The 56,908-nt window shown below is 72.1% G+C and carries 54 protein-coding genes and 1 tRNA gene (2 of these 55 only partly in view); 43 read left to right on the forward strand and 12 right to left on the reverse strand.

The features are described 5' to 3' along the window. A protein-coding gene (gene lon, locus D1J60_RS24000) for an endopeptidase La (RefSeq protein WP_125822487.1) crosses the window boundary here: on the forward strand, nt 1-2,060 show its 3' portion. Its footprint begins 337 nt before the window's first position; the window shows 2,060 of its 2,397 coding nt (coding positions 338-2,397); the start codon falls outside the window, past its left edge; it ends in the stop codon at nt 2,058-2,060. Nucleotides 2,061-2,210: 150 nt separating this feature from the next. Further along, entirely contained in the window at nt 2,211-2,651 is a 441-nt protein-coding gene (locus tag D1J60_RS24005; protein WP_050779716.1) for a MarR family transcriptional regulator, read from the forward strand. 47 nt (nt 2,652-2,698) lie between these two features. On the opposite strand, the gene D1J60_RS24010 is transcribed toward D1J60_RS24005, so the two are convergent. After that, nucleotides 2,699-3,472, reverse strand: coding sequence for a protein phosphatase 2C domain-containing protein (locus D1J60_RS24010; protein ID WP_125822488.1), 774 nt, complete (start codon nt 3,470-3,472; stop codon nt 2,699-2,701). Nucleotides 3,473-3,850: 378 nt separating this feature from the next. Here D1J60_RS24010 and D1J60_RS24015 point away from each other — a divergent pair, with 378 nt between their 5' ends. The 5 genes from D1J60_RS24015 to D1J60_RS24035 are packed head-to-tail and all read left to right on the forward strand — an operon-like array spanning nt 3,851 to nt 9,771. Then, on the forward strand, nt 3,851-6,973 hold the full coding sequence (locus D1J60_RS24015) for a nitrate- and nitrite sensing domain-containing protein (RefSeq protein ID WP_164720959.1): 3,123 nt from the start codon (nt 3,851-3,853) through the stop codon (nt 6,971-6,973). Continuing rightward, nucleotides 6,970-7,446, forward strand: coding sequence for a roadblock/LC7 domain-containing protein (locus D1J60_RS24020; protein ID WP_007266520.1), 477 nt, complete (start codon nt 6,970-6,972; stop codon nt 7,444-7,446). Before D1J60_RS24015 ends, D1J60_RS24020 begins: the two co-directional genes overlap by 4 nt. Continuing rightward, on the forward strand, nt 7,443-7,826 hold the full coding sequence (locus D1J60_RS24025; RefSeq protein WP_125604805.1) for a DUF742 domain-containing protein: 384 nt from the start codon (nt 7,443-7,445) through the stop codon (nt 7,824-7,826). The genes D1J60_RS24020 and D1J60_RS24025 overlap by 4 nt, the downstream gene beginning before the upstream one ends. Nucleotides 7,827-7,851: 25 nt before the next feature. Next, a complete protein-coding gene (locus D1J60_RS24030; protein ID WP_241253598.1) occupies nt 7,852-8,454 on the forward strand; it encodes an ATP/GTP-binding protein in 603 nt (200 codons plus the stop codon). 33 nt (nt 8,455-8,487) lie between these two features. After that, nucleotides 8,488-9,771: a styrene monooxygenase/indole monooxygenase family protein gene (locus D1J60_RS24035; RefSeq protein ID WP_125822491.1), complete on the forward strand. Its 1,284-nt coding sequence runs from the start codon at nt 8,488-8,490 to the stop codon at nt 9,769-9,771. On the opposite strand, the gene D1J60_RS24040 is transcribed toward D1J60_RS24035, so the two are convergent. Beyond that, nucleotides 9,699-10,946: a C40 family peptidase gene (locus tag D1J60_RS24040; RefSeq protein ID WP_125822492.1), complete on the reverse strand. Its 1,248-nt coding sequence runs from the start codon at nt 10,944-10,946 to the stop codon at nt 9,699-9,701. The genes D1J60_RS24035 and D1J60_RS24040 overlap by 73 nt on opposite strands. Before the next feature lie 772 nt (nt 10,947-11,718). Between D1J60_RS24040 and D1J60_RS24045 the strand changes: the two genes are divergently transcribed. The 4 genes from D1J60_RS24045 to D1J60_RS24060 all read left to right on the forward strand — a co-directional run bounded on the left by D1J60_RS24045 (nt 11,719) and on the right by D1J60_RS24060 (nt 14,637). Then, nucleotides 11,719-12,969 carry a helix-turn-helix domain-containing protein gene (locus D1J60_RS24045; protein WP_125822493.1) on the forward strand — a complete coding sequence of 417 codons (1,251 nt, stop codon included), beginning with the start codon at nt 11,719-11,721 and terminating at the stop codon, nt 12,967-12,969. A gap of 205 nt (nt 12,970-13,174) precedes the next feature. Further along, nucleotides 13,175-13,381 carry a hypothetical protein gene (locus D1J60_RS24050; protein ID WP_007266526.1) on the forward strand — a complete coding sequence of 69 codons (207 nt, stop codon included), beginning with the start codon at nt 13,175-13,177 and terminating at the stop codon, nt 13,379-13,381. 31 nt (nt 13,382-13,412) lie between these two features. Then, nucleotides 13,413-14,102, forward strand: a complete 690-nt coding sequence (locus tag D1J60_RS24055; RefSeq protein WP_125822494.1) for a hypothetical protein — start codon at nt 13,413-13,415, stop codon at nt 14,100-14,102. Between the two features lie 37 nt (nt 14,103-14,139). Continuing rightward, a complete protein-coding gene (locus tag D1J60_RS24060) occupies nt 14,140-14,637 on the forward strand; it encodes a GNAT family N-acetyltransferase (protein ID WP_125822495.1) in 498 nt (165 codons plus the stop codon). Nucleotides 14,638-15,148: 511 nt separating this feature from the next. On the opposite strand, the gene D1J60_RS24065 is transcribed toward D1J60_RS24060, so the two are convergent. Further along, nucleotides 15,149-15,598, reverse strand: a complete 450-nt coding sequence (locus D1J60_RS24065) for an SHOCT domain-containing protein (protein ID WP_125822496.1) — start codon at nt 15,596-15,598, stop codon at nt 15,149-15,151. Continuing rightward, nucleotides 15,598-15,987 carry a DUF6325 family protein gene (locus D1J60_RS24070; RefSeq protein ID WP_125822497.1) on the reverse strand — a complete coding sequence of 130 codons (390 nt, stop codon included), beginning with the start codon at nt 15,985-15,987 and terminating at the stop codon, nt 15,598-15,600. Before D1J60_RS24070 ends, D1J60_RS24065 begins: the two co-directional genes overlap by 1 nt. 138 nt (nt 15,988-16,125) lie before the next feature. Here D1J60_RS24070 and D1J60_RS24075 point away from each other — a divergent pair, with 138 nt between their 5' ends. Both D1J60_RS24075 and D1J60_RS24080 read left to right on the forward strand, forming a co-directional pair. Further along, nucleotides 16,126-17,541, forward strand: a complete 1,416-nt coding sequence (locus D1J60_RS24075) for an FtsW/RodA/SpoVE family cell cycle protein (protein WP_125822498.1) — start codon at nt 16,126-16,128, stop codon at nt 17,539-17,541. Continuing rightward, nucleotides 17,538-19,004: a penicillin-binding transpeptidase domain-containing protein gene (locus D1J60_RS24080; RefSeq protein WP_125822499.1), complete on the forward strand. Its 1,467-nt coding sequence runs from the start codon at nt 17,538-17,540 to the stop codon at nt 19,002-19,004. The genes D1J60_RS24075 and D1J60_RS24080 overlap by 4 nt, the downstream gene beginning before the upstream one ends. A 67-nt stretch (nt 19,005-19,071) precedes the next feature. Here D1J60_RS24080 and D1J60_RS24085 read toward each other — a convergent pair whose 3' ends face one another. Then, a complete protein-coding gene (locus tag D1J60_RS24085) occupies nt 19,072-20,178 on the reverse strand; it encodes a ferritin-like domain-containing protein (RefSeq protein ID WP_125822500.1) in 1,107 nt (368 codons plus the stop codon). A gap of 207 nt (nt 20,179-20,385) precedes the next feature. Between D1J60_RS24085 and D1J60_RS24090 the strand changes: the two genes are divergently transcribed. From D1J60_RS24090 to D1J60_RS24100, 3 genes are read left to right on the forward strand one after another with little or no spacing between them, the layout of a single operon-like run. Further along, nucleotides 20,386-21,315, forward strand: coding sequence for a diiron oxygenase (locus tag D1J60_RS24090; RefSeq protein WP_125822501.1), 930 nt, complete (start codon nt 20,386-20,388; stop codon nt 21,313-21,315). 22 nt (nt 21,316-21,337) lie between these two features. Further along, entirely contained in the window at nt 21,338-22,051 is a 714-nt protein-coding gene (locus D1J60_RS24095) for a TetR/AcrR family transcriptional regulator (RefSeq protein WP_125822502.1), read from the forward strand. A 10-nt stretch (nt 22,052-22,061) separates the two neighbouring features. Beyond that, on the forward strand, nt 22,062-22,334 hold the full coding sequence (locus D1J60_RS24100; protein ID WP_125822503.1) for a hypothetical protein: 273 nt from the start codon (nt 22,062-22,064) through the stop codon (nt 22,332-22,334). A gap of 103 nt (nt 22,335-22,437) precedes the next feature. Here D1J60_RS24100 and D1J60_RS24105 read toward each other — a convergent pair whose 3' ends face one another. From D1J60_RS24105 to D1J60_RS24115, 3 genes are all read right to left on the reverse strand, one after another. Beyond that, nucleotides 22,438-23,604, reverse strand: a complete 1,167-nt coding sequence (locus tag D1J60_RS24105) for a HAMP domain-containing sensor histidine kinase (protein WP_347147206.1) — start codon at nt 23,602-23,604, stop codon at nt 22,438-22,440. A gap of 62 nt (nt 23,605-23,666) precedes the next feature. Next, nucleotides 23,667-24,410, reverse strand: coding sequence for a hypothetical protein (locus tag D1J60_RS24110; protein ID WP_125822504.1), 744 nt, complete (start codon nt 24,408-24,410; stop codon nt 23,667-23,669). Nucleotides 24,411-24,506: 96 nt separating this feature from the next. Continuing rightward, a complete protein-coding gene (locus D1J60_RS24115) occupies nt 24,507-25,154 on the reverse strand; it encodes a hypothetical protein (protein ID WP_125822505.1) in 648 nt (215 codons plus the stop codon). Between the two features lie 184 nt (nt 25,155-25,338). Here D1J60_RS24115 and D1J60_RS24120 point away from each other — a divergent pair, with 184 nt between their 5' ends. Continuing rightward, complete coding sequence (locus tag D1J60_RS24120; RefSeq protein WP_125822506.1) at nt 25,339-26,133, forward strand: NERD domain-containing protein; 795 nt, start codon at nt 25,339-25,341, stop codon at nt 26,131-26,133. Between the two features lie 15 nt (nt 26,134-26,148). Here D1J60_RS24120 and D1J60_RS24125 read toward each other — a convergent pair whose 3' ends face one another. Then, a complete protein-coding gene (locus D1J60_RS24125; RefSeq protein WP_125822507.1) occupies nt 26,149-27,327 on the reverse strand; it encodes a Ku protein in 1,179 nt (392 codons plus the stop codon). A gap of 31 nt (nt 27,328-27,358) precedes the next feature. On the opposite strand from D1J60_RS24125, the gene ligD reads away from it, so the two are divergent. After that, on the forward strand, nt 27,359-28,243 hold the full coding sequence (ligD, locus tag D1J60_RS24130; RefSeq protein WP_125822508.1) for a non-homologous end-joining DNA ligase: 885 nt from the start codon (nt 27,359-27,361) through the stop codon (nt 28,241-28,243). Beyond that, complete coding sequence (locus D1J60_RS24135; RefSeq protein WP_125822509.1) at nt 28,240-29,145, forward strand: ATP-dependent DNA ligase; 906 nt, start codon at nt 28,240-28,242, stop codon at nt 29,143-29,145. Before ligD ends, D1J60_RS24135 begins: the two co-directional genes overlap by 4 nt. A gap of 40 nt (nt 29,146-29,185) precedes the next feature. Here the strand turns inward: D1J60_RS24135 and D1J60_RS24140 are convergent, their stop codons facing one another. Continuing rightward, nucleotides 29,186-29,581, reverse strand: coding sequence for a DUF6479 family protein (locus D1J60_RS24140; RefSeq protein ID WP_125822510.1), 396 nt, complete (start codon nt 29,579-29,581; stop codon nt 29,186-29,188). Between the two features lie 174 nt (nt 29,582-29,755). After that, on the reverse strand, nt 29,756-30,739 hold the full coding sequence (locus tag D1J60_RS24145) for an XdhC/CoxI family protein (protein ID WP_125822511.1): 984 nt from the start codon (nt 30,737-30,739) through the stop codon (nt 29,756-29,758). Between the two features lie 221 nt (nt 30,740-30,960). Here D1J60_RS24145 and D1J60_RS24150 point away from each other — a divergent pair, with 221 nt between their 5' ends. Next, on the forward strand, nt 30,961-32,196 hold the full coding sequence (locus D1J60_RS24150) for an MFS transporter (protein WP_125822512.1): 1,236 nt from the start codon (nt 30,961-30,963) through the stop codon (nt 32,194-32,196). A 155-nt stretch (nt 32,197-32,351) separates the two neighbouring features. On the opposite strand, the gene D1J60_RS24155 is transcribed toward D1J60_RS24150, so the two are convergent. Next, nucleotides 32,352-32,423 (reverse strand) — tRNA-Arg (locus tag D1J60_RS24155). A 106-nt stretch (nt 32,424-32,529) separates the two neighbouring features. On the opposite strand from D1J60_RS24155, the gene D1J60_RS24160 reads away from it, so the two are divergent. The 23 genes from D1J60_RS24160 to atpD all read left to right on the forward strand — a co-directional run. Continuing rightward, nucleotides 32,530-32,997, forward strand: a complete 468-nt coding sequence (locus D1J60_RS24160; protein WP_164721081.1) for a response regulator — start codon at nt 32,530-32,532, stop codon at nt 32,995-32,997. A 69-nt stretch (nt 32,998-33,066) separates the two neighbouring features. Continuing rightward, nucleotides 33,067-33,999: an ArgS-related anticodon-binding protein NrtL gene (nrtL, locus tag D1J60_RS24165; protein WP_125822513.1), complete on the forward strand. Its 933-nt coding sequence runs from the start codon at nt 33,067-33,069 to the stop codon at nt 33,997-33,999. A gap of 19 nt (nt 34,000-34,018) precedes the next feature. Beyond that, complete coding sequence (lysA, locus tag D1J60_RS24170) at nt 34,019-35,410, forward strand: diaminopimelate decarboxylase (RefSeq protein WP_125822514.1); 1,392 nt, start codon at nt 34,019-34,021, stop codon at nt 35,408-35,410. A 167-nt stretch (nt 35,411-35,577) separates the two neighbouring features. Then, complete coding sequence (locus tag D1J60_RS24175; protein WP_164720960.1) at nt 35,578-36,870, forward strand: homoserine dehydrogenase; 1,293 nt, start codon at nt 35,578-35,580, stop codon at nt 36,868-36,870. A gap of 6 nt (nt 36,871-36,876) precedes the next feature. Next, a complete protein-coding gene (gene thrC / locus D1J60_RS24180; protein WP_125822515.1) occupies nt 36,877-37,947 on the forward strand; it encodes a threonine synthase in 1,071 nt (356 codons plus the stop codon). Between the two features lie 332 nt (nt 37,948-38,279). Next, on the forward strand, nt 38,280-39,218 hold the full coding sequence (gene thrB, locus D1J60_RS24185; protein WP_125599035.1) for a homoserine kinase: 939 nt from the start codon (nt 38,280-38,282) through the stop codon (nt 39,216-39,218). Between the two features lie 418 nt (nt 39,219-39,636). Next, nucleotides 39,637-41,709, forward strand: coding sequence for a transcription termination factor Rho (gene rho, locus D1J60_RS24190; RefSeq protein WP_125599032.1), 2,073 nt, complete (start codon nt 39,637-39,639; stop codon nt 41,707-41,709). Between the two features lie 265 nt (nt 41,710-41,974). Next, entirely contained in the window at nt 41,975-43,078 is a 1,104-nt protein-coding gene (locus D1J60_RS24195; protein ID WP_125599029.1) for an LCP family protein, read from the forward strand. A gap of 173 nt (nt 43,079-43,251) precedes the next feature. Next, entirely contained in the window at nt 43,252-43,470 is a 219-nt protein-coding gene (gene rpmE, locus D1J60_RS24200; protein ID WP_007266580.1) for a 50S ribosomal protein L31, read from the forward strand. A gap of 121 nt (nt 43,471-43,591) precedes the next feature. Next, nucleotides 43,592-44,671 carry a peptide chain release factor 1 gene (prfA, locus tag D1J60_RS24205; RefSeq protein WP_125599026.1) on the forward strand — a complete coding sequence of 360 codons (1,080 nt, stop codon included), beginning with the start codon at nt 43,592-43,594 and terminating at the stop codon, nt 44,669-44,671. A 41-nt stretch (nt 44,672-44,712) separates the two neighbouring features. After that, the gene (gene prmC / locus D1J60_RS24210) at nt 44,713-45,558 is read left to right on the forward strand and encodes a peptide chain release factor N(5)-glutamine methyltransferase (RefSeq protein WP_007266582.1); all 846 of its coding nucleotides are present in this window, start codon (nt 44,713-44,715) and stop codon (nt 45,556-45,558) included. Between the two features lie 52 nt (nt 45,559-45,610). Next, nucleotides 45,611-46,258 carry an L-threonylcarbamoyladenylate synthase gene (locus tag D1J60_RS24215; RefSeq protein ID WP_007266583.1) on the forward strand — a complete coding sequence of 216 codons (648 nt, stop codon included), beginning with the start codon at nt 45,611-45,613 and terminating at the stop codon, nt 46,256-46,258. Beyond that, nucleotides 46,255-46,893, forward strand: a complete 639-nt coding sequence (locus D1J60_RS24220) for a protein-tyrosine-phosphatase (protein WP_125600454.1) — start codon at nt 46,255-46,257, stop codon at nt 46,891-46,893. Before D1J60_RS24215 ends, D1J60_RS24220 begins: the two co-directional genes overlap by 4 nt. A gap of 96 nt (nt 46,894-46,989) precedes the next feature. After that, on the forward strand, nt 46,990-48,219 hold the full coding sequence (gene glyA / locus D1J60_RS24225) for a serine hydroxymethyltransferase (protein WP_125822516.1): 1,230 nt from the start codon (nt 46,990-46,992) through the stop codon (nt 48,217-48,219). 104 nt (nt 48,220-48,323) lie between these two features. Beyond that, entirely contained in the window at nt 48,324-49,658 is a 1,335-nt protein-coding gene (locus D1J60_RS24230; RefSeq protein WP_185899554.1) for an MraY family glycosyltransferase, read from the forward strand. 286 nt (nt 49,659-49,944) lie between these two features. Beyond that, the gene (locus tag D1J60_RS24235) at nt 49,945-50,382 is read left to right on the forward strand and encodes a hypothetical protein (protein ID WP_125600445.1); all 438 of its coding nucleotides are present in this window, start codon (nt 49,945-49,947) and stop codon (nt 50,380-50,382) included. 210 nt (nt 50,383-50,592) lie between these two features. Further along, nucleotides 50,593-51,429 (forward strand): F0F1 ATP synthase subunit A, encoded by an 837-nt coding sequence (gene atpB / locus D1J60_RS24240; RefSeq protein WP_007266588.1) that lies wholly within the window; start codon nt 50,593-50,595, stop codon nt 51,427-51,429. 82 nt (nt 51,430-51,511) lie between these two features. Continuing rightward, a complete protein-coding gene (atpE, locus tag D1J60_RS24245) occupies nt 51,512-51,745 on the forward strand; it encodes an ATP synthase F0 subunit C (RefSeq protein ID WP_007266589.1) in 234 nt (77 codons plus the stop codon). A 43-nt stretch (nt 51,746-51,788) separates the two neighbouring features. After that, on the forward strand, nt 51,789-52,331 hold the full coding sequence (locus D1J60_RS24250) for a F0F1 ATP synthase subunit B (RefSeq protein ID WP_007266590.1): 543 nt from the start codon (nt 51,789-51,791) through the stop codon (nt 52,329-52,331). Then, nucleotides 52,328-53,143 (forward strand): F0F1 ATP synthase subunit delta, encoded by an 816-nt coding sequence (locus D1J60_RS24255; protein WP_125822517.1) that lies wholly within the window; start codon nt 52,328-52,330, stop codon nt 53,141-53,143. Before D1J60_RS24250 ends, D1J60_RS24255 begins: the two co-directional genes overlap by 4 nt. A gap of 134 nt (nt 53,144-53,277) precedes the next feature. Then, the gene (gene atpA, locus D1J60_RS24260; protein ID WP_007266592.1) at nt 53,278-54,873 is read left to right on the forward strand and encodes a F0F1 ATP synthase subunit alpha; all 1,596 of its coding nucleotides are present in this window, start codon (nt 53,278-53,280) and stop codon (nt 54,871-54,873) included. 20 nt (nt 54,874-54,893) lie between these two features. Next, the gene (locus D1J60_RS24265; RefSeq protein WP_007266593.1) at nt 54,894-55,811 is read left to right on the forward strand and encodes a F0F1 ATP synthase subunit gamma; all 918 of its coding nucleotides are present in this window, start codon (nt 54,894-54,896) and stop codon (nt 55,809-55,811) included. After that, nucleotides 55,811-56,908, forward strand: the 5' portion of a protein-coding gene (gene atpD / locus D1J60_RS24270; protein WP_031148271.1) for a F0F1 ATP synthase subunit beta. It continues 345 nt past the right edge of the window; only the first 1,098 of its 1,443 coding nucleotides appear in the window; the start codon lies at nt 55,811-55,813; its stop codon lies beyond the right edge, outside the window. The genes D1J60_RS24265 and atpD overlap by 1 nt, the downstream gene beginning before the upstream one ends.

Below are 56,908 nucleotides of genomic sequence, written 5' to 3' on the forward strand. Positions count from 1 at the left end.
TCGACGAGAAGGTGCCCGACCCCCTGCCCGGGGCGGTCGCCGAGCTCGTCAAGGAGTACAAGGCCCTCGCCACCAGCTGGCTGAAGAAGCGCGGTGCCTGGCAGGTCGTGGACCGGGTGCAGCAGATCGAGGGGGTGTCGGCGCTCGCCGACAACTCCGGGTACTCGCCGTTCCTGAGCGTGGCCCAGAAGGTCGAGCTGCTGGAGACCATCGATCCGGTCGCCCGCCTGCGCCTCGCCGTCAAGGCGCTCTCCGACCACCTCGCCGAACAGGACGTGGCCGAGTCCATCGCCAAGGACGTCCAGGACGGCGTGGACAAGCAGCAGCGCGAGTTCCTGCTCCGCCGTCAGCTGGAGGCCGTCCGCAAGGAGCTGCGCGAGCTGGGCGGGGAGAAGGAGGGCGAGGAGTCCGACGACTACCGCGCCCGCGTCGAGGCCGCCGACCTGCCCGAGAAGGTGCGCGAGGCCGCCCTCAAGGAGGTCGACAAGCTGGAGCGGTCCAGCGACCAGAGCCCCGAGGGCTCCTGGATCCGCACCTGGCTGGACACCGTCCTGGAACTGCCCTGGAACGAGCGCACCGAGGACGCGTACGACATCCAGGGCGCCCGCGCCGTGCTCGACGCCGAGCACGCCGGGCTGAACGACGTGAAGGACCGCATCACCGAGTACCTCGCCGTGCGCAAGCGGCGCGGCGAACGCGGCATGGGCGTCGTCGGCGGACGGCGCGGCGGAGCGGTCCTCGCGCTCGTCGGGCCCCCCGGCGTCGGCAAGACCTCGCTGGGCGAGAGCGTCGCCCACGCCATGGGGCGCAAGTTCGTCCGCGTCGCCCTCGGCGGCGTACGGGACGAGGCCGAGGTCCGCGGCCACCGCCGCACCTACGTCGGCGCCCTGCCCGGCCGCATCGTGCGGGCGATCAAGGAGGCCGGGTCGATGAACCCGGTCGTGCTCCTCGACGAGATCGACAAGGTCGGATCGGACTTCCGCGGCGACCCGGCGGCCGCCCTCCTGGAGGTCCTGGACCCCGCACAGAACCACACCTTCCGGGACCACTACCTGGAGGTGGAGCTGGACCTCAGCGACGTCGTCTTCCTCGCGACGGCCAACGTCCTGGAGGCCATCCCCGAAGCCCTCGCCGACCGCATGGAGCTGGTGCGCCTCGACGGCTACACCGAGGACGAGAAGGTCGTCATCGCCCGCGACCACCTGCTGCCCCGCCAGCTGGAGCGCGCCGGACTCACCGCGGAGGAGGTGGCCCTCGGGGAGGACGCGCTGCGCAAGCTGGCCGGCGAGTACACCCGCGAGGCCGGCGTGCGCACCCTGGAGCGCTCCATCGCCCGGCTCCTGCGCAAGGTGGCCTCCCAGCACGAACTGGGCGAGCGGGAGTTCCCCTTCGCCATCGGCGCGGGCGAGCTGCGCGGCCTGATCGGCCGCCCGCACCACGTGCCCGAGTCCGCCCAGGACCCGGCGGAGCGGCGGACGGCCGTCCCGGGCGTGGCCACCGGCCTCGCCGTCACCGGCGCGGGCGGGGACGTCCTGTTCGTCGAGGCCTCCCTCGCCGACCCGGAGACCGGCGCCGCCGGGCTCACCCTCACGGGCCAGCTGGGCGACGTCATGAAGGAGTCGGCACAGATCGCCCTCAGCTTCCTGCGCTCGCACGGCGCGGAGCTGGAGCTGCCGGTCGCCGACCTGAAGGACCGGGGCGTGCACATCCACTTCCCGGCGGGCGCCGTCCCCAAGGACGGCCCGAGCGCGGGCATCACCATGACCACCGCGCTGGCGTCCCTGCTCTCCGGCCGCCAGGTCCGCACGGACGTGGCCATGACCGGCGAGGTCTCGCTGACCGGACGGGTGCTCCCGATCGGCGGGGTCAAGCAGAAGCTGCTGGCCGCGCACCGGGCCGGGCTCACCACCGTGATCATCCCCAAGCGGAACGAGGCCGACCTGGACGACGTCCCGAGCGAGGTGCTGGAGGGACTGGAGGTGCACCCCGTGACGGACGTGCGCCAGGTGCTGGAGCTGGCCCTCGCCCCGGCGGTGGTCTCCTTCACCAAGGCCGCCTGACCCCAAGGCCGCCTGACCGGAAGCCGCGCACGGCCCGCAGGGCCCGGGAACCCCCATCGGCGGGGCCCCGGGCCCCCGGCGCACCCGCTGCGAAATACTGGTGCCGAACAGGGGTGCCACGGCGCGCCCCGCCACCGAGGGGAGCGGCACGTGCACGGCAGCGAAGACCAGGAGTTCCTCGCCCTGGAGCGGGAGCTGTCCGTCTTCCTGCGGCGCGCCCGGGCCTCCTCCGGCGAGATGGCCCGCGCCCTGCACCCCGAGCTGGAACCGGCCGCGTACGGGCTGCTGGTCCGCCTGGAGGCCGCCGGCCGCCAGCGGGCCACCGAGCTGGCCGCCTACTTCGGCGTCGGCAAGGCCACCATGAGCCGGCAGCTGCGCGCCCTGGAGGTGCTCGGCCTCGTGGCCCGCGAGCCGGACCCCGCCGACGGCCGCGCCTTCCTCGTCGGCCTCACCGAAGAGGGCCGGGAACGCTTCCTGCGCGTCCGGGGGGCCCGGCGCGAGCAGTACATGCGCAAGCTGGCCGACTGGGACCGCGGCGAGGTCGCGGAGCTGGCCCGGCTGCTCAACCAGCTGAACTCCGGCGAGGAGTAGGGAACAGGGGAGCAGAGGACCGGCGAGCGGCCCGGCGGCCGCGGGGATCAGAGCTCCGCGTAGACCGCGGAGGCGTCGTCGTGCCGCTTGTGCCGGGCCGGCGGGCGCAGCGGGTCCGACTCCACGGTCCGGACCCGCCCGATCAGCCCCCGCGCCCCCTCCTTGCGCAGCACGTCCAGGCAGGCCGCCCAGTCGCCCTCCCCGAACGTGTCCGTCCAGCGGCTCGCCCCGTCCGTGAGCGCGGCCACCGCCAGCACCTCCGCGCGCGGGGTGCGCCCGGTGACGGCCCGGGCCGCCACCGCCGGGTCCGCGGCCGCCGTGAAGAAGCCCCCCTCGGCATTGCGCAGCGCGTCGGTCGCCGCCACCGAGCCGCGCACCCCGTCCGGCACCCGGTCCAGCCGGTCGTCCAGCACCGGCGTGACCGCACCGCCGGGTCCGCGGAGCAGGAGCACGGAATCGGAGAGCACGAGGTGCTCCACGTACGACTCGTCCCAGCGGACCAGGACCACCGTCGCCTGCGGGGTCCGGACGTGAGAAAGGTCACAGGTGTCCCGGTGGGCGTCGGCGGTGTCGGTGATCGCCCGGGCCAGGACCCCCTCCAGGGGCATGTCCCGCCGCGATCCGGACAGTTCGGTCAATCGGCCGCCGAGCCGGGTGGAGAACCAGGGCACTCCGTGCACGCACCCGTCGTCCCCGCGCGGCGGGGTCACCCCGTCCAGGACGACCACCACGCCGCCTCCCGACGCAGGTGCCGACGCCGACACCCAGTCCTGGTTGGGGTGTTCCGGGTTGCCGGGTTCGGAGGCCAGGTCGATGCGCATGCGGACATTCTGCCCGCAGGGGCCTCCGGAGGGCCGGAAGGTCCATACCAATGCCGGAAAGGGTCGGCCCGGCCGCCCGGAAGCCCCGCCCGCCCCCCACCGTGAAATGTGGGCGGGCATACTGCCAAAGCCCGCCGCGTTCTTTCAACCGCCCGTCCATGCCGGGCCACTGACACGCAGTGTCCGAGTTGGTCGGCCACTCCTCCGTGATGTTCACTCCTTCGAGTGGCCGGGTGGGCGATGTGCGGCTCTCCTCCCAACACACTGCGAAGGTCTGAGGCGGTACGAGGGGGCAGGGGGCGTTTACTTGTTGACCGGCCGTTACCTCGGCCACACGAGTAGACGAGCACGAGCACACGTACAGGATTGCGAGCACCGGTGTCTAAGAAGCGGTCTCGGAAGAACGGCACCGCCAGCGCCGACGGACCCGCCAACGCAGGACGGCGCGTACGCGTCCGCAGCAGGCTGGTGGTCGGAGTAGCAGTCGCCGGACTCACCGTCCTCGCGGCAGGCACCCCCGCCGTCGTTTCCGCCACGAGGGAACTGAACGACTCCCAGCGCCTGGTCACCCTCGCGGAACAGACGCAGCACGCCCTCACCCTCGCCCACCTCCTCGGCGACGAGCGCGACGCGGTCGTCGAGTACGCCGCCAAGGGCCGGCCCGGCAACGCCAAGGCACCCGTCGACGAGCGCACCGCGCGCACCGACCGGCAGATCGCCGAACTCCGCCCCGAGGCCGACGCGGAACTCGCCCGCGCCCTCGGCAAGGTCAAGGCCGTCCGCGCCGAAGCCGTCGACGGCAAGGGCACCGCCCTCGCCGCCCACCAGGCCTACGCCGGACTCCTCACCGAACTCCTCGCACCCGGCGACCGCCTCGCCGAACTCACCCCGCCGCGCGCCGAGGACGCCCTCGCCGTCACCCGGCCCATGGCCCCCCTGGGCCAGGCCGTGGACCAGGCGTCCGCCACCCGCGGCCTGCTGCTCGCCGCCCTGGCCGTCCCGCGCGCCGAGCAGACCCCGAACTCCGCCGTCGCCGACGAGCTCACCGGCGCCGCCCAGCGCTCCCGCGTCCGCGAACAGGCCGCCCTCGACGACTTCGCGCGCGCCGCCCGGCCCGCCGTACGCCAGACCCTCGCCGCCACCGTCACCGGCCCCGAGGTCAAGGCCGCCGACGACCAGCTCAAGCGCCTCACCGAGCGGTCCACCCTGACCCCGGCCGAACGCAAGGCCACCGACGCCGCCGCCCTCGCCACCACCCTCACCGCCCGCATCGACCGGATGCGCTCGGTGGAGTCCACCCTGGCCGGGGACCGCGCCACCGCCTTCACCAAGCTGCGCGACGACGACGTCACCCGGCTGGAGCTGATGGCCGCCGGACTCGGCGTCCTCTTCCTCTTCGTCATCGGCTTCTCCACTGCCGTCGCCCGCTCCCTCACCAGACCCCTGTCGGTGCTGCGGCGCGGCGCGGAACGGCTCGCGACCCCCGAAGGCTCCCAGGAGCCCGTCCGCTTCACCGGCCGCAACGACGAGTTCGCCGAGGTCGTACGCCACCTCAACGCGGTCCGCGACCAGACCGTCGCCCTGCACACCAAGGTCGCCGGGCTCGACGCGGACCGCCGCCGCCTCATCGGCCGCAACGAAGCCCTCACCGGCGGCCGCGAGGTCCTGGAGGAGGAGCTCGCCAAGCTGCGCGCGGGACTCGAAGAGCACCGCCGCATCATGTCGACGACCTCCGTCTCGCTCTCCCTGCGCACCCTCGGCCTCGTCGAGCGCCAGCTCGCCGTCATCGAGGAGCTGGAGTCCAAGGAGGGCGACCCGGACCGGCTCGCCACCCTCTTCAAGCTGGACCACCTGGCGACCGTCATGCGCCGCCACAACGAGAACCTCCTCGTCCTCGCCGGACAGGAGCACGGCCACGGCCAGAGCCTGCCCGTGCCCCTGGTCGACGTCATGCGGGCCGCCGTCAGCGAGATCGAGCGCTACGAGCGCGTCGAACTCGCGGCCATGCCCTCCTACACCCAGGTCGCCGGGCACGCCGCCGACGACATCTCCCACGTCCTCGCGGAACTCCTCGAGAACGCCACCACCTTCTCCCCGCCCGAAGCCAAGGTGAAGGTGTCCGGCTGGCTCAACGACGCCGGCGACGTGGTCCTGTCCGTCGTGGACGAGGGCATCGGCGTCACCGAGGACCGCCTGGCCTCCCTCAACACCCGCCTGGCCACCCCCGACGCCTACGACGAGGAACCCGAGGCCGAACACGGCCTGGGCCTCGGCCTGTACGTCGCCGGCCGCCTCGCCGCGCGCCACGGCGTCACCGCCGAGCTCCGCGCCGGCCGGCACGGCGGCCTGGAGGCCCTGGTCGTCGTCCCCGAGGCGCTCCTGCCGGACGCCCCGCCCAGCTCCCCGGTGCACACCCTGGCCACGCCCGGCGGCCCCGGGTTCCAGCTGCCCGGCGTGATCGCCGAGGCCAACGAGAACACCCTGCCGCCCCGGCTGCGCCCGCCCGCGGAGGAGCAGACCGCCACGTACGCGCAGCCGGCGGCCGCCGACGCGGAGCCCGCCAAGGTGGTCACGCTCGCCGAGGCCTTCGACGCGGACGCGGACGCGGACGCGGACGCGGGCGTGGATGCCGGCGAGGACGCGGGCGCGGGCGAGGCCGCCGCCGTGGACGCCCCCGCCGACGCCGATGCGGACGCCTCCGCCGACGCGGACGCCGTCGAGCAGGACGCCGACGCCGATGCCGAGGTCTACGAGTCCGACACCTTCGACGCCGGGTCCCTGGTCGCCGAGGCCTTCGGAGCCGGGGCCTTCGCCCGCGCCGACGACACCGCCGCCGCCCCCGAGGCCGCGCGGGACGAAGCCGGCCCGGTGACGCCCGAGGCGGAGCCCGCCAAGGTCGTCACCCTCGCCGAGGCCTTCGAGGACGCCCCGCCGCCCCCCGCCGACCAGGTCTTCACCGCCGCCCCCGAGACGGCCCCCGCCGCCGGAGCCCCGGGCGGGGCCGCTCCCGAGCAGGAGCTCCTCGCGCGGGTCGTGGCCGAAGCGGACGCGGACGCCTTCACGGTGGCCGACCCCGCCCCGGCGGACGCCGCCGAGGAAGCCGGCACCGCGCCCGGTGCACCCGTACAGGAAGAAGGACACCCCGGACCGGCGCACGACGCCGAACAGTCCAGCCACCGGCGGGCCGCCGACGCGGAGGACGGCTTCGTCCCCCGCCAGGGCAGCCACCCCGAGCCCATGGCCGAGCCCGCCCCCCAGCCCGTCACCGCCAAGGGCCTGCCCAAGCGGACCCCGCGCTCCGTGGCGGCCCCCGGCATCGGAAACCCCGCCGCGGCCCGCCCCGAGCCGCGCCGCGTCGACGCCGAGGAACTGCGCCGCCGGCTCGGCGGGTTCTACCAGGGCGCCCAGGACGGGCGCCGGGTCGCAGCGGAAGAACTCGCGCAGGACCGGGGGCAGGGGCACACCGACCAGGGGGACACCGCACAGGAGGCACGCACATGACCGCGCCCAGTACGTACGGACTGAGCACCCAGGCCCGCAACCTGCAGTGGCTGCTGACCGACCTGGTCGAGGAGGTGCCCGGGGTCAACTCCGTGGCCGTCGTGTCCTCGGACGGGCTGCTGCTGCTCTCCTCCGAGCCCGCCGCGGAATCCGCCCGGGGCGACCGCCCCAAGGGCCCCCGCGGCGCCTCGGCCGACCTCGCCACCATCGTGTCCGGACTCGGCAGCCTCACCACCGGTGCGGCCGCCCTCATGGAGTTCGGCACGGTCAAGCAGACGATGGTCGCCATGGAGAACGGCTCCGTCTTCGTCATGTCCATCAGCGACGGCTCCCTGCTCGGCGTGCACGCCACGCCCGACTGCGACATGAGCGTCGTCGCCTACCACATGGCCCTCTTCGTCGGCCGCGCCGGCCACGTCCTGACCCCCGAAGTCCGCAGCGAGCTGCGCCAGTCGATGGAGAAAAACCCGTGAGGAGTACGGCCTCCGACCGGCTGCCGATACGCGGCGCCGACCGCCGCCCCGCCCGCGTCCGCCCGTACTCCCTCACGGGCGGCCGCACCCGCTTCCCGCAGGTGCTGCTGGTGGAGACCTTCGTCGCCACGCTCGACGGCAGTCCGGCCAAGACGCCCGACCGCATGCCCGAGATGCGTGCCATCGTCGAGGTGTGCCGCCGGATGCGCACCATCGCCGAGATATCCGCACTGCTGAAGCTGCCGCTCGGCGTGGTCCGGGTCCTCGTCAGCGACCTCGCCGACCAGGGCCGGATACGCGTCTACGGCACGGGCCACGGCACCGGCCGGCCCGACCGCGCGCTGCTGGAAAGGGTGCTCAGTGGCCTCCGCCGTCTCTGAAACCGCCGCCGTCGCCCCCGCCGGCGTGACGGGCCTCGTCGACGACGAGCCCGTCCAGCCCTGGCAGTACGACCGCTCGCGCGCCCCCGTCGCCGTCAAGGTGCTCGTCGCCGGCGGCTTCGGCGTCGGCAAGACCACCTTCGTGTCCTCCGTCTCCGAGATCACCCCGCTGCGCACCGAAGCGGTGATGACCCAGGCCAGCGTCCCCACCGACGACCTGAGCGGGACCCCGGACAAGAGCACGACCACCGTCGCCATGGACTTCGGGCGCATCACCCTCGACGACGACCTCGTGCTCTACGTGTACGGGACCCCCGGCCAGGAGCGGTTCTGGTTCATGTGGGACGACCTCGTCCGCGGGGCCATCGGCGGCCTGGTGCTCGCCGACACGCGCCGGCTGCGCGACTGCTTCCCCGCCCTCGACTACTTCGAGACCTGCGGGCTGCCGTACGCGGTCGCCGTGAACCACTTCGAGGGCTCGCGCTCCTACGACGTGGAGGACGTGCGGGAGGCACTGACCATCCCGCCGAGCGTCCCCGTCGTGATCATGGACGCGCGGCGCCGGACCACGGTCGTGGAGTCCCTGCTCACCCTGGTGGGCCACGCACTGGACGCCACCCCCGAGTAGGTCCGTTCCCCCTCCCCCCGAATCGAGAACGTGATGCGCAAGATACTCGTCGTCGGGGCCGGCCAGTCCGGCCTCCAGCTCGCCCTCGGCCTCCAGGCCAAGGGCTACGAGATCACCCTCATGTCCAACCGGACCGCGGACGAGATCCGCACCGGACGGGTCATGTCCACCCAGTGCATGTTCGACACGGCGCTCCAGCACGAGCGGGACCTCCAGCTGAACTTCTGGGAGAAGCAGGCCCCGAAGATCCAGGGCCTGGGCGTCTCCGTCGCCGCCCCCGACGGCTCCCGCCCCATCGACTGGCTCGGCCGCCTCAAGGGCTACGCGCAGTCCGTGGACCAGCGCGTGAAGATGGCCGGCTGGCTCGACACCTTCACCCAGCGCGGCGGACAGCTCGTCGTGCACGGCGCGTCCGTCGCCGACCTGGACTTCTTCTCCCGCACGTACGACCTCGTGCTCGTCGCCGCCGGCAAGGGCGAGCTCGTGTCGATGTTCGGGCGGGACGCGGCACGCTCCCCGTACGACACCCCCCAGCGCGCGCTGGCCGTCTCCTACGTCCACGGCCTCGGGCCGCGCCGCGAGCACCCGGACACCGAGGCCGTGCGCTGCAACCTGGTCCCCGGCGTCGGCGAGCTGTTCGTCATGCCGACCCTGACCACCTCGGGGCGCGCCGACATCCTCTTCTGGGAGGGCCTGCCGGGCGGCCCGCTGGACGTCTTCACGGGCATCAACGACCCCTCCGAGCACCTGGCGCTGACGCTGGAGCTCATGGAGAAGTACACCCCGTGGGAGTACGCGCGGGCGACGAAGGTCGAACTGACGGACGCGGGCGGCACCCTCTCCGGCCGCTACGCGCCGGTCGTCCGCAACCCCGTCGGGCGCCTCCCCGGCGGCGGCCTCGTCCTGGGCGTCGCGGACGTGGTCGTGGCCAACGACCCCATCACGGGACAGGGCTCGAACTCGGCGGCCAAGTGCGCGGCCTCGTACCTGTCCTCGATCCTCATGCACGGCGACAAGCCGTTCGACGAGGCGTGGATGAAGGCCACCTTCGACAAGTACTGGTTCACCACCGGCAAGCCGGTGACCCAGTGGACCAACGCCATGCTGGGCGTCCCGCCGGAGCACGTGCTGAACCTGATCGGCGCGGCCGGGCAGCTCCAGCCGGTGGCGAATCGCTTCGCCAACGGCTTCGACAACCCGGCCGACTTCGACTCGTACTTCTACGACCCCGAGGACACGGCCGACTACCTGGCGGAGGCCGCGGCGTCGGTCGCCGCGTCGTCCGGCTCCTCGTCGGGCGCCTCCTCCGACGCGTAGCCCGCGTCGTCCCCCGCCGCCGCGGCCCCGGGCAGCGGCAGCGGGGTGAACTCCGCCAGCGGCGTCCCCTCCGGATCCGGCCGGACCGCCCCGAGCAGCGGGTTCGCCGCGATCGGCGACACCTTCACCGTCGCCCCCGGACGGGGAGCCTGGATCACCTTGCCGTCCCCGACGTACAGGGCCACGTGCGTAGCCTTCGGGAAGTAGACCACCAGGTCCCCCGGCCGCAGCCGGTCCAGCGGCACCCGGGTCAGCCGCTCCCACTGCTCCTGGCTGGTGCGGGGGATGGACCGCCCGGCGTGCTCCCAGGCCCGCGAGGTCAGCCCCGAGCAGTCGAACGAACCCGGCCCCTCGGCCCCCCACACGTACGGCTTGCCGATCTGCGCCGCCGCGTACCGCAGCGCGGCCCCGCCCGCCGCCGTCGGCGTGGTCGTACGGGCGGGCAGCCGGCCCGAGTCCACCAGGCTCCGCTGCGCCCCGGCGGTCACGGCCGCCTCGTGCGCCCCGAGCCCGGCGAGCTCCTCGGGGGTGAGCGCCGCCAGCAGCCGCTCGACCTCCTTGAGCCGGCCCGTCACCTCCGTCTGGGCCTGCTTCTGCCGCGCGGCGAGGGCCTCCTGCTCGTCCCGCGCCTTGCGGGCCGCCCCCGCGAGCGCCCCCGCCTGCTTCCGGTCCCGCTCCAGCCGCGCCACGACCCCGGCCCGCCGGGCACCCTCACGGGCGGCGAGCCGACGCTGGTCGACGGCCTGCTGCGGGTCGCCGGAGAGCAGCAACCGCAGGTAGGGGGAGAGGCTGCCGCCGCGGGTCCCCTGGTACTGCTCCCGGGCGAGCCGCCCGGCGGTGGCCCGCTCGGAGTCGAGCGCTGAACGGGCCCGCCCGAGCTTGGTGGCCAGCCGCTCCTCCTCCGCCTGGCGGGCCTTGAGGGCGACTTCGGCGGCGTTGTAGGCCTCACTGGCCTCCTCGGCCTGCTGGTAGAGGCCTTGGAGGCGGGTGAGCAGCTCGCCGACACCGCGGGCGGGGGCTGGGGCGGGGGCGGCCCGGGCTTCGGGGAGGGGGCCTTCGGCGACGGCGGGCCCGGGGCTGTGGCCGGGGCCCGGCTCGGCGTGGACACCGGCCGGCGGGCCGGCGGCGACGAAGACGGCGGCGAGACAGGCGATCCGCAGCAGTCGTTTTGTCATGTAATCACCTCCGCCGCCCGATGCTGCCACGGGGAGGGGGGAGAGACGGCGTGGGCGGCTGGCGGGTCGGGGGGCGTCACCCGGTCGGGGGGGGGCTCCACGGCTCGGGCCCGCTATCTCCCCCTCGACCCCCTGGGGTGGGGCGGGGGTTGCCCACCCGCCCCCTTGTCTGCGGGCCGGGGGGGGGTGGGGAGCGGTATCCCCCTGGACCGGATCAGGGAGGGTTGGGGGCTTCCCGTCAGTCCCATCGTCCTTCCGGTTCGGGCCGGTCCCTCAAGGGCGCTCCTTCGTCGCGTCACTTCGTGATCGCCTTCGGCGACCCTTGACCGACCGACCCGCCCCGGAAAGCCGAAAGACTGCCGGGAAACCCCCAAAGAAACGGCACGGTCCATGGTGGAGGGACGGGTCCGTCAGCGATGAGGCGAGGGGTCGGGGGCCGGCACGCCGGGCATCCGGGCCCCCAAGAGCCGAGATCCGGAGCCGGTGCGCGACTACCCGCACGAGAGGGCGAACAGAGCAGCCCAGGAAGCCCCCAGACGCGACAGATCGCTACGCGCTCCTCATTTCTTGGCGTCCGGCGACCGCCTGGGGCTGCTACCCGCACCAGAGGGCGAACAGAGCAGCCGAGGAGGCGGACGGGCGCGTCGGATCGCTACGCGCTTCTCAGATCTTGGCGGCCGACGGCCGTCTGGGGCGATGCTTTCGGGCTTTCACAAATGGCCCTGAGCCATAGGCTGTTCGGTGTCGAGCTGCACAGAGAAGGGGCAAGGCCGTGTCATCCGATACACCCCCCGACCCGTACGACAACCCTGTCGCATTCGGGCAACGTGTTCAGATCTACCGCACCCGTCGAGGCATGACCCGTGAGCAGTTGGCCGGGCTGCTCGGCCATCATCCGTCGTGGGTCAAGAAGGTAGAGACCGGGGCCATGAGAATGCCGAGACTGCCGGAGATTCTCGGCATTGCCCAAGCCCTGCGTGTCCGTCGGCTGAACGACCTCGTGGGAGATCTCGGTACGGCGCAGAACACCGAGCTGTTCCTCGGCCCTGGCCACGACCAGTTGCCGGCAGTGCGTGCTGCACTCACCGCCTTTCCGGCCGGTGGAGACCGTCAGGCCCCCTCCCAGGCGTTCCTGCGGGCGGCTTTGGATGCCGCATGGGACGCGAGGCACAAGGCGCCGAACCACCGGGCGGTCATCGGCGCCTTGCTGCCAGGTCTGATCCGGGACACGCAGCTCGGGGTCAGGCAGGCCGAGACTGCCGCCGAGCGGCGGAACGCCCTGCGGCTCAAGGCGGAGACCTACTTCCTCGCCCAGTTCTTCGTCGCCTACCAGCCGGACCCCGCGCTGTTGTGGAGGGTCGCCGATCGCGGAATGAATGCCGCGCAGGAGTCCGAGGACCCGCACGCGGTGGGTGTCGCTGCTTGGCTGTCCGCTCAGGCGCACCGGGATTCCGGGCAGTACGACGAGGCGGACGACGTGGTCCAGCAGGCCCTGAGACTGCTGGAGCCCAGGTTGTCGGATGCTGAGGTGGAGGTGCGGGCGATTGTTGGCGCTTTGCGGGCGGAAGCTGCGCTGACTGCCGCGAAGCGCCGTGAGACGGGTGCTGCGTGGGGGTGGTGGGAGCGCGCGGAACGTGTGGCCGAGGAGCTTCCCGACGGCTATTTCCACCGGGTGACGAGCTTCGGGCGACCGGTGATGGGAGCGCACGGGGTCACCGTGGCGGTGGAGCTGAGGGCCGGCGGGGAGGCCGTTCGGCAGGCGGCCGGTTCGGAGACGGTGATCATCCCGTCACTGCCCCGCCGGGCCCGACACAGGATCGAGCAGGCTCGGGCATACCAGCTGGACGGGCAGCCGGACGTGGCGCTGGCGACGCTGGAACAGGCACATGCGGTGGCGCCGGAGACGACCCGCTACAACGGCTACGCACGGGCCATCGTGCTGGAGGAATCGGCATCACGGCTGCCCGAGCGGCGGCAGCGGGCCAGCCGACTGGCCGTGGACATCGGCCTGCTCGCCGCGTAGAAGAAAGGGGCCCGATTCGGGCCCCTTCCTGCCGGAATCCCTCTCTAACGTCGTACCTGATCGACCTGGCGACCTAGGGAGTGGCCTGTGTGCACGTGTACTTGCAGCGAGACAGCGGACAGCGGCGGCGAGCCCAGTACGGATCTGTTCGACCGGGCGCTGGCCGGGTGGGAGCGCTTCCTCGGCACGTTCGAGGAGGCGTCCGATGAGTGAGTGCTACGAGTACGTCCCGCACCGCCTCCTCCGCCGACGTGTCCGCGACATCGCTTCGGGTGTCGAGGGTGTGCTGATGGCGGTGATCAACGAGAACGTGTCCGATACGGGTATCGAACGCTGGATGGAGCTCGCCTACATCCGTGGTGCCTCCGGTCGCGAATTCACCACGGCCGTCACCAACGTGGAACCCGCCTGAGGGCGAAACTGCCCTGGGCGATGATGGGGAGATGGAGCACCTCCCGTCGGTGAACGTCCTCACCCTTCGCGCCGACCGTCCGCATCCCCAAGCAGTGTTCTACTCGGTGGGCATACGGCCCTTCATCGACGGGTGGGACGTTCTGGAAGAGATCCACCCCGGCGGCGATGCGAGCTGCCGCCAGGGGATGTGGTTCGGACCTCCTGAGACGTGGCCGTTGTGGGCGGCCGAGGAGCCGGCCCGGGTCGAGCTGTCGAACAACGACTGCGTGACCGACTGCTGCGGAGGGGTGTTCGTCACCATCCGGCGCCAGGGGGACCGGGTGGTGTGGAGTGGCTGGGAGAACACCGATGACATTCGGGTTCCCCTTCCAGCCGAGGCCGAGTTCGACGCTGTCCAGTACGACGCCGAGCTCGCCCGCGTCGTCGCGGACCACAGCTGGGAAGAACCCGTGGACGCGGCCGCCCGCCTGCTCGCCCAAGGGATCACGGACTCCGGCTGGTACGAGCGCTGGAACTGTCTGCCGCTGCGGCAGGGCATCAACGTCAGCGGCCGGGGGGAGTCCTCGTGCGTGTCGATGTACTTCCTGACGGGTCCCGACAGCGGTTCTCGCGGGTACACGATGCAGGTGTCCGCGCACGAGCCCGTCCAGGACCAGGTTCGACGGTTCGTCGAGGAGATCACGGCCACCGATCCCCGCAAGACCGCACAGGGCCACTGAAACGGCGGCGTAACGAGCCCCGCGTACCGTCGGCTGGATGACCATGGAAATCCGGCCCGGTGTCGAGGACGACCTCGACGAGCTGACCCGCATCTACAACCACTACGTCATCGAGACGCCGATCACCTTCGACGTCGAGCCCTTCACCCCCGATCAGCGGCGGCCGTGGCTGCTGGCCCACCCCACATCCGGCCCGCACCGCCTGCTCGTGGCCGAGGAGGGCGGAAAGCTCCTCGGCTACGCGACGAGCAGTGCCTTCCGCCCCAAGCCGGCCTACGCCACCTCCGTGGAGACCAGCGTCTACCTGGCACCCGAGCACGTCGGCCGTGGCATCGGCGGCCTGCTCTACACCTCGCTCTTCGAGGTCTTGGCGCAGGAGGACGTCCACACGGCGCTCGCGGGGATCGCCATGCCCAACCAGGCGTCCCAACGCCTCCACGAGCGCTTCGGCTTCCGGCAGGTCGGCCTCCTCGAACAGGTCGGCGGGAAGTTCGACCGCTTCTGGGACGTGGCCTGGTTCCAGAAGTCCCTGTGACCTCTCGCTGATCGGGCCATCAACCCCATACGGCCGTCAGCCGCCGAGACGGGAGAAGCGAGTAGCGATCTGTCGCGCCCATGCGCTTCCCGCCCGTCATGATCACCCTCTGGTGTAGGTATCAGCCCAAGACGGTCGCCGGACGCTGAGGAATGGGGAGCGCGTAGCGATCTGTCGCGTCTGGGTGCACGTCAGGGTGCTCTGATCAACCTCCCGTGCAGGTAGTCGAGCCCCTGGCGCGGAATGAGACTGCTGAGGGCCCGGATGCCTGGCGGGCCGCCCCCGGCACCGCGCCTGGTCCCTGAGATGCCCGTCCCTCCACCATGGACCGTGCCGTTTCTTTGGGGGTTTCCCGGCAGTCTTTCGGCTTTCCGGTTCGGGTCGGTCGGTCAAGGGTGGCCGAAGGCCATCGCGTAGCGACGCGACGAAGGAGCGCCCTTGAGGGACCGGCCCGAACCGGAAGGACGATGGGACTGACGGGAAGCCCCCAACCCTCCCTGAGGCCGCCCCGCTACGACGCCGCCCCCGTGACCCCGCCCCCCAGCAACCGCGCCTTGGCCCGCGTGAACTCCTCCGGGGTCAGCAGCCCCTCCCGGGTCAGGTCCGCCAGTTGGGTCAGCTCCGCCACCAGGCTGCCGGGCAGCGGTGGAGCCGCCGGGGCTCCCGGGCCGGGGGCGGAGGGGGCTTGGGCCGGGGCCGGCTGCGGTTCCTCCTCGGAGGTGGGGGCCGGACCGGGCGCCTCCGCCCAGGGTGCCCCCTCCAGGGACTCCGCGTCCCCCATCCGGTCCCCGTGCTCGTCCTCGTACTCCTCCCCGAACCCCTCCACCACCGCCTCCCCGGTGTCCTCCGCCTGCGCCCACTCCGCCGCGCCCGCCGCCCGGCGCAGCAGGCCGCGCAGGAGGGGCCGGCCCGCCGGGCGGTTCGCCGCCTTGACCGTCACGCCCACCGGCCGGATGAACATCACGCCACCCCCACCCGCTCCGCCGGGATCCTGACCGAGCCGACGATCCGGCCGCCCGCAGCCCGTACCGCTACGGCCGCGTCCTGGGCCCAGACGTGTTCGACCACCAGCAGCAGCGCGCAGCTGCCCCGGTCCAGGAGCTCCGCCGCCTCGCGGACGTCCTCGGGGCCGATCAGCCGGGCCACGTCCCGGCCGGCCAGGATGCCCTGTAGCTCCACGAACTCGTCGAACTCCGCCGCGAACACCTCCCCGGAGGCCGTCTTCGTCGCGACGAGGCCGTCGATGAGCCGGACCACCCCGGTCTTGCGCAGCCCCATCACGGCCTCGACCGCCGGGACCCGGAGCTGTTCCTCCGGGAAGGCGAGGACGATGAATTCCACAGGTCCCATGAGCCGGGCTCCTCACTCCTGACCGTTCCTGCTGGACCGTTCCTGCTGGACCGTTCCCGTCCGACCGTTTCTGACGACTCTTCGGCACCCTATGACATAAGCGGACATACCAGCCGCGACCTTGCTACGTTTCCCCGTATGACCGCTCTGACGGCGAAGGTGACGGAGCCCGCTCCGCCGCCGCCCCCCGACGCACGGGCCGCCAAGCGCCGCGGCATCGAGCTGACGCTCCTGGCGGGCGCGGTCCTGATCTCCGTGCTGGGTCACCTCTACGTGGGCCTCGCCGCGGACGGCAAGAGCACCCGGGCCCCCGCGGCCCCCTACGCCGCCGGGCTCGGCGGGGCCGCGCTGATCGCGCACCTGGCCGTGCGGCTCAGGGCCCCGTACGCCGATCCGCTCCTGCTGCCGATCGCCGTCCTGCTCAACGGGCTCGGGCTGGTGCTCATCCAGCGCCTCGACCTGGCCACCCCGGGGGCGCCCGGGGCGGGGGACCAGTTGCGGTGGTCGGCGCTCGGGGTGGTCCTCTTCGTGCTCGTCCTGGTCCTCCTGCGCGACCACCGGACACTCCAGCGGTACGCGTACCTGTCCGTCACCGCCGCCCTCACCCTCATGCTGCTGCCCGTCTTCTTCCCGGCCGTCAACGGCGCCCACATCTGGATCCGCTTCGCCGGGCTGTCCTTCCAGCCGGGGGAGTTCGCCAAGATCCTGCTCGCCCTGTTCTTCGCCGCCTACCTCGCCGCGAACCGCACCGCCCTCGCCCTCACCGGACGCCGGCTCTTCTGGAAGCTGCGCCTCCTGCCCGGCCGGGTGCTCGGGCCGATCCTCGCGATCTGGCTGCTCAGCGTCGGGGTGCTCGTGCTCGAACGGGACCTCGGCACCTCCCTCCTCTTCTTCGGCCTCTTCGTGATCATGCTGTTCACCGCGACGGGGCGGATCGGCTGGATCGCCATCGGGCTGCTGCTCGCCGCCCTCGGGGCCTACGCCGTCGGGACCCTCGAACCGCACGTCCACAGCCGCGTCCAGGACTGGATGAATCCTTTCGCCTCCATCGAGCGCGGCGACGGCCCCGGCCAGCTGGCCCAGTCCCTCTTCGCCTTCGCCGCCGGCGGCCTGCTCGGCGCCGGCCTCGGCCACGGCCAGTCCTTCCTCATCGGCTTCGCCGCCAAGTCGGACTTCGTCCTCGCCACCGCCGGAGAGGAGCTCGGCCTCGTCGGCCTCACCGCCATCCTGCTCCTCTACGGGCTCCTCGTGTCCCGGGGCTTCCGAGCCGGACTCGCGCTGCGCGACCCCTTCGGGCGGCTGCTGGCCACCGGGCTCGCCTCGATCGTCGCCCTCCAGGTGTTCGTCATCGCGGGCGGCGTCACCGGCCTGATCCCGCTCACGGGCATGGCCATGCCCTTCCTCGCGCAGGGCGGCTCCTCCGTGGTCACCAACTGGATCATCGTCGCCCTCCTCGTCCGGCTCAGCGACAGCGCCCGCAGGCCCAGACCGGGCCCCGGAGACGGCCCCGGCCCCGCCCCCGCCCCCGCCCCCGCGCGGGAGGGGTCCGCGTGATCCGCTACATCCGCTGGTGCGCGTACTTCTGCGCCCTGCTGCTCGCCGCCCTGCTGGCCAACGTCGCCCGGGTGCAGGTGTGGGAGTCCGCCGCCTACGGCGCGAACCCCGCCAACAAGCGCCCCGCCATCGACCGCTACGCCGAACCGCGCGGCGACATCCTGGTCGACGGCAGGCCCGTCACCGGCTCCCGCGACAGCCGCCAGCTGCTGCGCTACGAGCGGACCTACACCAACGGCCCGCTCTACGCGCCCGTCACCGGCTTCTCCTCCCAGACGTACGGGACCAGCTTCGTCGAGCGCGCCGAGGACGCCGTCCTCTCCGGCACCGATCCGGGACTGTCCGCCTTCCCGCTCTGGTACGACCTCTCGCGCGGCCGCCCCGGCGGCGGCAACGCCGTGACCACCCTGCGCGCCGCCGTGCAGCAGGCCGCGTACCGGGGGCTCGGCGGCAAGCGCGGCGCCGTCGCCGCCGTCGAGCCGGCCACGGGCAGGATCCTCGCCCTGGTCAGCAGCCCCTCGTACGACCCGGGGCTGCTCTCCGGCACCGGTACGCGGGTCAAGGCGGCCTGGGAGCGGCTGAACGCGGACCCCACCCGGCCGATGCTCAACCGGGCGCTGCGCGAGACCTATCCGCCGGGCTCCACCTTCAAGATCGTGACGGCGGCCGCAGCCCTCGACGCGGGCGTGGTCACCGACGTCGACGCCCCGACCCGGACCCCGGACCCGTACCGGCTGCCCGGCACCAGCACCCTGCTGCCCAACGCGGCCGAGGGCTGCGCGGAGGCCTCGATGGCGGAGGCGGTGCAGTGGTCCTGCAACACGGTGATGGCCGACATCGGGGTACGGGTCGGGCTGCGCGGGATGGTGGAGGCGGCGGAGCGCTTCGGGTTCAACGACGAGGGGCTGCGGATCCCGACGTGGGTGTCGCGGTCGGACTTCGACACCGACATGAGCCCCGACCAGCTGGCGCTGTCCTCGATCGGGCAGTTCAACACCAAGGCCACCCCGCTGCAGATGGCCATGGTCGCGGCGGCCGTGGCCAACGGGGGCGAGATCCGCACCCCCTACCTGGTGGACCGCACGACCCAGGACGACGGCTCCCTGGTGCGGCGTACCGGCCAGCGCACCCTCGGCCGGGCGATGAGCCCGGCCACGGCGCTGCGCGTGCAGGAGCTGATGGTGAAGGTGGTGGAGGACGGCACCGGGCGCAACGCGGCGATCCCGGGCGCGCTGGTCGGCGGCAAGACCGGCACGGCGCAGCACGGCGTCGGCAACGCGGGCACCCCGTACGCCTGGTTCATCGCCTGGGCCCGGGGGCAGGACGCGCCGCAGCCGGCGGTGGCGGTGGCGGTGGTGGTGGAGGACGCCTCGGCGGTGCGCGGGGACATCAGCGGCAACGGCGCGGCGGCCCCGATCGCACGGGCGGTGATGGAGGCGGCACTGCGGACGTACACCCCTTAGCGGGGTGCCCGCCCGCTGTCACCGTCAGGCCTGCGCGTCCCCGCCGTCAGGCCCGCCCGCCCCGCCGTCAGGCCTGCGCGCCCTCCTGGATGGCGGCCTGCACCTCCGCCACCCGTTCCCGCTCCTCGGTGGCGAAACGCTCCCGGTCCAGCGACTCGGCGATCTCCTCGTCCTGGGCCATCAGCAGGTCGAGGTTGGAGTCGCCCATCTCGAAGACGCCCATCTCCAGGTACGCCTTCTGCAGCCGGTCCCCCCACAGTCCGATGTCCTTGACGCACGGCACGATCCGGCTGAACAGCAGCTTGCGGAACAGGTGCAGGAACTCGGACTGCTCGGTGTACTCCACCGCCTCCCGCTTCGGGATGCCGAAGTTCTCCAGGACCTCCACCCCGCGCAGCCGGTCGCGCATCAGGTAGCAGCCCTCGATGACGAACTCCTCGCGCTCGCGCAGTTCGGCGTCCGTCAGCTGCTTGTAGTAGTCGCGCAGCGCCATCCGCCCGAAGGCCACGTGGCGGGCCTCGTCCTGCATCACGTACGCGAGGATCTGCTTGGGCAGCGGCTTGTCCGTCGTGTCGCGGATCATCCCGAAGGCGGCCAGCGCCAGCCCCTCGATGAGCACCTGCATGCCGAGGTAGGGCATGTCCCAGCGGGAGTCGCGCAGGGTGTCGCCGAGGAGCCCCTGGAGGCTGTCGTTGATCGGGTAGAGCATCCCGACCTTCTCGTGCAGGAAGCGCCCGAAGATCTCGGCGTGCCGGGCCTCGTCCATGGTCTGGGTGGCGGAGTAGAACTTCGCGTCCAGGTCGGGCACGGACTCCACGATGCGTGCCGCGCAGACCATCGCGCCCTGCTCGCCGTGCAGGAACTGGCTGAAGTTCCAGGCGCTGTAGTGGCGGCGCAGCTCACCCTTGTCCCGTTCGGTCATCTTCGCCCAGTGCCGGGTGCCGTGGAGGGTCAGCGTCTCGTCGGGGGTGCCGAGGGGGTCGTACGGGTCCACCTCGATGTCCCAGTCGATGCGCTTGGCGCCGTCCCACTGCTTGTCCTTGCCCTTCTGGTAGAGCGCGAGGAGGCGGTCGCGTCCCCCGTCGTACTCCCAGCTGAAGCGGGCCGCGCCGGAGGCGGGGACCGGCCACACGGTCTCGTCCGGGGCCTGGGTGTAGAGCTCGTGCGTCGACACTGACGCCTCCTCGTCTCGCGTACTGCGTCTCGCGTACTGCCGTGCGGGAGTGGACAGTTGGCAGCGTCACACGTTGGTAGACGTGGGGTCAACAAGTCGTGCGCGGGGGATTGACGGCCTTGCTGACAGGGAGTCTCATAAGAGGTGACCGCAGGTAACCCGACAGGTGACCCCCACAGGCAACCCGACCGCGAGGTGCCCGAAGCCATGACGACAGTGACGGAACGAGCCGCGCTGAGGGACGCCCTCGGCCTCCTCAAGGACCGCGAGCAGATCGCCGAACGACTCCTCGAATCCTCCGCCAAGCACTCCTTCGACCCCGACCGGGAACTCGACTGGGACGCCCCGCCGATCGACGGCAAGTACTACTGGCCGCCCGAGCTGCTCTCCCTCTACGACACCCCGATGTGGAAGAAGATGGGCGAGGAGCAGCGCATCGACCTCTCCCGCCACGAGGCCGCCTCCCTCGCCTCCCTCGGCATCTGGTTCGAGATCATCCTCATGCAGCTCCTGGTCCGGCACATCTACGACAAGTCGCTGACCAGCAACCACGTCCGCTACGCGCTCACCGAGATCGCCGACGAATGCCGGCACTCCATGATGTTCGCCCGCATGATCCAGAAGGGCGGCGCCCCCGAGTACCCGGTCACCCGCCTCAACCACAACCTCGCCCGCGTCCTCAAGACCGTCTCCACCACCCCCGGCTCCTTCGCCTGCACCCTCCTCGGCGAGGAGATCCTGGACTGGATGCAGCGCCTCACCTTCCCGGACGAGCGCATCCAGCCCCTCGTCCGCGGCGTCACCCGCATCCACGTCGTCGAAGAGGCACGGCACGTCCGCTACGCCCGCGAGGAACTGCGCCGCCAGATGCTGACCGCCCCGCGCTGGGAGCAGGAACTCACCCGCATCAGCTGCGGCGAGGCCGCCCGCGTCTTCTCCGTCGCCTTCGTCAACCCCGCCGTCTACGACAACGTCGGCCTCGACCGGCGCGAAGCCGTCGCCCAGGTCAAGGCCAGCGGCCACCGCCGCGAGGTCATGCAGAGCGGCGCCAAACGCCTCACCGACTTCCTCGACGACATCGGCGTCCTGCGCGGCGTCGGCCGCAGGCTCTGGCGCAGCTCCGGCCTCCTCGCGTAGAGGGGTCGTCTACGCTGCGGGCATGACCGTACGGGCGTACCGCAGACTGAGCGTCGAGGAGCGGCGCGCCCAGCTCCTCGACGCCGCACTGTCGTTGTTCGCGCACCGCGCCCCGGAGGAGATCTCCCTCGACGACGTCGCCGAGGCCGCCGGCGTCTCGCGCCCGCTGGTCTACCGCTACTTCCCGGGCGGCAAGCAGCAGTTGTACGAAGCCGCGCTGCGCTCGGCGGCGGACGTCCTCGAACTGTGTTTCGCCGAACCGCAGACCGGCCCGCTCACCCAGCGGCTCTCCCGTGCCCTGGACCGCTACCTGGCCTTCGTCGACGAACACGACGCCGGCTTCGCCGCGCTGCTCCAGGGCGGCAGCGTCGTGGAGACCTCCCGCACCACGGCCACGGTGGACGGCATCCGCCGCGCCGCCGCCGAACAGATCCTCCTCCACCTCGGCGTCTCCGCCCCCGGCGCGCGGCTGCGGATGATGGTCCGCACCTGGATCACGGCCGTGGAGGCCGCCTCGCTCATCTGGATCGACGAGGGCAAGCAGCCCGAGGCCGCCACGCTGCGCGACTGGCTGGTGGACCAGTTCATCGCCCTGCTCACCGCCACTGCCGCCACCGACCCCGAAACGGCCACGGCGGCCCGCGCGGCCCTCGCCCTGGAACGCCCGGACGGTCCGGCCGGGGTCCTGGCCCGCCGCGTCATCCCGGTGGTGTCCGAGGCCGCCCACCTGCTGTGACACTGGTGGGGTGAGAAGCGAACCGACCCCCTTCGAGGGCGGGCCGATGGACGGCCGCGTCCTCCCGATCCTCGTGGGCCCGACGGGCCACCCGCCGAAGTGGTACGAGATCCCGGTCCCGGCAGCGGACGGCGGCCCCCCGACGGTACTGCTGTACGAGCGCGTGCCGTCGGGGTACACGAAGCGGCTGGGGCTCCAGAAGGGGTGGAAGTACGCCTACTCCCCAACGGGCGAGAAGCCGAAGCTCCGCTGGCCCTGGACGAAGCCGCGCGGCGGCCGCTGAGCCGGGCCGGGGCGCGGGGGCACGGGGGCACGGGGCCCGGGGGACCGGGGCACGGGGCGCCGGCCGGGCCCCCGGAAGCCCGCTCGCGCGACGGAGCCGCGGCCTAAGGCGCCGGCAGGGTCAGTACCGCCTCCGCGCCGCCGCCCCGGGCCCGGCGGAACTCCAGGCGGGCGCCGATGGCCTCCGCCTGGCCCGCCGCGATCGTCAGGCCGAGGCCGTGTCCCTTGCCCCCGCTGCGGAAGCGCTGCGGTCCGTCCGTGAGGAGGTACTCGGGGTACCCGTCGCCGTGGTCCCGTACCGTCACCACCGGGCCGTCCACCGTGAGCACCACCGGGCCCCGCCCGTGCTTGTGGGCGTTGGCGAGGAGGTTCCCGAGCACCCGTTCGAGGCGCCGCCGGTCCGTCTCGACGTGGGCGTCCCGGACCACGACCACCTCGGTCTCCAGCCCCGACGCCCGCACCACCCGCCGGGCCAGCCGCTCCAGCTGGTGCAGGTCGGTGTCGACCCGCTCGCTCCCCGAGTCCAGCCGTGAGATCTCCAGCAGGTCCTCCGTCAGCTGCCGCATCGTGCGCACCCGCTCCCGGACCAGCTCCGTCGGCCGTCCCTCCGGCAGCAGTTCCGAAGCCGCCTGCAGACCCGTCAGGGGCGTGCGCAGCTCGTGCGCGACGTCCGCCGTGAAGCGCTGCTCGCTCTGCAGCTTCCGCTGGAGGGTCCCGGCCATGGTGTCCAGCGCGGCCGCCACCGTCGACACCTCGTCCTGGTGCCGAGAGGGGTCCTGCGTCCGGGGGTCGCCGACCCGCGCGTCCAGGTCGCCCTGGGTGATGCGGCGCGCGACCGTCGCCGTCTGGTGCAGCCGCCGCGTCACCCGGGTCACCGCGAAGGCGCCGATCAGCAGGGTGCCGCCGAGGGCCAGGACGGAGGAGCCGATGATCGCGTTGTCGAGGCCCCGGATGGTTCCCGCGCTCTGCCCGTAGTCGATGAGGGTGGCCAGCGCCTTCCCGTCGGCCGGGGCCGCCGCCCACATCACCGGCCGCCCGCCGGCGTCGCCGACGACCGTTCCGCGCCGGCCGCTCAGCGCGAGCTCCCGCAGCTCAGGGGGGAGCCCCGCCGGGTCGAGTCCGGACTGCGGCGGCAGGGTCTCGCCCGCCTCGTAGGCGTACGAGGCCTCGTCGAGCTTGTCCAGCGCCTTGTCCCGGGCCGCCGCCACCGTCTGCCGGGTCACCTCGACGTGCACCAGTACGCCCAGCACCGCCGCCAGCGCACAGCACATCACCACGATGAAGCAGGCGGACTTCCAGGTCAGCGTGGCCGTCCACGCCGGCAGCCACGCCCTCACCGCGTACCCGGAAGACTGCTCGAGGGCGACGGCGACGACCCCACGGAGGGCGACTGCGACGCCGCCGCCCCGGCCGGCACCCGTACGATCTGCTCGCGCTCCGGCAGCATCGTCCGCTGCTTCGCGTCCCAGGACCAGGCGGTGATCAGCTCGTAGCCGGGGTTGCCGCTCGGCACGCGCAGGATGACGTCCCGCCCCGCCAGCTCCACGCCGATCACGGTCTCGGTGGTGGCCATGATGCGGTTGAGCCGGCCGCCGGCGTCCACCGTGTACACCCGTACGGACATCATCCTGTCGGGGAGCTCGATGCCGATCACCAGCTCGTCCTTGCCGTTCCCGGTCAGGTCCCGGTAGTACGGCTGCCGCACCGGGCACGCGGCCGGGTCCTGTCCGATCTTCCCGCAGGCGCGGATCGCGGCGGCGGTCTCCCCGGGCATGCCGTCCGGGCCGACGCTGATGTCCGGATGGGCGCGCAGCTCCGCCTGCACCAGGGCGACCGGGTCGACCTCGTGGACGTTCTGGTCGGTGACCTTCGGCAGCCCCCGTACGTACTCCGGCGGCGCGCCCCCCGGATCGGCGGGCGGTACCTCGGCACCCCGGCGCTCGGGCCACAGGTGTACGGGGCCGCTGGCGGTCGGGGTCGGCCCCGCGGAGGCGAGCCCGCCGGTGTCCCCGCAGCCGGCGGCCAGCGGCAGCAGCAGGGCGGCCGCCAGCAGCGCCGCGGGGGAGGACGTGCGCACGTGCGGGCCCTCCTCTGAACGCGGCCGGTCGGCGATGGTCGATATCCAGCCAACCCTATGCGCAGCTCGACCGCATTTGTCGCCCGGAGGCGGCGGTCAGCCGTCCGTGCGCCCCCGCCGCAGCATCGCGAAGCCCAGCCCGGCGGCGCCGACGGCCGCGATGCCACCGCCCGCCGCGAGCAGCAGTACGCCGTCGCCGGGCCCGTCGGCCAGCGTGTTCAGCCGCAGCGCCTCGGCGGTGCCGGGGGCGCCGGTGCCGCCCTTGGCCGGGCTGCCGGCCGCCGGGCCGCCCGCCGGGATGTCCAGCGACGCGGGCACGACCTGGCCGGAGCCGCCCGCGCCGTGCCGGGTCCCCGTCTTGTGGCCGTCGCCGGCGACGGCGTGGGCGCCGCCCCCGGGCACGGTGTCGCCGACCCAGGAGGACAGCCGCCCGTCGGGCCGCAGTGCGGCGTGCAGTTCACCGGCGGCGCCGACCCCGGTGGACCCGTCGCGGCTGGTCAGGGTGGCGACCTTGGCGCCGGCACGCAGGATCTCGGCCTGGTACGCGTCCTTCGCGAGGCGGTACACCTTCGCGGTCGACCGGCCGTCGGCGAGGGAGATGCTGCTGACGAGGGTCCGCTGCGCGCCGGAGGCGGCCGGCGCCCCGTCGGCGAGCGCGGCGGCGGTCGGCAGTGCCAGGAGTGCGCCGGCGCATGCGGTCACGGCGGTGGCGCGAACGATGGTGCGGCGGCGGGCGGTTTCCACGGGATTCCCTCGGCAACGGTCAGGGCCTGGCGCTTCCAGACGCCACAAAACTAGGGCCCGGCCGTTGCGGTAGGGCGATGACCTTGTAACAGGAAGGCAGCAGGGAGCCGACGGAGCTGTTACACAACCGAGGGATTGCCCGGGGGAGCGGCGCCTGCTCCCATGGACGGCGGGGGTGAGGCCGATGCGCGGACTCAAGGTCCTTCCGAGCGGCCGGCCCGGCCGCGGCCGGCTCTACGTCAACCGGCCCGACGGCCAGGCCGTTGCCTGGTACGACCGGCAGGCCAACCGGATCAGCGTCCTGGCGGACGACCAGCGCGAGGCGGTACTGGCGGTCCTGCGCCCGTACCTGACCCGCGGCTGGAGCATCGGCCCGCCGCCGGTGCCCACCCCCGCCGAGCTGCGCGGCCTGAGCCTGCCGCCCGACGGGGACCTGGCCCCGAACCGGCCCGGCGAGACCCTGTTGGGGGAGCTCGCGTACGGGTCCCCGGGCAGCCGGGCCCGGCACCGGATGCGGCAGGAGCTCCAGGCGCGGCAGCGCACGGGTGCGGAGGTCGACCTGCTGGAGGCCTCGGACTGGCGGGCGCTGCACGACGTGCCGCTGCCCGGTCTGGGGCTGCTGGACCACCTGCTCATCGGCCCGCCGGGCGTCCTGGCCGTGCGTACGGTCCCGGGCCGCCGCCAGCGCGCCCAGGTCGGGGACCTGCTGCTGACGGTGGGCCGCGCCGAGCCCCGTCCGGACCCGCGCTGGATCCGGCGGGCGGCCGCCTGCGCCGCCCGCGTGCTGGCCGCGCCGGTCACCCCGGCCCTGGTCCTGGCCGACGCCGCCCGGGTGGAGGTGGCGCCGACGCAGCGCGACGTCCTGGTCCTCCAGCCCCCGACCCTGACGACCCTGCTGCGGGGCACGCCGGCGACCCTCAAACCCCCGGAGATCGAAGCCCTCTTCGCCGTGGCCCGCGCCCGCCCGGCGTGGACCTAGGGTCTGCCTTCCGGGTCAGGCCGAAGTCCGCTTGCGCGGCGCGGCCTTCTTCGCGGCGGCCGTCTTCTTCGCGGCGGCGGAGGCGGACTTGGCGGCGGTCGAGGTGGACTTCCGGGCCGTGGAGGCGGACTTCGTGGCCGTGGAGGTGCTCTTCCTGGCGGTGGCGGCGGACTTCGTGGCGGCCGAAGTCGACTTCTTGCCGCCCGACTTGGCGGACGAGGCCGTCGAGGCCGGCTTCGCCGTCGTCTTCGCCGTGGACTTCGCCGTGGTCTTCTTCGCCGCCGGGGCCGCCTTCCGTCCGGCGGCCCCGGCCGTCGACTTCTTCCCGCCCACCGCCTTCGGCGCGGCGGCCGCCGCGCCGCGCCGGATCGGGGTCACCTCCGCCTCCGTGCCGCCCTCCCCGCCCTCGTCCGTGCCCCGCGAGGCCCTGGCGGCCCGCACGCTGTTCTCCAGCGCCGCCATCAGGTCGATCACCTGCCCGCCGGCCGGCTCCACCACGGCCTCCGCGGGCTCGAACGCCCCGCCCGCCTTCGCCGCGATCATCGCCTCCACGGCCTCGCGGTAGTCGTCGTGCAGGGAGGTCATCTCCACCTCGCCCAGCGTCGCCATCAGCGCGTCGGCCAGGTCCAGTTCGGCTTCCCGCACGGACACCGAGGCCTCCGGGGCCACCCCCTCCGGCGCCCTGATCTCGTCCGGCCACAGCAGCCCGTGCATCGCGATCACGTCGTCGACGACCCGCAGCATGCCCAGCCGCTCCCGCCCCCGCAGCGCGTACTTGGCGATAGCCACCCGCCGGCTGCGCTTGAGCGCCTCCCGCAGCAGCGTGTACGGCTTGGCCGCCGTGGCCCCGTTCGCGGCGAGGTAGTACGCGGCGTCCAGCTGGAGCGGATCGATCTCGTCGGCCGGCACGAACGACACGATCTCGATCGTCTTCGCCGTGGCGATCGGCAGCCGGGCCAGGTCCTCCTCCGTGATCGGGATGATCGACCCGTCCGCCTCCTCGTACCCCTTGCCGATCTCGGCGGAGGGCACCTCCTCCCCGTCCAGTTCGCACACCTTGCGGTAGCGGACGCGGCCGCCGTCGGTCACGTGGATCTGACGGAAGGAGATCGAGTGGCTCTCGGTGGCGTTCACGAGCTTGATCGGGATGCTGACCAGGCCGAAGGAGATCGCCCCGTTCCAAATGGATCGCACGGTTCCTCCTGATTCATGGCAATCTCATCGTATGACGCCGATCACGATGGTGGAGGGGCGTCGCATCGCGCTCAGCAACCTGGAGAAGGTCCTCTACCCGGAGACCGGCTTCACCAAGGGCGAGGTGCTGCACTACTACGCCACCGTCGCGGACGCCCTCCTCGCGCACATCAAGGACCGCCCGCTGTCCTTCCTGCGCTACCCGGACGGCCCGGACGGCCAGCTCTTCTTCACCAAGAACCCGCCGCCCGGTACGCCCGCCTGGGTGAGGACCACCCCCGTGCCGCGCTCCGAGGACGAACGGGCCGAACAGGTGGTCGTGTCCGGCCTGGCGTCCCTGATGTGGGCGGCCAACCTCGTCGTCGAGTTCCACACCCCCCAGTGGCGGGCCGGCGCCCCCGCCGTCGCCGACCGGCTCGTGCTCGACCTCGACCCCGGCCCGCCCGCCACCGTCGTCGAATGCTGCGCCGCCGCCCTGTGGCTGCGCGAGCGCCTCGCCGCCGACGGCCTGACCGCGTACGCCAAGACCTCCGGCTCCAAGGGCCTCCACCTGGCCGTGGCGCTCGAACCGGTCCCCTCCGCGCGCGCCTCCGCGTACGCCAAGGCCCTCGCCCAGGAGGCCGAGGCCGAGTTCCCCGACCTGGTCGTGCACCGCATGGCCAAGGCGCTGCGCCCCGGCAAGGTCTTCGTCGACCACAGCCAGAACGCCGCCGCCAAGACCACCGCGGCTCCCTACACGCTGCGCGCGCGGCGCCTGCCGACCGTCTCCGCGCCCGTCTCCTGGGCGGAGGTCGAAGCCTGCCGCGACCCCCACGACCTGGTGTTCCTCGCCGACGACATCCCGCCCCGGCTGGCCCGCGACGGCGACCTCCTCGCCCCGCTCACCGACCCCGGACGGGCCGGGAGCCTGCCGTGACCCCGCAGGCCGTCAGGGTCGCGCTCGCCTCCGCCGTACGGACCCTGCCGCGGGGGGCGGGCCTGGCGTACGAGCCGAAGTTCGACGGCCACCGCATGGTCGTGCTGCGCACCGAGGAGGACGTGGTGCTCCAGGCCCGCTCCGGGCGGATCGTCACCGGCGCCTTCCCCGACCTGGCGGCGGCCGCCCGGCAGTTGCCCGCCGGGACCGTGCTGGACGGGGAGGTGGTCGTCTGGCACGCGGGCCGCACGGACTTCGCGCTGGTCCAGCGGCGCGCGGCGGCGGCCAACGCGGCCCGGGCCGCGGTGCTCGCGCAGAGCCTGCCGGCCTCGTACGCGGCGTTCGACGTGCTGGAGCTGGCCGGGGTGGACGTACGCGGCCGCCCCTACGAGCGGCGCCGGGCCCTGCTGGTCGACCTGCTGCTGCCGCTGGGCCCGCCGCTCCAGCCGGTGCCGATGACGACGGACCCCGAGCTGGCCGAGACCTGGTACGAGACCCTGCCCGCCAGCGGCATCGAGGGCCTGGTCGTCAAGCGGCTGGACCAGCCCTACCCGGCCGGGCGGCGCGCCTGGCGCAAGCTCCGGCACACCGACGTGCGGGACGCGGCGGTGATCGGCTACACCGGCACCCCGCGCCGCCCGCTGGCGCTCGTCCTGGTCCTGCCGGGGGAGGAGGACCAGGCGCCGCTGGTGTCGAGCCCGCTCTCGGCGGTGCTGCGCGCCGAGCTGGCGGCGGTCGTCGCGGAACGCGGGGGCGCGGGTACCGGCGGGGGCGTGGTCACGGCGATCGGGCTCGGCGAGGTGCCGTTCACCCTGCTGGACCCGCCGCTGGCGGCCGAGGTCCGGCACACCGCGCTGCGCCACCCCCCGCCGGAGGTGCTGCGGCTGCGGACGGACCTCTGAGCCGCGCGGCAGGCGCGGCCCAGAGGTCCGGGCGGGATGTTCAGGCGTGCGCGCCGCGTCCCGCGTCGGGCGGCGCCCCCGGCTGCGGGTGCGGTCCGGGGCCCTCGGGCTTCTCGTAGCCGGACTCGCGCTCGGCCCGTACCTGGTCGGCGTGGTCGGAGGTGGTGGAGCCGAAGTTCCCGTACCCCTGCATCTCGTGCGGCCGCAGGCCGCCCTCGGGGATCTCCACCGGGTCACGCTCCTCGCGGACCTCGTGGACCGGCCCGCCGTCGGGCAGGTGCGGCTGGCTCTCCGGGGTGGGCGGCGGCGGCTCCTTCTCCCGGACCCGCTGGCCCAGCTTGAACCCGGCGAGCAGGACGCCGGCGATGACGATGCCGACGACGAAGAACCACGCGATGTCGGTCAGGATCTCGTCCACGCTGAGGATCGTGTCCATAGGGCCCATTTTCCCGCTTTTGCTACTTTTGCACGTGGGGGCAGCGCAAAGAATGCCCCCGGAAACCCGCCCCGGCCCGACCCCCCACCGCCCCGGGCCGCGCCCGCCCCCTACTCCGAACGGATGACGGGGACGGACGGCGGGGCGGATGATGACGGGAGGGCCCCCGGCCCCTCAGCGCAGCGGCCCGTCCGAATCCCGCAGCCCCCGCGCGTCCCGCCCCCCGAGCACCCCGAGGATCTCGGCGCAGATGGCCAGCGCCGTCTCAGCCGGGGTCCTGGCCCCCAGGTCCAGCCCGATCGGCCCGTGCACCCGCGCCAGCCCGTCCTCGCCCACCCCGGCGGCCAGCAGGCCCTCCCGGCGCCGCGCGGTGGTCCGCCGCGACCCCAGCGCGCCGACGTACGGGACCCCCAGCGCGAGCGCGTTCCGCAGGACCGGCACGTCGAAGTCCGGATCGTGGCTGAGCAGCACCAGGCAGGCGGCGTCCCGGTGCGCGGTCAGCGCCTTCTGCGCGTCCGCCGCGTTCTCCACCACCACGGACTCCCAGCCCAGCAGCGCCGCCTGCGCCCCGATGACCTCGGCCAGCTCCCCGGTCCCGCCGACCACCACGTACGGGGCCGACGGGTACGCCTCCACCAGCACCAGCCCGGACCCCCCGTACAGGGCGTCCCGCCCGGGCCGCCGGGTCCCCAGCAGCTCCCCGGCCCGCCGCCCGGCGTCGTCGGCCGGCTCGTCGCCGGCCCGTACGACCTCGCTGACGGCGCCGTCCGCGCCCTCGCTGAGCCGGGTCACCAGCGCCACCCCGGCCCCGGTGCCCAGCAGTTCCCACCATTCGGCGGGGATCGCGGACAGCGGCTGCAGCAGCACCTCCGCCCGCCCGCCACAGGTCAGCTTCGCCTCCGCGGCCTCGTCGGCCCCCACCGACACCTCGCACACCCGCGCGGTCTCCCCGGCGCCGCCCAGGGCCCCGGCCTCCGCGACCAGCTCGGCGTCGAACACCCCGCGGTACAGGGCCCCGACGCACTCCCCGCGGGGGTCCACGAGCACGGCCCCGGCCGGGTCCCGGGGTCCGAACCCCTGCTCGGTCACCGGCCGGGCCAGGAACGCCACCCGCCCCTCCGCCGCCCACTGCCGCGCCGTCTCCGCAAGCCCACGCATCCTCGTCGCCCCATCCTCTGTGCGCTCCCTCGCCGCAAAGCGCCTGGTCAACGGGCACGAAGCGGCCTCGGGAACCACCCTACGCACGCCCCCGGCCGCCACCCATCCCCCGAACCCACCAACCCCGGCCCGTCGCCCTCGTACGGACCACCGGAACCGTCCACGAGTGGCCGCTCCGCCGCCACCACGGAGAATCGAGGGAGCGAAGGGACACTCAGCCCGTGCTCATCCTGAAACGCGCCTTCGGCTCCCTCTCCGTACGCAACTTCCGGCTCTTCTTCCTCGGCCAGCTCCTCTCGGTGACGTGCACCTGGATGATGGTGATCGCGCAGGACTGGCTGGTGCTGGAGCTGTCGGGCGACTCGGGCACGGCACTGGGCGTGGTCACCGCCCTCCAGTTCACGCCGGTCCTCCTCCTCACCCTCTACGGCGGCCGGCTCGCCGACCGCCACAGCAAACGCCGCATCCTGATCCTGGCGAACCTCACGTCCGGCACCCTCGCGCTCGCCCTGGGGCTGTGGGTGGTCCGGGGCGACGTCCGGCTGTGGCACATCTGGCTCTTCGCCCTCCTCCTCGGCGCGGTCAACTCGGTCGAGGCGCCCACCCGCATCGCCTTCGTCGGCGAGATGGTCGGCAACGAACTGCTCCCCAACGCGTCGGCGCTGAGCGGCGCGTACTTCAACGCCGCCCGGGTGGCCGGCCCCGCGGCAGCGGGCCTGCTCATCGCCCGCCTCGGCGTCGGCCCGGTCATCCTGCTCAACGCGTGCAGCTACCTGGCCGCCGTGGCGGGCCTCGCCCTGATGCGCCCCGCGGAACTCCACGGCCCGCCCTCCCGCCCCGCGGGCGCCAGCGTCGTGGACGGCCTCCGCTACGTCTCCCGGCGCGCCGACCTGATCCTGCCCCTCTCCCTGGTCGGCGTACTGGGCCTGGCCGGCTTCAACTTCCAGCTGACGCTCCCGCTGCTGGCCAAGACCGAGTTCCGCACCGGCTCGGCGGCCTTCGGACTGCTGAGCAGCTCCCTCGCGGCGGGCTCCCTCCTGGCCGCCTTCGCGACGACGGCCCGCCGCGAACGCCCCACGGCGGCCGTGGTCACCGGCTCGGCCCTGGCCTTCGGCGCCGCGGAAGCCCTCACGGGCCTGGCCCCCACCCTCCCGACGGCGGCCTTCTGCCTCGCCCTCACGGGCTTCGCGATGATGTACTTCGCCCAGGCGGCCAACCACCGCGTCCAACTCGGCTCGGACCCCGCCTACCGCGGCCGCGTGATGGCCCTCTTCACCCTGATCTTCATGGGCACCACCCCCCTGGGCGCCCTCCTGACGGGCTGGCTCTCCGACCACTGGGGCCCCCGCTGGTCCCTCTCGACGGGCGGCCTCATCTCCCTGACGGCCGCGGCCCTGGCCCTGACGCTGCCCCCGACCCGGGAACCCGCCCGCGAGCTGGACGACTCCCGCACCTGACCGACGCGCGCCGGGTTCCCCAGCCGGCCGGCGGCTCATGTGCCCATTCCGTGCACCGAGTTGGGGCCGGCAGCGGAACGGCCGACCGCACATACGCGAAGACCCCGTCTCAGCGTTACCGCTGATGGCGGGGTCTTTGGGCACTTCCTGCGAAGTGCCCCCGGCAGGATTCGAACCTGCGCACACGGCTCCGGAGGCCGTTGCTCTATCCCCTGAGCTACGGGGGCGTGTCGTTCGCTGTGCGGCGACGGGTTGAACACTACCAGCTTCCGCGGGGTGATCAGGAACCGATTTGGGCGGCCGGGGGAGGTCGGTCGCCCGGAGGGGGTGGAAGTGGCAAAAACCCGGACGCGGGGGCTTAGGGCGACCTACTCTCGAGTTGTGCCAGGCGCCTCGGGCCGGGTGCTTGTTGTCGACGACAACAAGGTCATCCGGCAGCTGATCAAGGTCAATCTCGAGCTGGAGGGCTTCGAGGTAGTGACCGCGAACGATGGTGCCGAGTGTCTGGACGTGGTGCACCGGGTGTGTCCCGACGCGATCACCCTTGATGTGGTCATGCCCCGGCTGGACGGGTTCGGGGCCGCCGCGCAGTTGCGGGCCGATCCGCGGACGAGGCATGTGCCCGTCGCCATCGTCAGCGCCTGTACCCAGCTCGAGGTCGAGGCCGGGATCGCCGCCGGCGTGGACGCGTTCGTCGCCAAGCCCTTCGAGCCCGCGGAGCTGGTGCGGGTCGTACGGCGGCTCGTCGAGCGGAAGGGTGCCCCTGCGGGGAGGGCCGGGAGGGCCGGTCGGGGGGCCTGAGGGCGGTCGCCTGTTCACATGGCGAAACCCGATGCGGGGCACAGGGGCTTCTCGCCTAGGCTGGGTTCCGTGATCCCCGCCGACCTCTCTCGTGCCGTCGTACAAGCCGTACGCCGTGCCGTCGAGGGCGGTGAGCTCGCCGCCGGCGTGCCCGGGCGGGTGGTCGTCGAGCGGACCCGGCCCGGGGGAGTGGGGGAGTACGCCTCCCCCGTCGCGCTCCAGGTGGCGAAGAGCGCCCGGCTGGAGCCCCGTGAGGTCGCCCGGGTGCTCGCGGGCCGGCTCCTCGCCGACGAGCCCGGGATCCTGGGCGTGGAGATCACCGGCCCCGGATTCCTGAACTTCAGCCTCGCGCCCCCGTCCGCCGCCGCGCTCGTGCGCGAGGTGAGGGCGCGGGGGGCCCGGTACGGGTACGTGCCCGGTGCGGAGCCTCGGGGGAGTGCGGTACGGGCCGCCGTGCGGCGGATCCAGGAGAGCCAGGGCGTCCCGGACGGGCCCGTGCCGCGCGTCGCGCCCGTCGCCCGGCGGGACGGGGACGTCGTCGCCGCGTACGGGGCGGACGCCGCCGCCTGGGCCATGCTCTGCGTACCGGCCCGCGAGACCCCCTCCTTCACCCCCGCCCTGCTCGTCCAGGACGAGTCCAGTGAGTTCTTCCGCGTGCGGTACGCCCATGCCCGGGTGCGGGCGCTGGGGATCAATGCCGGTGACCTGGGGTTCCGTGGCGAGCCCGGCGACGAGGCGGACGGCCGCGAGCTGCTGCGGTTGCTCGGCGAGTACCCGCTCGTGCTGGAGGCCGCAGCTCACCACCAGGCCCCCGAGCGGCTCACCCGGCACCTCGTGGCCGTCGCCGACGCGCTCCTCGACTTCCAGCACCAGGTCCTGCCCAAGGGCGACGAGAAACCCTCGGCCGCCCACCGCGCCCGGCTGGCACTCGCCGAAGCCGCCGGGACGGTGCTGGCCGGCGGCCTCGCCCTGCTCGGCATCGACGCCCCAGACTGCCTGTGACCCGCGAAGAGAGATTCCGATGAGCCGTTCCGCCCACCCCGCCGGGCCCCGCCACGCCGACGTCCTGCCCGAGGGCCACTACGCCCCGCCGCCGGCCGACCTGAACGCGCTCGACGAGAAGGTGTGGTCCCGTACCGTCACGCGCGACGACGACGGCGTCGTGACCGTCGGCGGGCTCGAAGTGACCCGGCTCGCCGAGGAGTTCGGCACCCCCGCCTACTTCCTCGACGAGGAGGACTTCCGGGCCCGCTGCCGCGCCTGGGCGCACGCCTTCGGCAAGGACGCCGACGTGTTCTACGCCGGAAAGGCGTTCCTGTCGAAGGCCGTCGTGAAGTGGCTCAAGGAGGAGGGGCTGAACCTCGACGTCTGCTCCGGCGGGGAGCTGGCCACCGCCCTCGCCGCCGGGATGCCCGCCGAGCGGATCGCCTTCCACGGCAACAACAAGTCCGAGAGCGAGATCCGGCGCGCGGTCACCGCCGGCGTCGGGCGGATCGTCCTCGACTCCTTCCAGGAGATCGCCCGCGTCGCGCACGTCGCCCGTGAGCTGGGGGTGCGCCAGCCCGTGCAGATCCGGGTGACCGTGGGCGTTGAAGCGCACACCCACGAGTTCATCGCGACCGCGCACGAGGACCAGAAGTTCGGGATCGCCGTCGCCGACGGCTCCGCCGCCGAGGCCGTACGGCGGGCGCTCGGGCACGACTCCCTGGAGCTGCTCGGCGTCCACTCCCACATCGGCTCGCAGATCTTCGATATGGCCGGCTTCGAGGTCTCCGCGAAGAGGGTCGTGCGGCTGCTGGCCGCCGTCCGCGACGAGCACGGCGTCGAGCTCCCCGAGATCGACCTCGGCGGCGGCCTCGGCATCGCCTACACCTCCGCCGACGACCCGCGCGAGCCGCACGAGATCGCCAAGGCCCTCACCGAGATCGTCGCGCGGGAGTGCGAGAGCGCCGGCCTCAAGGCCCCCCGCATCTCCGTCGAGCCCGGCCGCGCCATCGTCGGGCCCACCGCCTTCACCCTCTACGAGGTCGGCACCATCAAGCCGCTGGAGGGCCTGCGCACGTACGTCTCCGTCGACGGCGGCATGTCCGACAACATCCGCACGGCCCTGTACGACGCCGAATACGCGGTCACGCTGGTCTCCCGCGTCTCCGACGCCGAGCCGATGCTCGTCCGCGTCGTCGGCAAGCACTGCGAGAGCGGTGACATCGTCGTGAAGGACGCCTTCCTGCCGGCCGACCTGGCCCCCGGCGACCTGCTCGCCGTGCCCGCCACCGGGGCGTACTGCCGCTCCATGGCCAGCAACTACAACCACGCGCTGCGGCCGCCCGTCGTCGCCGTGCGCGACGGCGCGGCGCGGGTCATCGTCCGCCGCGAGACGGAAGAAGATCTCCTGTCCCTCGACCTCGGGTGACCCCCATATTTCGGGGGGAAGCATCCGGACCCCCAAAATAGACGTTCAGTACACGTCTCACTCAATGGACCGGAGATGGAAACTCCTGTCCATTGCGTGAGACTGGTTCATACCTGGCGCGCAAAACCGCCCGCCGGGAGCGATGGAAGATCGAAAGGCGTAGGTCAATGATGCGTACGCGTCCGCTGAAGGTGGCGCTGCTGGGCTGTGGAGTGGTCGGCTCAGAGGTGGCGCGCATCATGACGACGCACGCCGACGACCTGACAGCCAGGATCGGCGCGCCCGTCGAACTCGCCGGCGTGGCTGTGCGCCGTCCCTCCAAGGTGCGCGAGGGCATCGACCCCGCCCTCGTCACCACCGACGCCACCGCCCTCCTCAAACGCGGTGACATCGACGTGGCCATCGAGGTCATCGGCGGCATCGAGCCCGCCCGCACCCTGATCACCACCGCCTTCGAGCACGGCATCTCCGTCGTCTCCGCGAACAAGGCGCTGCTCGCCCAGGACGGCGCGTCCCTGCACGCCGCCGCCGAGCAGGCCGGGCTGGACCTCTACTACGAGGCCGCCGTCGCCGGCGCCATCCCGCTGGTCCGCCCCATGCGAGAGTCCCTCGCCGGCGACAAGATCAACCGGGTGATGGGCATCGTCAACGGCACGACGAACTTCATCCTCGACAAGATGGACTCGACGGGCGCCGGCTACCAGGAGGCGCTCGACGAGGCCACCGCCCTCGGCTACGCCGAGGCCGACCCCACCGCCGACGTCGAGGGCTACGACGCCGCCGCCAAGGCCGCGATCCTGGCCGGCATCGCCTTCCACACCCGCGTCCGCCTCGACGACGTGTACCGCGAGGGCATGACCGAGGTCAGCGCCGCGGACTTCGCCTCCGCCAAGCGCATGGGATGCACCATCAAGCTCCTCGCCATCCTGGAGCGCGCGGCCGACGGCGAGTCCGTCACCGCCCGCGTCCACCCGGCGATGATCCCGCTCAGCCACCCGCTGGCCTCCGTCCGCGAGGCGTACAACGCCGTCTTCGTCGAGGCCGAGGCCGCCGGACGGCTGATGTTCTACGGGCCCGGCGCGGGCGGCTCGCCGACCGCGTCCGCGGTCCTCGGCGACCTCGTCGCCGTCTGCCGCAACAAGCTCGCCGAGGCAACGGGGCCCGGCGAGTCGGCGTACACCCAGCTGCCGGTCAGCCCCATGGGGGACGTCGTCACCCGTTACCACATCAGCCTCGATGTGGCGGACAAGCCGGGCGTCCTCGCCCAGGTGGCGACCACCTTCGCGGAGCACGGCGTGTCGATCGACACGGTCCGGCAGCAGGGCAAGGACGGCGAGGCCTCCCTCGTCGTCGTCACCCACCGCGCACCCGACGCCGCCCTCTCCGGGACCGTCGAGGCGCTGCGGAAGCTGGACACCGTGCGCGGTGTCGCCAGCATCATGCGTGTTGAAGGGGAGTAAGGACCCATGAGCAGCAATCGCACCCACCAGTGGCGCGGCATCATCGAGGAGTACCGCGACCGGCTGCCGGTGACGGACACGACTCCCGTGGTCACGCTCCGCGAGGGCGGTACTCCCCTCGTCCCCGCCCAGGTGCTCTCCGAGCGCACGGGCTGTGAGGTGCACCTCAAGGTCGAGGGCGCGAACCCGACCGGGTCCTTCAAGGACCGCGGCATGACCATGGCCATCACCAAGGCCAAGGAGGACGGCGCCAAGGCCGTCATCTGCGCCTCCACGGGCAACACCTCGGCCTCCGCCGCCGCCTACGCGGTGCGCGCCGGCATGGTGTCCGCGGTCCTCGTGCCCCGCGGCAAGATCGCGCTCGGCAAGATGGGCCAGGCCCTGGTGCACGGCGCCAAGATCCTGCAGGTTGACGGCAACTTCGACGACTGCCTGGCCCTGGCCCGCGCGCTGTCCGACAACTACCCGGTGGCGCTGGTCAATTCCGTCAACCCGGTGCGCATCGAGGGCCAGAAGACGGCCGCGTTCGAGATCGTCGACGCGCTCGGCGACGCCCCCGACATCCACGTGCTGCCCGTCGGCAACGCGGGCAACATCACCGCGTACTGGAAGGGCTTCAAGGAGTACAAGGCCGACGGCCTGGCCTCCCGTACGCCCCGCGTCTGGGGTTTCCAGGCCTCGGGCTCCGCGCCGATCGTGCGCGGCGAGGTCGTCAAGGAGCCGCACACCATCGCCACCGCGATCCGCATCGGCAACCCGGCCTCCTGGGACTACGCGCTCGCCGCGCGCGAGGAGTCGGGCGGCTTCATCGACGAGGTGACGGACCGCCAGATCCTGGCGGCCTACCGTCTGTTGGCCGCGCAGGAGGGCGTCTTCGTCGAGCCCGCCTCGGCCGCGTCGGTCGCCGGCCTGCTGAAGGCCGCCGAGGCCGGCCTCGTCGACCCCGGCCAGAAGATCGTGTGCACCGTCACGGGCAACGGCCTCAAGGACCCCGACTGGGCGGTCGCCGGCGCTCCGCAGCCGGTCACCGTCCCGGTGGACGCCGAGGCCGCGGCCGTCCGCCTCGGCCTGGTCTGACCCCGCTCCCCGGCCCCTGAGGGGGCCCCGAGCCCCGTTGCCGGATCCCGGAAGTCTCCGGGATCCGGCAACCCGGGCGGTACGGCACCGAAGAGCCCACGGCGATCCCCCCGGATCCGGCGGAAGACCCCGACACGCATCGTGCGCCTCCTGTGCGCCCTATGTCGCGGGAGAACCTTCCTTCGATACGCTGTACTTACATCCGCCACCGCGCATATGACCGCGGTGCTGCCCCGAGGGCCTTCGGGTGTCGTACGTTCTCCAGTACATTCGCAGCGAAGATCCCGCGCAGCCGCCGGATCCCGCACAGTCACAAGGAGTGTCATCGACCGATGGCAGGTCCAGCGTTCCGCGCCGCCGCCGTACGGGTGCGCGTCCCCGCCAGCAGCGCCAACCTCGGCCCCGGCTTCGACGCCCTCGGCCTGGCCCTGGGGCTCTACGACGACGTCGTCGTCCGGGTAGCCGACTCCGGCCTGGACATCGACATCGCGGGTGAGGGCGCCGACACCCTCCCGAGGGACGAGAGCCACCTCCTCGTACGCTCCATGCGCACCGCCTTCGACCTGCTGGGCGGGCAGCCGCGCGGCCTGGAGGTCGTCTGCGCCAACCGCATCCCGCACGGCCGGGGCCTCGGCTCCTCCTCCGCCGCGATCTGCGCCGGCATCGTCGCCGCCCGCGCCGTGACCATAGGCGGGGAGGCCAAGCTCGACGACGCGGCGCTGCTGGAGCTCGCCACCGAGATCGAGGGCCACCCCGACAACGTCGCCGCCTGTCTGCTCGGCGGTTTCACCCTGGCGTGGATGGAAGGCGGCAGCGCCAAGGCGATCCGGATGGACCCTGCGGATTCCATCGTTCCGGTGGTCTTCGTCCCGTCGAAGCCGGTCCTGACCGAGACCGCCCGCGGCCTGCTGCCGCGCAGCGTCCCGCACGTGGACGCGGCCGTCAACGCGGGCCGCGCGGGCCTGCTCGTGGAGGCCATGACCAGGCGTCCCGAGTTCCTGCTGCCCGCCACCGAGGACCGGCTGCACCAGGAGTACCGGGCCCCGGCGATGCCGGAGAGCGTGGCACTCGTCAACCGGCTGCGGGCGGACGGCATCCCCGCGGTCATCTCCGGCGCGGGCCCCACGGTCCTCGCGCTGGTCGACAACGGCGCGGCCGACAAGGTCGCGCTGCTCGCGGGCGAGGGGTGGGCCGCCAACCGGCTCGCGCTCGACGCCGCGGGCGCGAGCGTCCTGCCGCTGGGCGCCCAGGGCGGTCAGCCCGTGTCGTGACGACACGGCCCGTCGGGGCGGACGGCCGGGCAGGCCGCCCGCCCGCGACGGGCGATTGCCGGTGATTGAGAGGGGGAATGTCTGTTGGATCCGGTAGTGTTAATCTCAAGTGCGCATCCGAAGCCGCCATGGCTCGGTGCTCAGTGTCCCCATCCGGGACCACATTTCTTCCGGGAGCCTCCCCGACTGCTTTGATCGCTGCCAGCAGTTTCGAGCACGCTCCGGAAATCGGCGTGACATTCCCACGCTTTCCAGCTCGGGGGCTTCTCGCCGGAACCACCATGCACGTTTCTCTCCGCCGTAACTCTTACCGGCGGACCACCGCCCCGGCACGGTCCACACACCCGGACCGTTGTCGGACAGCACAACCGGTCGCCGAGCCAGACAGGCCGACGTCCGCTCCAGGGAAGGACCCTTCGTGAGCGACACCACCGATCTGATGGGCGCTGCCGACACCAACGTCGACACCAGTGCCCCCGCCGCGGGCGCGGCCCCGAAGCGCCGCCGCTCCGGCACCGGCCTTGAGGGCATGGTCCTGGCCGAGCTGCAGCAGGTCGCGTCGGGCCTCGGTATCAGGGGCACCGCGCGGATGCGCAAGAGCCAGCTGATCGAGGTCATCAAGGAGGCGCAGGGCGGCAGCGCCCCCAAGGCCGCCGCCGCGGCCCCCGCCGCCGACGCCGCCGAGGCCAAGCCGAAGCGCCGCGCCACCAGCAAGGCCCGTACGGGCGAGGCCGCCGCCGCGGCCCCCGCCGAGAAGCCCGCCGCCCAGGCCCAGATCGAGATCCCGGGCCAGCCGGCCAGCGACGACGCCCCGATCGGCGAGCGCCGCCGCCGCCGGGCCACCGCACCCTCCGGCAGCCCCGAGTCCTCGGCCCCCGCGGCCGTGCAGGTCGAGCAGAAGACCGAGGCCGCCGCCCCGGCCGCGCAGCCCGAGGCCAAGGCCGAGGCCGCCGTCGCCGTCTCCGCGCAGGCCCAGGGCCAGGCGCAGGAGACCGCCGAGGGCCGCACCCGCCGCGACCGCCGTGACCGCGGCGACCGTGGTGAGCGCGGCGAGCGCGGCGAGCGTCAGCAGGGCCGCCGTGAGCGCGGTGCCAAGGCCGACGAGCAGGGCCAGCAGCAGGGCGGCCAGGGCCAGCAGCAGGGCGGCGGCCGCCAGGACCGCGCCGACCGCGCCGACCGTCAGCAGCAGGGCGGCCGCGGCCAGGGCCGGCAGGACCGTCAGGACAACGGCCCGCAGGACGACTTCGACGGCGAGGACGGCCGTCGCGGCCGTCGCGGCCGCTACCGCGACCGCCGTGGCCGTCGCGGCCGCGACGAGTTCGCGCCGAACGAGCCGCAGGTCGCCGACGACGACGTGCTGATCCCCGTCGCGGGCATCCTCGACATCCTCGACAACTACGCGTTCATCCGGACCTCGGGCTACCTGCCCGGCCCGAACGACGTGTACGTCTCCCTCGCCCAGGTCCGCAAGGCCGGCCTGCGCAAGGGCGACCACACCACCGGTGCGGTCCGCCAGCCCAAGGACGGCGAGCGCCGCGAGAAGTTCAACGCCCTCGTGCGCCTGGACTCCGTCAACGGCATGGCGCCCGAATCCGGCCGCGGCCGACCGGAGTTCCAGAAGCTGACCCCGCTCTACCCGCAGGACCGGCTCCGCCTGGAGACCGACCCGGGCGTGCTGACGACCCGCATCATCGACCTCGTGTCGCCGATCGGCAAGGGCCAGCGCGGTCTGATCGTGGCCCCGCCGAAGACCGGCAAGACCATGATCATGCAGGCGATCGCCAACGCGATCACCACCAACAACCCCGAGTGCCACCTGATGGTCGTCCTGGTCGACGAGCGTCCGGAAGAGGTCACCGACATGCAGCGGTCGGTCAAGGGCGAGGTCATCTCCTCGACCTTCGACCGCCCGGCCGAGGACCACACCACCGTCGCCGAGCTGGCCATCGAGCGCGCCAAGCGCCTCGTCGAGCTGGGTCACGACGTGGTGGTCCTGCTGGACTCCATCACCCGTCTGGGCCGCGCGTACAACCTCGCGGCGCCCGCCTCCGGCCGCATCCTGTCCGGTGGTGTCGACTCGACCGCGCTGTACCCGCCGAAGCGCTTCTTCGGTGCCGCGCGCAACATCGAGGACGGCGGCTCGCTGACCATCCTGGCCACCGCGCTCGTCGACACGGGCTCGCGCATGGACGAGGTGATCTTCGAGGAGTTCAAGGGCACCGGCAACATGGAGCTCAAGCTCGACCGCAAGCTCGCCGACAAGCGCATCTTCCCGGCCGTCGACGTCGACCCGTCGGGTACGCGCAAGGAGGAGATCCTCCTCAACAGCGAGGAGCTCGCCATCGTCTGGAAGCTGCGCCGGGTGCTGCACGCGCTCGACTCGCAGCAGGCGATCGAGCTGCTGCTCGACAAGATGAAGCAGACGAAGTCGAACGCCGAGTTCCTGATGCAGATCGCCAAGACGACCCCGGCCGGCAAGAACGACGACTGACCGGGTCGCCCGCAACACGGAACCGCCCCCGCCGCACCCGCGGCGGGGGCGGTTCCCTTTGTGCGAGCTTCGCCACACGCCTGCGCCCGCGGGGCCCCGTACGCAACCCTTGGTGTCCGGATCGGGCTCCTCGAGGGCATCCGGTGACGCTCCGTGTTCACGGGGGAGGGGGGTGCGGAGCGGTCCGCGCTCCGTGGAACCCTGGAATGCGCTAGTCCGTCTGTGTGAGAGAGCAGTCGGCAACGAAGCCAGGACCGAGGAGAGCATGAGCGAGGACAGCAGGGGCAGCGGTCGCAGAGCGGCACGCAGGCGCGGGCGCCGGGCGCAGCCGCGCCGCCGCAGGGGCCTCAGGGTCGCCGCCTGGACCGCCGCGGGGGTGGTCCTGCTGGGCGGGGGGAGCCTCGGCTGGTTCTACTTCAAGCTCAACGGCAACCTGCACAGCGTCGACATCGACCAGGCCCTCGGCAAGGACCGCCCGCCGAACGTCGACAACGGCTCGATGGACATCCTCGTCCTCGGATCCGACTCCCGCGACGGGGCGAACAGCGAGTACGGCGCGGACGACGGCGGCTCGGCCCGCTCCGACACCGCGATGATCATCCACCTCTACGAGGGCCACAAGCAGGCCAGCGTGGTGTCGATCCCGCGCGACACGATGCTCCCGCGGCCCGCCTGCCCCACCGGCAAGGGGAAGACCAGCGCCCCCAGGCAGCGCGCGCAGTTCAACGAGGCCTTCACCATCGGCGGGGCGGCCTGCGCGGTCAAGACCGTCGAGGCGATGTCGGGGATCCGCATGGACCACTACATCGAGGTCGACTTCACCGGCTTCAAGAAGATCATCGACAACCTCGGCGGGGTCGAGCTCACGACCACCAAGCCGATCAAGGACGACGGCAGCCACCTCGACCTGCCGGCCGGCTCCCACAAGCTCAACGGCGAGCAGTCCCTCGGCCTCGTCCGCACGCGCAAGAGCGTCGGCGACGGCGGCGACCTGGGCCGAATACAGCTCCAGCAGGCCTTCATCAAGGCGCTGATCAAGCAGGTCAAGGGCGTGGGGGTGTTCGACAGCCCGAAGAAGCTCTACGGCCTCGCGGACGCCTCCACCAAGGCGATCACCACCGACAAGGCGCTCGGCGACGTGAAGTCCCTCGCGAGCTTCGCCCAGGGGCTCCAGGGCATCAGCGCGGAGAACATGCACATGATCACCCTGCCGGTGGGTCCGGACCCGCTCGACAGGGACCGGGTGGCGATCCTGCCCAAGGACTCCAAGATGGTCTGGGACGCCCTGCTGGCCGACCAGCCCATCCCCGCCGCGGCCACCGAGCACTCCAACGGGGACAAGAGCACCGCGGGCTCGATCGTCCGGTAGCCCTCCCCGCCGGAAGGCGGCAGGAATAGAAGCCGGCCCCCTCCCGTTGAAGGCAGCGTTCCCGGAATTTTGACAGGCGGCCCGGTCCTGGCAGACTGGTCTGTCGGCCCCGGTTCACGCAGTGCGCAATTCGGCTCCTGCGACCCGGCGCCCTCCCGAATCTAGGAGACACCTTGAAGCGCGATGTTCACCCCGAGTACGTCGAGACCCAGGTCAGCTGCACCTGTGGCGCGTCGTTCACCACCCGCAGCACCCTGACCGAGGGCACCATCCGTGCCGAGGTCTGCTCCGAGTGCCACCCGTTCTACACGGGCAAGCAGAAGATCCTCGACACCGGTGGCCGCGTGGCCCGCTTCGAGGCCCGCTTCGGCAAGGGTGCGGCCAAGAAGTAGCGCGACCCAGGCGCCGGTCACCGGCCGCCCCCTGACCACACGGGGGTGGCCGGACCGGCGCCTTTGTCGTCGTATCGACAGCCCAGCCCCTTTTTGACTTTTTTCACCCCAGGAGCATCCGATGTTCGAAGCGGTCGAGGATCTGGTCGGCGAGCACGCCGACCTCGAGAAGAAGCTCGCCGACCCTTCGGTCCACTCCGATCAGGCGAACGCCCGCAAGCTCAACAAGCGCTACGCGGAGCTGACGCCGATCGTCGCGACCTTCCGCGCCTGGAAGCAGGCGGCCGAGGACATCGAGACGGCCAAGGAGCTGGCGGCCGACGACCCCGACTTCGCCGCCGAGGTCAAGGAACTGAGCGCCCAGCGCGAAGAGCTCACCGAGAAGCTCCGCCTGCTGCTCGTCCCGCGCGACCCCAGCGACGACAAGGACGTCCTCCTGGAGATCAAGGCGGGCGCCGGCGGCGACGAGTCCGCCCTGTTCGCCGGCGACCTGCTGCGCATGTACCTGCGCTACGCCGAGCGCGTCGGCTGGAAGACCGAGATCATCGACTCCACCGAGTCCGAGCTCGGCGGCTACAAGGACGTCCAGGTCTCCGTCCGCACCAAGGGCGGCAACGGGGCCACGGAGCCCGGCCAGGGCGTCTGGGCCCGGATGAAGTACGAGGGCGGCGTGCACCGCGTCCAGCGCGTGCCGGCCACCGAGTCCCAGGGCCGCATCCACACCTCCGCCGCCGGCGTGCTCGTCACCCCGGAGGCCGAGGAGGTCGAGGTCGAGATCAACATGAACGACCTCCGCATCGACGTGTACCGCTCCTCGGGCCCCGGCGGCCAGTCCGTCAACACCACCGACTCGGCCGTGCGCATCACGCACCTCCCGACCGGCGTGGTCGCCTCCTGCCAGAACGAGAAGAGCCAGCTCCAGAACAAGGAGCAGGCCATGCGCATCCTGCGCTCGCGCCTCCTGGCCGCCGCCCAGGAAGCCGCCGAGCAGGAGGCCTCCGACCAGCGCCGCAGCCAGGTGCGCAGCGTCGACCGCTCCGAGAAGATCCGTACGTACAACTTCCCGGAGAACCGGATCTCGGACCACCGGACCGGTTTCAAGGCGTACAACCTGGACCAGGTGCTCGACGGCGACCTCGACTCGGTCATCCAGGCCTGCGTCGACACCGACTCCGCGGCGAAGCTCGCGGCCGCGCACTGACCTTCGCCCCACCCCCCATGACAGCAGCCCGGAGGACCAGCGTGAACTTGCTGCTTGCCGAGGTGGCCCAGGCCACCCAGCGGCTGGCCGCCGCCGGCGTGCCCTCACCGCGTTTCGATGCGGAGGAGCTCGCGGCCTTCGTGCACGGCGTCAAGCGGGGGGAACTGCACCACGTCAAGGACGCGGACTTCGACGCCCGCTACTGGGAGGCCGTCGCCCGCCGCGAGGCGCGCGAGCCGCTCCAGCACATCACCGGCCGGGCCTTCTTCCGGTACCTGGAGCTCCAGGTCGGCCCCGGGGTGTTCGTGCCCCGGCCCGAGACCGAGTCGGTCGTGGACTGGGCCATACACGCCGTCCGCGCCATGGACGTGGTCGAGCCGCTGATCGTGGACCTGTGCACCGGGTCCGGCGCCATCGCGCTCGCCATGGCCCAGGAGGTGCCGCGCTCGCGCGTGCACGCCGTGGAGCTCTCCGAGGACGCGCTGCGCTGGACCCGCAAGAACGCCGAGGGCTCCCGGGTCACCGTCCACCAGGGCGACGCGCTCACCGCGCTGCCCGAGCTGGACGGACAGGTCGACCTCGTCATCTCCAACCCGCCGTACATCCCGCTCACCGAGTGGGAGTACGTCGCCCCGGAGGCCCGCGACCACGACCCCGAGATGGCGCTGTTCTCCGGCGAGGACGGCCTCGACACCATCCGCGGCATCGAGCGCACCGCCCACCGCCTGCTGCGGCCCGGCGGCATCGTCGTGATCGAGCACGCGGACACGCAGGGCGGCCAGGTGCCGTGGATCTTCGCCGACGAGCGGGGCTGGGCCGACGCCGCCGACCACCCCGACCTGAACAACCGTCCGCGCTTCGCGACCGCCCGCAAGGCCATGCCGTGACCCGCGCGCCCGCCGCCCCCGCCACCCCCACGCTGCACGAGGAGATCCGCTGATGGCCCGGCGATACGACTGCAACGACGCGACGGACCGCAAGACGGGTCTGCGCGAAGCGGCCTCCGCCGTCCGCCGCGGAGAGCTCGTCGTGCTGCCCACCGACACCCTGTACGGGATCGGCGCGGACGCCTTCAGCGCGGAGGCCGTCGGCGACCTCCTCGCCGCCAAGGGCCGCGGCCGCAACATGCCCACCCCCGTCCTCATCGGCTCCCCGAACACCCTCCACGGCCTGGTGACGGACTTCTCCGAGCAGGCGTGGGAGCTCGTCGACGCCTTCTGGCCGGGCGGGCTCACGCTGGTCGCCAAGCACCAGCCGTCGCTGGCCTGGGACCTGGGGGAGACCCGCGGCACCGTCGCCGTGCGCATGCCCCTGCACCCCGTCGCGATCGAGCTGCTGACCGAGGTCGGCCCGATGGCCGTCTCCTCGGCCAACCTGTCCGGGCACCCGGCGCCGGCCGACTGCGACGCGGCGCGCGAGATGCTGGGCGACTCCGTCTCCGTGTACCTGGACGGCGGCCCCACGCCGAGCACCGAGCCGTCGTCGATCGTCGACGTCACCGGGAAGGTTCCCGTCCTGCTGCGCGAGGGGGCGCTGAGCGCCGCACAGCTGCGGGAGGTCGTACCCGACCTCGAGGTGGCTCCGTGAGCCCTCAGGGGCGTGGCATAGCCAAGGAAGACTCCTTCCGCATACTCCACGTCAGCACCGGGAACGTGTGCCGCTCGCCCATCACCGAGCGGCTGACGCGGCACGCGCTCGCCGACCGCCTGGGCGTCCTCGGCCTGCCGGCCGGGGACCTCATCGTGGAGAGCGCCGGCACCTGGGGCCACGAGGGCGCCCCGATGGAGGCCAACGCGGCGGCCGTGCTGGCGGACTTCGGCGCGGACGCGACGGGGTTCACCGGGCGCGAGCTGCTCGACGAGCACGTCATACGCGCCGACCTGGTGCTCACCGCCACCCGGGACCACCGGGCGCAGGTCATCTCCATGGGCCACTCGGCGGGGCTGCGGACCTTCACGCTGAAGGAGTTCACCCGGCTCGTACGGGCGATAGACCCGGCCACGCTGCCGCCGCTGGACGACGGCATGGCGGAACGGGCGCGGGCCCTGGTACGGGCCGCCGCCGCGCTGCGCGGGTGGCTGCTGGCGCCGTCCGCCGACGCGGACGAGGTGTACGACCCGTACGGGGCGCCGATCACGTTCTTCCGGTCGATCGGCGACGAGATCAACCAGGCCCTGGACCCCGTGGTCACGGCCCTGACGGGCCTCGACGCCCACCGCTGAGGCCCGCCTCCACCACGTGCCGCCCGCGCGGGCGGGGCGGGCCGGGCGGGCCTACAGTGGCTGGTACCGGTTACCCCACTGTGCGGGAGTCGCGCCATGAGCGTCATGACCCAGCCCGCGGACGCCCTGCGCCAGCAGGACCCGCAGATGGCCGACGTCCTCGAAGGGGAGCGGCGCCGGCAGGAACAGACGCTGCAGATGAGCGCCGCCGAGAACTTCGCCTCGCCCGCCGTGCTCGCCGCGCTGGGGTCCGTGCTCTCCAACAAGTACGCCGAGGGGTACCCCGGCGCCCGCTACCACGGCGGCTGCGAGTACGTGGACCTCGCCGAGCGGACGGCGGTGGAGCGGGCCAGGGCGCTCTTCGGGGTCGAGCACGCCAACGTGCAGCCGCACTCCGGTTCCGCGGCCGTCCTGGCCGCCTACGCGGCGCTGCTGCGGCCCGGGGACACCGTCCTGGCCATGGGGCTGGCCCACGGCGGGCACCTCACGCACGGCTCGCCCGCCAACTTCTCCGGCCGCTGGTTCGACTTCGTCGGCTACGGCGTCGACGCCGAGAGCGGGCTCGTCGACTACGAGCAGGTGCAGCGGCTGGCGCGGGCGCACCGGCCCAAGGCCATCGTCTGCGGGTCCATCTCCTACCCCCGGCACCTGGAGTACTCGGCCTTCCGGGAGATCGCCGACGAGGTCGGGGCCTACCTGATCGCCGACGCCGCCCATCCGATCGGGCTCGTGGCCGGCGGGGCCGCGCCCAGTCCGGTCCCGTACGCGGACGTCGTCTGCGCGACCACCCACAAGGTGCTGCGCGGCCCCCGCGGCGGGATGCTGCTGTGCGGAGCCGAGTTCGCGGAGCGGGTGGACCGGGCGGTGTTCCCCTTCACCCAGGGCGGCGCCCAGATGCACTCCATCGCCGCGAAGGCGGTGGCCTTCGGAGAGGCGGCCGCACCGCCCTTCACCCGGTACGCGCACCGGGTCGTGGCCAACGCCCGCGCCCTGGCCGCCGCCCTGGAGCAGCGCGGGTTCGCCGTGACGACCGGCGGGACGGACACCCACCTCATCAGCGCCGACCCCGCGGCGCTCGGCGTGGACGGGCCGACGGCGCGCGGCCGGCTGGCCGCCGCCGGGATCGTCCTGGACACCTGCGCGCTGCCGTACGGGGACCAGCGCGGCATCCGCCTGGGCACCGCGGCGGTGACCACGCAGGGGATGGGGGAGCCGGAGATGGCCCGGATCGCGGAGCTGTTCGCCGCCGCCCTGGGCGGGGAAGCGGCCCGGACGCGGGCCGAAGCAGCCGCTCTGACGGGTGGTTTTCCCCCGTACGGGGCGTAACCGGTACGAGCATGGCGTAGTGGAACCGGAACGGGGCCTCCGTGCGTCCTCGTCCCTGGTGACATCGCGGCTAATGTGTGGGGCTGAGATGGCCGGCGATACATCTGGGGCAGCCAGTGCGTGAATATCTGCTGACGCTTTGCGTCACGGTCGCGGTGACCTACCTGCTGACCGGGCCCGTGCGGAAGTTCGCGATCGCGGCCGGCGCGATGCCGGAGATCCGCGCGCGCGACGTGCACCGCGAGCCCACCCCGCGGCTCGGCGGCATCGCCATGTTCGGCGGCATGTGCGCGGGGCTGCTGGTCGCCGACCACCTGCAGAGCCTCAACAAGGTCTTCGAACAGTCCAACGAGCCCAGAGCGCTGCTCTCGGGTGCCGCGCTGATCTGGCTGATCGGCGTCCTGGACGACAAGTTCGAACTCGACGCGCTGATCAAGCTGGGCGCCCAGATGATCGCCGCGGGTGTGATGGTCATGCAGGGCCTGACCATCCTGTGGATTCCGGTTCCGGGCATCGGGACGGTGGCGCTCACCCAGTGGCAGGGCACCCTGCTCACGGTGGCGCTGGTGGTGATCACCATCAACGCGGTGAACTTCGTCGACGGCCTCGACGGTCTGGCGGCGGGCATGGTCTGCATCGCCACGTGCGCGTTCTTCCTCTACGCCTACCGGATCTGGTTCGGCTACGGCATCGAGTCCGCCGCCCCGGCGACCCTCTTCGCGGCGATCCTGATGGGCATGTGCCTGGGCTTCCTGCCGCACAACATGCACCCCGCCCGGATCTTCATGGGGGATTCCGGGTCGATGCTGATCGGCCTGGTGCTGGCGGCCTCGGCCATCTCGATCACGGGGCAGGTGGACCCCGACACGATGGCCCTTTTCGTCGGTGGTGAGCGCAACGCCACCCACGCGATGCTCCCGGTCTTCATTCCGCTGCTGCTGCCCCTGACCATCATCGCCATTCCGATGGCGGACCTGGTCCTGGCGATCGTGCGGCGCACCTGGAACGGGCAGTCGCCCTTCGCCGCGGACCGCGGCCACCTGCACCACCGGCTCCTGGAACTCGGGCATTCCCACAGCCGGGCCGTACTCATCATGTATTTCTGGTCGGGCCTGATCGCATTCGGCACGGTGGCCTATTCCGTGCATTCGGCCTCGATGTGGATCGTGCTGTCGCTGGCCGCGCTGAGCGCGCTCGGACTCGTACTGCTCCTGATGCCGCGGTTCACCCCGCGGGCGCCGCGCTGGGCCGAGGGCCTGGTGCCGCCGCGCTACCGGCACGCGGACCGGGCGGCGGAGGCGGCGGTGCGCAACGACGAGGGGACGGAGCCGGCGCCGGCGCGGCCCGTCGTGGCAGGTGTGTCGGGCGTCAACGGAGCGACCGCCGTAGGCCCCCGTTCGCGCCTCCCCGACCGGCGTAAGGCCGGATCGGCACGCTGACGGGCTGGGCGCATTTCCGACATGGGCGCCCTTTACCAGACAATGAGGCGGCTTGTCTTGCACACACGGGCGCGTTAGCCCTCATGTGTGACAGTCAGCACACCTGACAGGTAAAGCTCTCATCAAATAGTTTGTGATACCGTTCACTAAACCCGGTGACAGAGCCGAAGGACCGTAGTGCGACGGTCCATTGGCCCGAGGCTCTCACTCGGACCGGGCTTACGCTCGTCCCCGTACGAGTTCCCGTACGAGTCCGTGCCCCCACCACCACGCGGAGCAAACCGCCATGCGGTCAGATGACGTCCGATCCCTCCTGCAAACCGCCGTACCCACCGCTGTCGCCGGCGCAGTCGCCGCCGTGATCAGCGGTCTGGTCGTCGGAGGCAAGGGTGCCGTCGGAGCAGTCGTCGCGACCGTGGTCGTGATCCTGTTCATGGGCCTCGGATTCGTCGTCCTGCAGCGCACGGCGAAATCCCTGCCGCATCTGTTCCAGGCCATGGGCCTCATGCTCTACGCCGCGCAGATCCTGCTGCTCTTCGTCTTTCTCGCCGTGTTCAAGAACACGACACTGTTCCACCCCCGGGCGTTCGCCATCACGCTCGTCGCCACCACCCTCGTGTGGATCGGCGCACAGACGCGTGCCCACATGAAGGCGAAGATCCTTTACGTCGAGCCGGACTCGGCCAAGGGTGAAAAGCCCGAAAACCCGGGGTCGAAGTCGTGAGGGGTAGGGCCGGGATAAGTGTGCGTTCGAGATGCTGCTATCGTCCGGTTCCAACTGCGGCTCTGCGGGCGCGGGCATCTGAGCTGACGCCTGTTCCATCGCGAGGCTCGATGCCTGACTGCCGCCCCCACACCCGTTACACCAGTCCAGTGCCGAACCGCGGCCTCGCGCCGCGCCGACACAACGAGGTTGCCGTACCTATGCGCCACGCTGAAGGAGCCCGCGGTGAGTGCTGACCCGACGCAGGTCCTCGCCTTCGAGACCGACTGTCACATCTTCGACGGATGTGGCTTCCCCGGCCCGGGCCTGCACTCGTTCCTCTTCGAGCCGCTCTGGGGCGAAGCCGGCAGCAATGCCTACTTCAACAAGCCGATGCTGCTGGCCCTCCTGGGCTCGATCATCATCGTGGCCTTCTTCTGGGCCGCCTTCGGCAAGGCGAAGATCGTCCCCGGCAAGCTCCAGATGGTCGGCGAGGCCGGCTACGACTTCGTGCGCCGCGGCATCGTCTACGAGACCCTCGGCAAGAAGGAGGGCGAGAAGTACGTCCCCTTCATGGTCTCGCTGTTCTTCTTCGTCTGGATCCTGAACGTCTGGTCGATCGTCCCGGTGGCCCAGTTCCCGGTGACCTCGATCATCGCGTACCCGGCCGTGCTCGCCCTGATCGTCTACGTGATCTGGATGTCGGTCACCTTCAAGCGCCACGGCTTCGTCGGCGGCCTGAAGAACCTCACCGGCTACGACAAGAGCCTCGGCGGCGTCCTGCCGCTCATCATGGTCATCGAGTTCTTCTCGAACGTCCTGGTGCGCCCGTTCACGCACGCGGTCCGACTCTTCGCGAACATGTTCGCCGGTCACACCCTGCTGCTGCTCTTCACGATCGCCAGCTGGTACCTGCTGAACGGCATCGGCATCGCCTACGCCGGTGTGTCGTTCGTGATGGTGATCGTGATGACCGCCTTCGAGCTCTTCATCCAGGCCGTCCAGGCGTACGTCTTCGTCCTCCTGGCCTGCAGCTTCATCCAGGGCGCGCTCGCCGAGCACCACTGAGCCAGGCCCGCCCCGCTCAGCCCCCCGTATTCGTCCGGTGGCCAACCCCCACCGGATCCGTGAAAGAGAAGGAAGAACTGGCATGTCCCAGACCCTTGCCGCCGTCACCGGCTCCCTCAGCTCCGTTGGTTACGGTCTCGCGGCCATCGGCCCCGGCGTCGGCGTCGGCATCATCTTCGGTAACGGCACCCAGGCCCTCGCCCGCCAGCCCGAGGCTGCCGGCCTGATCCGCGCCAACCAGATCCTCGGCTTCGCCTTCTGTGAGGCGCTCGCCCTGATCGGTCTGGTCATGCCGTTCGTCTACCCGAGCTCCTGATCCTCGGTCTCGACGAACAGTCCACTAGACGAAAGGCACTGATGTGAACCTCATGGTTCTGGCGGCCGAGGAGATGGAAAACCCCCTCATCCCGCCGATCCCCGAGCTCGTCATCGGTCTGATCGCCTTCGTCATCGTCTTCGGCTTCCTCGCGAAGAAGCTCCTCCCGAACATCAACAAGGTTCTGGACGAGCGCCGCGAGCAGATCGAGGGCGGTATCGAGAAGGCCGAAGCCGCTCAGACCGAGGCTCAGAGCGTGCTGGAGCAGTACAAGGCCCAGCTCGCCGAGGCCCGGCACGAGGCCGCGCGCCTGCGCCAGGACGCGCTGGAGCAGGGCACTGCGCTGAAGGAAGAACTGCGCGCAGAGGGCCAGCGGCAGCGTGAGGAGATCATCGCTGCCGGTCACGCCCAGATCGCGGCAGACCGCAAGGCCGCCGCTCAGGCGCTGCGTCAGGACGTGGGCAAGCTCGCCACCGACCTGGCCGGCAAGCTCGTCGGCGAATCCCTCGAGGACGCCGCTCGTCAGAGCCGCACCATCGACCGCTTCCTCAGCGAGCTTGAGGAGAAGGCCGAGGCGGCCCGATGAACGGAGCGAGCCGCGAGGCGCTGGCCTCCGCGCGCGAGCGACTCGACGCGCTGACGGACAACACGTCCGTCGACGCGGCGAAGCTCGCCGGCGAGCTGGCAGCCGTCACCGCGCTGCTCGACCGTGAGGTCTCGCTGCGTCGGGTCATCACGGACCCGGCGCAGTCCGGCGAGGCCAAGGCCGAGCTGGTCGGCCGGCTGCTGTCCGGCCAGGTCTCCGGGGAGACCCTGGACCTGGTGTCCGGCATGGCGCGCTCCCGCTGGTCGCAGTCCCGCGACCTGGTGGACGCGCTGGAGGAGCTGGCGGCCACCGCCGACCTCACGGCGGCCCAGCAGGCAGGCGGCCTCGACAACGTCGAGGACGAGCTCTTCCGCTTCGGGCGGATCGTCGCCTCCAGCACCGAGCTGCGTTCCGCGCTGACCGACCGCGCCGCCACCGGCGCCGCCAAGAGCGAGCTGCTGCGCAGCCTGCTCGGCGGCAAGGTGAACGCCGTCACCGAGCGCCTGGTGATCCGTCTCGTCACGCACCCGCGTGGACGTAGCCTGGAAGCGGGACTCGAGTCCCTGTCCAAGCTCGCCGCCGAGCGACGGGGCCGCATGGTCGCCACCGTGACCAGCGCGATCCCGCTCAGCGACGTGCAGAAGCAGCGTCTCGGAGCGGTGCTGGCCAAGCTGTACGGCCGCCAGATGCACCTGAACCTCGACGTGGACCCCGCGGTCCTCGGCGGGATCTCGGTGCGAGTCGGCGACGAGGTCATCGACGGCACCATCGCGGACCGCCTCGCCGAGGCGTCGCGCCGCATGGCCGGCTGACCAGCCGCCACCACACAGATACAAAGCATTCCTAGCGGCCCGGTTGGGCCGTGCAGAACTTGCAGAAGATTCCTGGGGGTCACCCCCAGACCCCTAAGAAGCTTCAGGCCCAACAAGGAGAGCAGGGAACCCAGATGGCGGAGCTCACGATCCGGCCGGAGGAGATCCGGGACGCACTGGAGACCTTTGTCCAGTCGTACCAGCCGGACGCGGCCTCGCGCGAGGAGGTCGGAACGGTCAGCGTTGCCGGCGACGGCATCGCGAAGGTGGAGGGCCTGCCCTCCGCCATGGCGAACGAGCTGCTGAAGTTCGAGGACGGCACCCTCGGTCTCGCCCTCAACCTCGAGGAGCGCGAGATCGGTGCGATCGTCCTCGGCGAGTTCAGCGGTATCGAGGAGGGTCAGCCGGTGCAGCGCACCGGTGAGGTCCTCTCCGTAGGCGTCGGCGAGGGCTACCTCGGCCGCGTCGTCGACCCGCTCGGCAACCCGATCGACGGCCTCGGCGAGATCGCGACCGAGGGCCGCCGCGCCCTCGAGCTGCAGGCCCCGGGCGTCATGGTCCGCAAGTCGGTGCACGAGCCCATGCAGACCGGCTACAAGGCCGTCGACGCCATGGTGCCGATCGGCCGCGGCCAGCGTCAGCTGATCATCGGCGACCGTCAGACCGGCAAGACCGCTCTGGCCGTCGACACGATCATCAACCAGCGTGACAACTGGCGCTCCGGTGACGTGAACAAGCAGGTCCGCTGCATCTACGTCGCCATCGGCCAGAAGGGCTCGACCATCGCGTCCGTTCGCGGCGCCCTGGAAGAGGCCGGCGCGCTCGAGTACACGACGATCGTCGCCGCCCCGGCGTCCGACCCGGCCGGCTTCAAGTACCTGGCGCCGTACACCGGTTCCGCCATCGGTCAGCACTGGATGTACGCCGGCAAGCACGTCCTGATCATCTTCGACGACCTGTCGAAGCAGGCCGACGCCTACCGCGCCGTGTCGCTGCTGCTGCGCCGCCCGCCGGGCCGCGAGGCCTACCCGGGCGACGTCTTCTACCTGCACTCCCGTCTGCTGGAGCGCTGCGCGAAGCTCTCCGACGAGATGGGTGCCGGCTCGATGACCGGTCTTCCGATCGTCGAGACCAAGGCCAACGACGTGTCGGCGTTCATCCCGACCAACGTCATCTCCATCACCGACGGCCAGTGCTTCCTGGAGTCCGACCTGTTCAACGCGGGCCAGCGCCCGGCGCTGAACGTCGGTATCTCGGTCTCCCGCGTCGGTGGTTCCGCGCAGCACAAGGCCATGAAGCAGGTCTCCGGCCGTCTCCGCGTCGACCTGGCCCAGTACCGTGAGCTGGAGGCGTTCGCCGCCTTCGGTTCCGACCTGGACGCCGCGTCGAAGGCCTCGCTGGAGCGCGGCAAGCGCATGGTCGAGCTGCTGAAGCAGGGCCAGTACCAGCCGATGCCCGTCGAGGAGCAGGTCGTCTCCGTCTGGGCCGGCACCACCGGCAAGATGGACGACGTCCCGGTCGAGGACATCCGCCGCTTCGAGTCGGAGCTGCTGGAGCACCTGCGCCGCGAGCGCAAGGACCTCCTCACCTCCATCGCCGACGGCGGCAAGATGTCGGACGACACGCTGGGCTCGATCGCCGACGCGATCGCCGCCTTCAAGCGCCAGTTCGAGACCTCCGACGGAAAGCTCCTGGGCGAGGACGTCCCGGCCGTCAACGTCTCCAAGTGACGACGGAAGGGACCTGACTCATGGGAGCGCAGCTCCGGGTCTACAAGCGTCGCATCCGTGCCATCACGGCGACCAAGAAGATCACCAAGGCGATGGAGATGATCGCCGCCTCGCGCATCGTCAAGGCGCAGCGCAAGGTGGCGGCGTCGATGCCGTACGCGACCGAGCTCACCCGTGCGGTGACCGCGGTGGCGACCGGCTCGAACACCAAGCACGCCCTGACCACCGAGGTCGAGACGCCGACCCGGGCCGCGATCGTGCTCATCACGAGCGACCGCGGTCTGGCCGGCGGCTACTCCTCGAACGCCATCAAGCAGGCCGACCGGCTCACCGAGCGGCTCCGCGCGGAGGGCAAGGAGGTCGACAGCTACATCGTCGGCCGCAAGGGTGTCGCCTACTACGGCTTCCGTGAGCGCAAGGTCACGGAGTCGTGGACCGGCTTCACCGACAGCCCGGCCTACGCCGACGCCAAGCGCGTCGCGGCGCCGCTGATCGAGGCCATCCAGACGGAGACGGCCGAGGGCGGCGTCGACGAACTGCACATCGTCTACACGGAATTCGTGTCGATGATGACGCAGAACGCCGTGGACGGCCGGATGCTGCCGCTCAGCCTCGACCAGGCTCAGGAGGAGGACGGCGCGAAGGGCGAGATCCTTCCGCTGTTCGAGTTCGAGCCGTCGGCGGAGGACGTCCTCGACGCCCTGCTGCCGCGCTACGTCGAGAGCCGGATCTACAACGCACTGCTGCAGGCGGCCGCTTCCGAGCACGCTGCCCGCCGCCGCGCGATGAAGTCGGCGACCGACAACGCCGGAGACCTCATCAAGAGCCTCTCCCGGCTTGCCAACGCGGCCCGCCAGGCCGAAATCACCCAGGAAATCAGCGAGATCGTCGGTGGCGCGAGCGCCATGGCCGACGCGACCGCGGGGAGTGACAAGTAATGACGACCTCTGTTGAGACGGCCGCCGCCACGGGCCGCGTCGCCCGGGTCATCGGCCCGGTCGTCGACGTGGAGTTCCCCGTCGACGCGATGCCCGACATCTACAACGCGCTGAAGGTCCAGGTCGCCGACCCGGCCGAGGACGGCGCGCTCAAGACGCTGACCCTTGAGGTCGCCCAGCACCTGGGTGACGGCATGGTCCGCACGATCTCCATGCAGCCCACCGACGGTCTGGTCCGCCAGGCCCCGGTGACCGACACGGGCGAGGGCATCACCGTCCCCGTCGGTGACTTCACCAAGGGCAAGGTGTTCAACACCCTGGGTGAGGTGCTGAACTACCCGGAGGCGAACGCCGAGGTCACCGAGCGCTGGCCCATCCACCGCAAGGCGCCCTCCTTCGACGAGCTCGAGTCGAAGACCGAGATGTTCGAGACCGGCGTCAAGGTCATCGACCTTCTCACCCCGTACGTCAAGGGTGGAAAGATCGGTCTGTTCGGTGGTGCCGGTGTCGGCAAGACCGTTCTGATCCAGGAAATGATCTACCGCGTCGCCAACAACCACGACGGTGTGTCGGTCTTCGCGGGCGTCGGTGAGCGTACCCGTGAGGGCAACGACCTCATCGAGGAAATGGGCGACTCGGGCGTCATCGACAAGACGGCCCTCGTCTTCGGCCAGATGGACGAGCCCCCGGGCACCCGTCTGCGCGTCGCGCTCGCCGGTCTGACCATGGCGGAGTACTTCCGCGATGTTCAGAAGCAGGACGTGCTGTTCTTCATCGACAACATCTTCCGGTACACCCAGGCGGGTTCCGAGGTGTCGACCCTGCTCGGCCGCATGCCCTCCGCGGTGGGTTACCAGCCGAACCTGGCCGACGAGATGGGTCTCCTCCAGGAGCGCATCACCTCGACCCGTGGTCACTCGATCACCTCGATGCAGGCGATCTACGTCCCCGCGGACGACCTGACCGACCCGGCGCCGGCGACCACCTTCGCCCACCTCGACGCGACGACGGTTCTCTCCCGTCCGATCTCCGAGAAGGGCATCTACCCGGCCGTGGACCCGCTGGACTCGACGTCCCGCATCCTCGACCCGCGGTAC

It is taken from the genome of Streptomyces sp. W1SF4 (genome assembly GCF_003950035.1).
GTDB lineage: Bacteria > Actinomycetota > Actinomycetes > Streptomycetales > Streptomycetaceae > Streptomyces > Streptomyces racemochromogenes.

Excerpts from the sequence above, each read along its gene's own strand:
- D1J60_RS24010 (WP_125822488.1), bottom strand. The coding sequence starts at position 3,472 with ATGCGCATCGACCTGGCCTCCGAACCCGGCAACCCGGAACACCCCAAC.
- D1J60_RS24020 (WP_007266520.1), top strand. The coding sequence starts at position 6,970 with ATGACCGCGCCCAGTACGTACGGACTGAGCACCCAGGCCCGCAACCTG.
- D1J60_RS24035 (WP_125822491.1), top strand. The coding sequence starts at position 8,488 with ATGCGCAAGATACTCGTCGTCGGGGCCGGCCAGTCCGGCCTCCAGCTC.
- D1J60_RS24040 (WP_125822492.1), bottom strand. The coding sequence starts at position 10,946 with ATGACAAAACGACTGCTGCGGATCGCCTGTCTCGCCGCCGTCTTCGTC.
- D1J60_RS24050 (WP_007266526.1), top strand. The coding sequence starts at position 13,175 with ATGAGTGAGTGCTACGAGTACGTCCCGCACCGCCTCCTCCGCCGACGT.
- D1J60_RS24055 (WP_125822494.1), top strand. The coding sequence starts at position 13,413 with ATGGAGCACCTCCCGTCGGTGAACGTCCTCACCCTTCGCGCCGACCGT.
- D1J60_RS24060 (WP_125822495.1), top strand. The coding sequence starts at position 14,140 with ATGACCATGGAAATCCGGCCCGGTGTCGAGGACGACCTCGACGAGCTG.
- D1J60_RS24065 (WP_125822496.1), bottom strand. The coding sequence starts at position 15,598 with ATGTTCATCCGGCCGGTGGGCGTGACGGTCAAGGCGGCGAACCGCCCG.
- D1J60_RS24070 (WP_125822497.1), bottom strand. The coding sequence starts at position 15,987 with ATGGGACCTGTGGAATTCATCGTCCTCGCCTTCCCGGAGGAACAGCTC.
- D1J60_RS24075 (WP_125822498.1), top strand. The coding sequence starts at position 16,126 with ATGACCGCTCTGACGGCGAAGGTGACGGAGCCCGCTCCGCCGCCGCCC.
- D1J60_RS24090 (WP_125822501.1), top strand. The coding sequence starts at position 20,386 with ATGACGACAGTGACGGAACGAGCCGCGCTGAGGGACGCCCTCGGCCTC.
- D1J60_RS24095 (WP_125822502.1), top strand. The coding sequence starts at position 21,338 with ATGACCGTACGGGCGTACCGCAGACTGAGCGTCGAGGAGCGGCGCGCC.
- D1J60_RS24105 (WP_347147206.1), bottom strand. The coding sequence starts at position 23,604 with ATGTGCTGTGCGCTGGCGGCGGTGCTGGGCGTACTGGTGCACGTCGAG.
- D1J60_RS24120 (WP_125822506.1), top strand. The coding sequence starts at position 25,339 with ATGCGCGGACTCAAGGTCCTTCCGAGCGGCCGGCCCGGCCGCGGCCGG.
- ligD (WP_125822508.1), top strand. The coding sequence starts at position 27,359 with ATGACGCCGATCACGATGGTGGAGGGGCGTCGCATCGCGCTCAGCAAC.
- D1J60_RS24140 (WP_125822510.1), bottom strand. The coding sequence starts at position 29,581 with ATGGACACGATCCTCAGCGTGGACGAGATCCTGACCGACATCGCGTGG.
- D1J60_RS24145 (WP_125822511.1), bottom strand. The coding sequence starts at position 30,739 with ATGCGTGGGCTTGCGGAGACGGCGCGGCAGTGGGCGGCGGAGGGGCGG.
- lysA (WP_125822514.1), top strand. The coding sequence starts at position 34,019 with ATGAGCCGTTCCGCCCACCCCGCCGGGCCCCGCCACGCCGACGTCCTG.
- D1J60_RS24175 (WP_164720960.1), top strand. The coding sequence starts at position 35,578 with ATGATGCGTACGCGTCCGCTGAAGGTGGCGCTGCTGGGCTGTGGAGTG.
- thrC (WP_125822515.1), top strand. The coding sequence starts at position 36,877 with ATGAGCAGCAATCGCACCCACCAGTGGCGCGGCATCATCGAGGAGTAC.
- thrB (WP_125599035.1), top strand. The coding sequence starts at position 38,280 with ATGGCAGGTCCAGCGTTCCGCGCCGCCGCCGTACGGGTGCGCGTCCCC.
- D1J60_RS24195 (WP_125599029.1), top strand. The coding sequence starts at position 41,975 with ATGAGCGAGGACAGCAGGGGCAGCGGTCGCAGAGCGGCACGCAGGCGC.
- prfA (WP_125599026.1), top strand. The coding sequence starts at position 43,592 with ATGTTCGAAGCGGTCGAGGATCTGGTCGGCGAGCACGCCGACCTCGAG.
- D1J60_RS24215 (WP_007266583.1), top strand. The coding sequence starts at position 45,611 with ATGGCCCGGCGATACGACTGCAACGACGCGACGGACCGCAAGACGGGT.
- glyA (WP_125822516.1), top strand. The coding sequence starts at position 46,990 with ATGAGCGTCATGACCCAGCCCGCGGACGCCCTGCGCCAGCAGGACCCG.
- D1J60_RS24235 (WP_125600445.1), top strand. The coding sequence starts at position 49,945 with ATGCGGTCAGATGACGTCCGATCCCTCCTGCAAACCGCCGTACCCACC.
- atpE (WP_007266589.1), top strand. The coding sequence starts at position 51,512 with ATGTCCCAGACCCTTGCCGCCGTCACCGGCTCCCTCAGCTCCGTTGGT.
- D1J60_RS24255 (WP_125822517.1), top strand. The coding sequence starts at position 52,328 with ATGAACGGAGCGAGCCGCGAGGCGCTGGCCTCCGCGCGCGAGCGACTC.
- atpA (WP_007266592.1), top strand. The coding sequence starts at position 53,278 with ATGGCGGAGCTCACGATCCGGCCGGAGGAGATCCGGGACGCACTGGAG.
- D1J60_RS24265 (WP_007266593.1), top strand. The coding sequence starts at position 54,894 with ATGGGAGCGCAGCTCCGGGTCTACAAGCGTCGCATCCGTGCCATCACG.